Here is a 57,671-nt window from a genome sequence, read left to right as displayed (position 1 = left end):
CTTCACGTAGCGCGCCACGTCCGGCGCGAAGGCGACCGCGACATCCGCCGCCCCCTTGGCCACTTCCGAGACGAGGACGTCTCCCGGAACCTGGGTGTACTGGTTGCGGCGGTCGGTGAAGTTGATGAGGGAATATTGATAGATCAGGTTGTCCTCGTAGAGGCCGGTCTGCTTGAGCATCTCCTCGGACGGCGAGTGGAACTGGTAGGCGATGCGCCGCACGCGCGAGAGGTCGTCGTCGGACCAGTTGCCGAGCTTCAGGTCGCTGTCGGCGCGGGTGATGAAGGCGTAGCCGGTGCGGTAGTAAGGGGTGGTGGTGAGCACCCGCGGATCGCCGTCGTCGATCCCGACGATGACGTCGCAGGCGCCCTTGTCGAGCATGTCGCGCACCAGGAAGATCGCCGGCTTGTCGGTCCAGACGAATTCCGCCTTGCGGTTCATGGCCCCGGCGACGGTGGCGGCGATGCGGTTCTCGAAGCCGCTTCCGTCGACCGCCGCGTAGGGCGCGGCACCCTTGGAGGCGCAGACCCGGAGCGCCGGAGGAGCCTCGGGGGCTGCCGCGAGGGCTGCCGACGACAGGGGAAGGGAAAGGGCGATGGCGGCAGCCGCAAGGGGCCGGCCCCAGGCAAGGGCATGCCGGTCCATGCGTGAGGTCGATCGGCCCGCAGCCGGTCGGGGAGGGCCTGGTTCATTGATGAGGACACGGGTCATCGTCGGATGCACTCCATCTCGGATGGCAATCGGGCTCGGATGGCAAATCGGCCTCGGGCGGCAAATCGGGCGGCGCTCGCGGGCGGCGTTCGACCGATCCCGCCGCCCGTATCGGCCGCCTGTATCAGCCGCCGTATTCGCCGACGCTGACGTTGTCGAAGGGGCTCTTGCCGTTCAGCGAGAAGACCATCACGCCGCCGCCCATCTGCGTGTAGTGCTGCAGGTTCTTGAAGGCACCCACAGCGCCGAGGCCGGCGGTCGGATCCTGGAGATCGAACACCAGCCCGACCCCGGGCCAGCCCCCGACCCCGTACATGATCGCCACATACTGGGTGCCGGCATGCTCATAGGTGATGGGATAGCCGATCACGCCCGAAGGCAGCTTGAATTTCCACAGCAGCTCGCCGGTGTCGCTGTGGCGGGCCTTGATGAAGCCGTCGAGGGTTCCGTAGAAGACGAGGTTGCCGGCGGTGGCGAGCGTCCCGCCCCAGACGGCGAAGCGCTCCATCTTCTCCCATTTGAATTCGCCGGTGATGGAGTTGTAGGCCTTGATCTGCCCGAGCCCCTCAAAACCCTGGCGGTCGCCCTTGGGGCCTGGATACATGTTCAACGTCGCGCCGACGAAGAACTGGCCGGCCCGGTAGGGCAGCATGAAGGGCTCCCAATCCATGCAGATGTGATTGATGCCCATGAAGAAGAGCTGCTTGTTCGGATCGTAGGAATCATGCCCCTGGTTATGGTAGCCCATCGCCGACGGACAGATGTCCCGGCCGGTATGGTCCATGCGGGTCGCATATTCGGGATTGCGCACCGGCACGCCGGTCTTCAGGTCGACATGGGTGAAGACGTTCACCGTGTCGTCGATCTTGTCCGCGGAGACCAGTTCGCCGTTCGTGCGGTCGAGGGTATAGACGATGCCGTTGCGGTCGGGATGCGTCAGCAGCTTGCGCGTCTTGCCCGCCTTGTCCTTCTGCTCGCTCAGCATCATCACGTTGACGCCGGCATAGTCCCATTCGTCGTGCGGCGTCTTCTGGTATCCGAACTTGGCCTTGCCGCTGCTGGCCTCGCGGGCGAAAATGGTCATGGTCCATTTGTTGTCGCCGGGCCGCATCGTCTCGTTCCAGGGCGCCGGATTGCCGGTTCCGTAATAGAGGAGATCGACGCCCGGATCGTAGGCGTACCATCCCCAGTTGGTTCCGCCGCCGATCTTCCAGGCATCGCCTTCCCATGTCTGGAGGCCGAGCCCCTTCTGGCCGTAATGGGGATTGCTGGCATTGAAATCGTCGCCGATCAGCATGGCCTCGTCGGAGCCGGTGGCGAAGGCGCGCCAGGCCATGGAGCCGGTCTTCACGTCGTAGGCCGTCACGTAGCCGCGGACGCCGAGTTCGGCACCCGAAGAGCCGATGATCACCAGATCCTTCACCACATAGGGGGCGATGGTCAGCGTCGAGCCGACCCGGATGTCGGAATTCTCGATCTTCCAGTATTCCTCGCCGGTGGTCGCGTTGAGGGCGACGACATGGCCGTCGAGCTGCGTCTTGAGGATCAGCGGCGGGACGCGGCCGTCGCCGGGCCAATAGGCGAGGCCGCGGTTGACGATGTCGCAGCAGGCGACGGAGCGGGCGACCGGATCCTGCTTGGGCTTGTGCTGCCACAGGATGCGGCTGGGATCCTTCAGATCGAGTGCGAAGGTGGTGTTCGGGAACGCCCCGTGGACGTACATCTTGCCATCCACGACCAGCGGCGCGCCTTCATGGCCGTTCAGCACGCCCGTCGAAAAGGACCAGGCGGCACGCAACTGCTTGACGTTGTCGGAATTGATCTGGCCAAGCTTGCTGAAATTGTCGGAATTATAGTTCTTTCCCGGCATGACCCAGTTCTGGTCACTTTCCGACAGCTGGACCAGCGTCTGATTCGCCAGAGCCGGTGCGATCGCGCCAAGCTGCCCTCCTGCGGTGATGGTCGCCGTGAGTGCCACAATGGGCAACGACGTCAGGAAGCGGTTCATCAACGTTCCCTCCGATATTTTTCTTCGACAGGGCGGTGGGCTCGCGAAGACCCGCCCGGTGTGGTGCGCAGCCATCGCCTTCGCGCCAGCCGCCGTTTCGGCCCCTGCGTTTGCGATGCGTCGGCAGCCCTGCCCAGTACCGGATTGTTTCACTGACCAACATTCCTGTCTTGAGGAAGACTGGCAAATCCAACCGGGAAGTTCTGGCAATAATGATCTCCTCTTTGCGGGAGCCATGGCGGGTGATTGCATCGGGCGACGGCGATGCCCATAGCTCCGGAAGACGGCGGCGGCCATCCTGCTGCCGACGACCGCAGGGAAAGGAGACGGGCGTGCCGTGCAACCTCCGTGACGCAAGGGTGCGATCCGGCGTGGTGCTGGCCGTGCTTCTGTCGGCAACCGTTGCCTGCGACGCTCAATCCGACGGGAACTCCGGTGCGGAGGGCAGCAAGGCGGTGGAGACCGGGGCGGAGAAGACGGGGGCGCCGGCTGAGGCACTGCCCATATCTTCGATGGCGAACAAGGGCTGGCTCGATGCGAAGGACCGCACACCGCCGGAACAATGGCTGGCCAGCCGGTCGGCGCATGCCGACCTGTCCTTGTCCGCCCCGTCCGTCGCGGCGTTCCACGCGCTCCTGGTCCGGGCCGACCATGCCTATGACGAGACGCCGCGCATGATCGCCAACCGTGTCGTGCAACTCCAGGAGATGCTGGCCGGACGCGGCATGGCGGAAGGCACAGACAGCCTCATCGAGGGGTTCCTGTCGCTCGGTGCCGGCGGGGCAGGAGGCGTTGCAGAGGGCGGGTCCAAGCGGCGGTTCGGCGAGGATTGCCAGCATTATTTCTACCTTCGCAGCGCCGGACTCGATCATCGCGACGCGCTGGCGGCACTCAGGGGGAAGGCGGCCAAGCCGCCCCGGTGAACCACCGTTCCACCATGCCGGCGGCGGTCGTTGCACTGCCACCCCATATACGATCATCAGCTATGCCGATAATTCGCCAAAAGAGCATTTGCGGCTTCCGCCGACGCTCGTCCACACTCGGGACGGCTTCACAGTTCGCGATCCCTGGAGTTCGGCCATGCCGGGACGGCTGCCCGGCCAGCGCGGCGCCCCCTGCCCTTGGGTCTTTCTGCACTGCAGCTGAACCGCCGGACAAGAGGGCGATTCGGGAATCCGACGGAGAGCGCCCCGTCATTGGGAAGGTTGGATGAGAATGGCTGATGTCGGCGTCAAGGATGGTTCCGGCGCGTCCTATCGCCCCTTGCGGACTGCTGGTGCTTCGGTGCCGCCCCGCAGGGAATCGGCCGTGGCCAGGCTGATCCGCCTGCTCTGGTTCCAACGCAGCATCCGTGGCCAGATTCTGTCGGCCTTCGTCCTTATCAATCTGCTCGCCTGCATCGCGGTGTCGCTGCTTATCGTCTACAACGCGCGGCGGGCGACGCTGGTCGAGATCGGCGCCTCGATGGAACTGGCCGAACGGCTGGTGCACACGGCTGTCGAGGACGTCGGGCGAACAATCCCGGGCCGCGCAAGGCTGCAGGATCTCCCGCTTCAAATGGGCGGCCAAAGGCATGTCCGCATCGTCACGACGACCGTTCAGGGGGAGCCTGTGTGGCATTCCCGGTCCGCGCCTGCCCAATCCGTGCCGCGGGAGAGCCGCGCCCCGGACTGGTTTGCCGCGCTGGTCGGCGTCGACGTTCCTAGCCGCGATGTGCCTGTCTTCTCGGACGGTCGGAAGATCGGGACGGTGACCATCGTCAGCGAAGCGTCCGACGAGATCACCGAGGTGTGGGACGACATGTCCGACCTGGCACTGGTCGCGCTGGTCGTCAACCTTCTCGTCATCGGGGTGCTGCACCTCGTGCTGGGGCAGGTGCTCAATCCCCTGCTTCGCGTCGCCGCCGGCTTTCGTGAACTGGAACAGGGGCATTTCCATTACCGCCTGCCGCTGCCGAGAATTCGGGAACTGGCGGACATCATCGGCCGCTTCAACGCGCTCGCCTCGTCGCTTGCCGGTGCGCAGGCGGACAATGTGCGTCTGAACCGGCGCCTGGTCGCGGTCCAGGACAACGAGCGCCGGCAACTCGCGATCGAGCTTCACGACGAGTTCGGTCCGTGCCTCTTCAGCCTGAAGGCGAATGTGGCATCGCTCGCGCGCTTCGCGGAGCAATTGCCCCCCGACATCGGCGGTGCGGTGCGTGACCGTGCCTGCACGTTGCGGGAGATCGGCGAACGGATCGAGACGACCAATCGCCGCCTGCTCAAGACCGTGCGCCCGATGGCGTTGGGTCATGTCCCCCTGTCGGACGCCATTGCGGGCCTCCTGTCCGAGTTCGAGCGGCTGGCGCCCGGATGTGCCTTCGAGTTCGCGACCGGCACGCTGGCCCACAGCTACGGCGACAGCATCGATCTCACCCTCTATCGCTGTGCGCAGGAGGGGCTGACCAACGCCGTCCGCCATGCCCGGGCGCAGTGGATCAGGGTCGAGGTGGAGGAATGCGGCGATCCGGCCGGGGGACCGCGCGGGATCCGGCTTTCCGTCCAGGATGACGGCCGGGGCATCGCGGAAGGAACGGCGACGGGCTTCGGATTGACCGGCATGAGGGAGCGCGTCACCGCGCTGGGCGGCTCATTTTCGATCTCCGGCTCTCCCGGCGGCGGAACCCGTCTTGCCGTCGCCGTTCCGCTGGATGAGGACGAGTGCATGCCAACCACATCGGCAAGCAGCCAGGGAGCGGGCTTATGACGCGGGTCTTGCTGATCGACGATCACCCGATGGTGCTGCAGGGCTGTCGATGCGTCCTGCAGGACGCCCATGTCCAGGATATCCATGAGGCCGGTGATGCGGTCGCCGGCTACCGTGCCTACCGCCGGTGCCGCCCCGACATGGTCGTCATCGATCTGGCGCTGCACGGGAACGGTCTCGGCGGTTTCGCGCTGATCCGCCGCATCCGGATCCACGACAGCCGGACCTCGATCCTCGTGTTCAGCATGCACGGTGACGCGGTCATCGTCAGCCGTGCGTTGGAGGCGGGGGCCAATGGATATCTGCTGAAGGACACCGCTCCCGAAGACTTCCTCGCCGCGTTCCAAGCGGTGCGCCGCGGCCAGCCTTACCTCAGCCATCAGCTTGCCATGCAGGTCGCCACGCTGGGCATGCGCAGCCGCGAGAACACGATCGGGACCGTCACGCCCCGTGAACTCCAGACGATGGCCCTGATTGCCGACGGGAAATCCTATGGGCAGATCGCCGATGAGCTGGGCGTGAGCTACAAGACCGTGGTCAACACATGCTCGCAGCTCAAGGTCAAGCTCGGTGCGCACAATTTGCCCGAGTTGATGCGGATGTCGATCGAGTTCCTTTCATCGTCGCCAAGCCAGCGGCCAGGGTCGCTTGTCCGCCATGTCGCCTAGGAAAATCGGCATGGGAACCGATGGAGAGGCCTCTGTCCGGACCGCATCCCGCCGCCCCGCTTGCCTCATGTTCCTCGATGCGACCGAGGTCGGCGGAGCTCTCAGCCGTAATGGGAGGTCCGTTGGTCCGGCGGCGGCGGTGCGGTCGACAACCGCAGGCGGACGTGCAGCCCGCCGAGCGTGCTGGGCTCCAGCCGGTCCACCGGCACTCCCATCCGCCGGCACAGCTCGGAGACGATCGAGAGGCCGAGGCCGACTCCATCGCCGCCGGAGCGTCCGAGCCGCTGGAACCGCTCGAATGCACGCTCGAATGCCTCCGCGGACAGGCCGGGGCCGTCATCCTCAACCATCAGGTCGGTCACGCCCTGCTCACCGCCGGCAACCGTGACGACGACCCGCCCCGGCGCGGCAGCGTATTTCACGGCATTCTCGACGAGGTTGCGCAGCACGATCGCCAACAGCTCCGGACGGGTCATGACGGCGGCGAACCGCGGCGAGTCCAGCGTGATCTCGACATTGCGCCGATTGGCCGCCGGCACCAGCCCGGCGACGACCGACTGCGCGAACTCGACCAGATCGACCCGGCTTCCCGGATCGCCCGTAAGATCGAGCGACTGCGAGCGGGTGACGTCGAGAAGCTGGGTGATCAGCCGGCTCGACCGGTTCGTGGCCTCCAGGATATTGGCGAACCGCGGCTGGATGCGCTCGGGCAGGTCGCCGTCGAGGGCTTCCACCTGGGCGCGGATCGCGGTCAGCGGGGTGCGCAACTCGTGGGCCGCGTTCGAGACGAAGTCGCGTTCGCGGTCCAGCACCAGCCGCAGCCGCGCCATCAGGCCGTTCAGGGCGTGGACAACCCCGCGCAATTCGCTCGGCGCCTCGGTTTCGTCCAGCAGGGCGAGGTTTTCCTCGCTGCGGTCGTGAACCTGCTCGGCGAATGCCCCCAGCGGCCGCAGGCCGGAGCGGATGCCGAAGGTCAGGGCGAGGGCGACCAATACCGTCGCGCACAGGACGTAGCCGGCGACCAGCCCGGCCACCTGGAGCGAGGACATCAGCGGTTCGTAGACATCGACGCCGATCACCACCCGCGTTCCGGTGAGCTCGTCCTCGAAGCCTTGGAGGAGTCGGCGTTTCGTGCCGAAGCGGGCCTTTCCCTCCATCGGCAGGGCAAGCAGATCCTGCGCCGGCAACGCCTCCGACGCGTAGAGCAGCCGCCCGTCCCGGCTGATCACCACCAGATAGTCGTCGAGATCGAAGTCGGGGGCGTGCTGCTGCCTGAAGACCGGGAACACCATCGGCGACGCCGATTGGGTCGAGGCGAAGGCCAGCATCAGCTGCGCCGTATGGGCGGTCCGGCTGTGGAAGGATTCCTTGTATTCCAGCCCGACGACGATCACGATCAGGACCGACGCCGGTACCCAGACCGCGGCGATGAGCCAGGCAAGCCGGTGTTGCAGGCACCTGCGGATCGACGGCATGCTATTCCCTCGGCAGCATATAGCCGACCCCGCGGATCGTCTGGATCAGGTCGGGGCCGAGTTTGCGGCGGATCTGCGAGACGAAGACCTCCAGCGTGTTGCTCTCGGCCTCCCCGCTCCAGCCATAGAGGTGCTCCTCCAGCGCATGCCGGGTGAGGACCCGGCCCTGGTTCTCGATGAACAGCCGCAGCAGTGCGAACGCCTTCGGCGTCAGCGCGATGTTCTCGCCGCCGCGCTGGACCGTGAAGGCCGCCGGGTCGATCCGCAGGTCCCGGTATTGCAAGACTTCCGACCGGCGGTCGCCGCGGCGGCGGGCGAGCGCGCGGCAACGGGCCATCAGCTCCTCCATCGCGAAGGGCTTGACCAGATAGTCGTCCGCGCCGAGATCGAGGCCGCGAACCCTGCTGTCCAGCTCGTAGCGCGCGCTCAGGATCAGGATCGGCAGGCCATGGCCGCCCTCCCGCTGCTCCCGCAGGATCTCGAGGCCATCCCGGTCGGGCAGGCCGAGGTCGAGGACCATCAGATCGAAGGCGTCCATCTCGGTGACCCCGTCGAGGCTGGCGCCGTCCTCGAGCCAGTCGACCGTCATGCCGGCCCTGGTCAGGCGGGCGCGTATGGCGTCGCCGATCAGCAGGTCGTCCTCGACGAGCAGAATGCGCATGCCTCACTCCCGGTTGCTCGGATGACAAGCTCACATGGAAAGCTGAAGGGAAGCTGAACGGGCGACGCCGCCCTGTTCAGGTTGGGTTCAGGTGGCGGTCGCAGGGTCCGCATCGAACCTGACCCAGCATAAAGGCACGATCATTATGATAAGCACCTTGTCCGGCCGCGGAATGCTGCCGGTAATGGCCTTCTGCCTGACTGTGGCCGCCCAGATGGCGGCAGGGAGCGCGGCGGCCCAGGGCCGGCCTCCTGCCGAGTGGTCGTTCATGCTCGGCGGCGGCGCGCTCTATGCGCCGGACTATGAGGGCTCCAACGATTACAAGGTGCTGCCCGTGCCGATCGTGGAGCTGTCCTGGCGGGACCGGGTCCGACTGACCACCAGGGGGGGACCGGCGATCTACGCATCCCCGTTCATGACGGACTCCCTGAAGGTGGAACTCGGGGTCCGCTACGATTTCGGGCGCGACCAGGACGACAACGATGCCCTCAAAGGGCTCGGCGACATCGAAGGCGGTGCGGTGGCGGTCGCCCGTCTCGGTTACGAGGTCGGCCCCGTCGACCTCGGCCTGGAGGTCGCCCGCGACCTGGGCGGCGATCGCGACGGCCTCATGGCCAGGGCCGAGGCAGAGTATGCGATCCGTCTGCTCGACGGGCGGGCCCGGTTCAGCGTGACCCCGCACGTCACCTGGGCCGACGACAACTACATGGGCAGCAGCTTCGGCATCACCGCGGCCCAGGCCGCGCGCTCCGCCCGCCGATACGCCAGATACGACGCCGAAGGCGGCTTCAAGGACGCGGGCATCGCCGTCGGCATCGGCTACACCATCACGGACTCGATCCATGCCATGGGCCGGATCGGCTACCAGCGGTTGCTCGGCGATGCCGCCGACAGCCCGCTGGTCAAGCGCGAGGGCAGCCCGGACCAGTTTTCCGGACTTCTCGGCTTAAGCTATCGCTGGTAGCGGACGGCCGGCGATGCCTCGGAAACTCCTTGTTCTCAGCGTCGCGATAGCGCTGGTCGCGAACTCCAGCGCCTTGGCGGAGGAGGCCGCAGGGCCGGCGCCGCAGGCGATACCGCCTTCGATCGTCGTCGCCGAGGCCGTGCGGCGGACGATCAGCGATCGTATCCTTGCGACCGGAACCATCGAGGCGGTCGAGGAGATCCATGTTTCGCCGCTGGTGGACGGTCTGTCGATCCGTACCCTGACCGCCGATCGCGGAGATCGGGTGGAAAGGGGCGGCACGCTGGCTTTGCTCGACGGTGACGCGCTGCGTCTCGAGCGAAGCCAGCTCGCGGCCACGCTCGCGAAGGCGGAAGCCGCGCTGGCGCAGTCGCAGGCGCAACAGGCCGAAGCCAGGGCGAACGCGGAGGAGGCCATGCGCGTCGCCGGTCGTGCCGAGCTGCTTTCGGCGAACAGGACGGTCTCCAAGGCCGAGGTCGAACGCCTCGGGGCTCTGGCCAACGCGGCACGCGCCCGCTTCGGTTCGGCCGGGCAGGCGGTGGGCATCGCCGCCGCGGAGATCGGGCTGGTCCGTGCGCGTCTCGACGATGTCGAGCTGCGTCTTGCCCATACCGCCGTCAAGGCTCCCGTCGGTGGCGTGATCTCTGCCAGGAATGCCAAGGTCGGCGGGATCGCCAGCGGCGCCAGTGACGCCCTGCCGCTTTACGCGATCATCCGCGACGGCGCCCTCGAGATGAAGGCCGATGTCGCCGAAGCCGATCTGGTCAAGCTCGCCGTCGGACGGCCCGCGACGGTCAGGCTTGCAGGCAGCCGCACGGCCGTTGCGGGAAAGGTCCGCCTGATCGCACCGACGGTCGATCCGCAGACCCGTCTCGGCACCGTCCGCATCGCCCTGGCCGATACGGACGCGGCCCGGCCCGGCATGTATGCGAGCGCGGTCATCGTCGCCGAGGAGAAGCAGGCGGTCATCCTGCCCCGGATGTCCGTCACCTCGGCGAACGGCGGTACCGTCGTCCGCAAGGTGGAAGAGGGCATCGTGCGTCTGGTGCCGGTGACGGTCGGCATCCAGGACGGGCCGTTCGTCGAGATCCTGTCCGGCCTCGGGGCCGGCGAGCAGGTGGTGGAAAAGGCCGGCGCCTTCTTGCGGGAGGGTGACCGGATCCGCCCGGTCAGGCCGGCGCAGCCCGCGACCAACCGAACGGACCCGTGACAATGAATGTTTCCGCCTGGTCCGTCCGCAATCCGGTCGCACCGATTCTGGCCTTCTTCGTGCTCGCCGTACTTGGCTGGCAATCGTTCGGAGGCCTGGCGATCACCCGATTTCCGGCCATCGACGTGCCGGTCGTCTCCATCGACGTCACCCAGAGCGGTGCAGCCCCGTCGGAGCTCGAGAGCCAGGTCGCCAAGCCGATCGAGGACGAGGTTGCCGGCATCCCCGGTATCGACCACATCCAATCCACGATCACCGACGGCAGGTCGATGACCGTCGTCACCTTCCACCTGGACGTGCCCACCGGTCAGGCTTTGCTGGACGTCAAGGATGCGGTGGAGCGGGTCCGCGGCGATCTTCCGGCCGCGACCGACACCCCGATCGTCTCGACGGTCGAGGTCGAGGGGCAGGCGATCCAGATTTTCGCCGTCTCCTCGCCCGGCATGACGCTCGAGGAACTTTCCTGGTTCGTCGAGGATACCGTGGCCCGCAGCCTCCGCGGGCTGCGCGGCGTCGGCCGCATCGCCCGCTACGGCGGTGCCGACCGCGAGGTCCGCATCGAACTCGACGAGGACCGGCTGAACTCCTTCGGCGTCACCGCCGCCGACATCGACGGCCAGCTGCGGCGCATGAACATGGATCGCGGGTCCGGCCGCGGGCAGGTCGGCGGCAGCGAACAGGCGATCCGCCTGCTGGGCGACACCCGTGACGTGGCGGGACTCGCCGCCACGATGATCGGGCTGCCGAACGGCCGCTTCGTCCGCCTGTCGGACCTCGGCCGGGTGGTCGATGCCTACGAGGAGCCGCAGTCCTTCTCCCGCTTCAACGGGCATCCGGTCGTCACCGCCGCGGTGTTCCGCGCCAAGGGAGCCAGCGACGTGAGCGTCGCCGAGGCGGTCGCCGGAATGCTCGGCGACATCCGCTCGAGGCACCCGGACGTCATCATCGAGATGGTCGACGACACGGTTTCCATCACCCGCGGCACCTATGAGGCCACGCTCGGAACGCTGGTCGAGGGCGCGTTCCTCGCAATCCTCGTCGTGATGGTCTTCCTGCGCAACTGGCGATGCACCCTGATTGCGGCGGTCGCCTTGCCGCTCTCCGTCGTTCCGACCTTCTGGATCATGGATCTCCTCGGCTTTTCGCTGAATCTCGTCAGCCTCCTGGCACTGACCCTTGCGACCGGGATCCTGGTCGATGACGGGATCGTCGAGATCGAGAACATCGAGCGGCACATTCGGATGGGCAAGTCGCCCTATCGTGCCGCAATCGACGCCACGGGCGAGATCGGCCTTGCGGTGATCGCCACCACCTTGACGATCGTCGCGGTCTTCCTGCCCGTCTCCTTCATGCCCGGCATCGCCGGACAGTATTTCATCCAGTTCGGCCTGACGGTCGCCGTGTCGGTCCTCTTCTCGCTGCTGGTCGCCCGTCTGGTCACGCCGGTCATGGCCGCCTATCTGATGCGTCCGTCCAATGCCGGCGACCTCCGCTCCGGCCGTGACCATGACCTTGCGCATGGCCGGGTCGGCGACGGCCGCATCGTGACGGCCTATGCGGCGTTGATCGGCGTGACGACCCGCTGGCGCTACACCACCCTGCTGGCCGCCATGGGGTGCCTGGGCGTTTCCCTCTATTTCATGGCCCAGCTTCCGGACAGTTTCATTCCGCCGGAAGACGATGCGCGGATCAGCCTGTCGGTCGAACTGCCGCCGGGTGCGATGATCGAGGATACGGAACGCATGGCGACGCTCATCCACGAGCGGATCAGGGGTGTCGACCACGTCGAGAGCATTTTCGTGCTCGGTGGCGCCTTCCCGGGCGGCGCTTCCGAGCCGTGGCGCGCCGCGGTCACCGTGCTTCTCGGAAAGCGTGACACCTCCGTCGTCAACAGGCTTGTCGACGAGGTGACCGGCTGGGCTCCGCCGATCGGCCGCCATCTGCCGAAGCTGCCGTCGGCCGGCCGCACCAAGCCGCAGGTGCAGATCGAGACGGAGATCCTCGGGCGGCTGCGGTCGATCCCCGATGTCCGCATCGTCAAGGTGAATGACGAGGGGCAACGCGAGCTGTCCTTCAACCTGCTGTCAGCCAACGCGGCGGACCTGGACAAGGCCGTCGCCAGTCTGGAGGCGAAGCTGCGCGGCGATCCGCTGTTGGCCAATGTCGGCACCGACGGATCGCTTCCCCGGCCGGAATTGCAGATCGCGCCGCATAGCGACCGTATGGCCAGACTTGGGGTCACGTCGGAGCAGATTTCCGAGATCGTCCGTATCGCCACCATCGGCGATGCCGCCGCGCAACTGACGAAGATCGCGCTCGACGGCCGGCTGGTCCCGATCCGCGTCCAGCTCGACCGCGACGTCCGCTCCGATATCGCCGCGATCCGCAATCTGAGGGTCCGGACCGCATCCGGGGCGGTTGTCCCGCTGTCGGTGGTTGCGGACGTCGGGTTCTCGGAAGGGCCAAGTTCGATCAGGCGCCATGACCGCAACCGCGTCGTGGCGCTCGGAGCGGATCTGCCGGCAGGTGTCGCGCTCGGCCCGGCGGCCGACCGCTTCCGGGCCATCGTGACAGGGGCGGGGCTTCCCGCGACGGTCAGGCTCCTTGAAAGCGGCGATGTCGAGGTGCAGGGGGAAGCGCAGCGGAGCTTCGGCGATGCCATGCTCCTTGGCCTTTTGCTGGTGCTGGCCGTCCTGGTCCTGCTGTTCAAGGATGTGATCCAGCCCTTCACCATCCTGCTCTCGCTGCCGCTCGCCCTTGGCGGCGTTGCCGCCGGCCTGCTCCTGACCCGGAATGCCCTGTCGATGCCGGTGCTGATCGGCATCCTCATGCTGATGGGGATCGTCGCGAAGAACGCGATCCTGCTCGTCGACTTCGCCATCGGGACAATGCGCCGCGGCAAGGAACGCAGGGCCGCGATGGTGGAGGCCGGACGCACGCGGGCCCGTCCGATCGTCATGACATCGATCGCCATGTCGGCGGGCATGCTGCCCACCGCCCTCGGCGTCGGCGAGGGCGGGTCATTCCGCGCACCGATGGCGATCGCCGTTATCGGCGGCATCATCGCCTCGACGCTGCTCAGTCTCGTCGTCGTTCCCTCCGTCTTCCTGATCATGGACGACCTCTCGCGGCTGCTCGCGCGCGCCGCCGGCCGCTGGGTCGGTAGGAAGGACGGGGAAGATTTGCCGGCCGCCCGCGAGGCTTCCGCCAAGCTTGTGGCCGAGCAGGGCAGAGCGGTCGAAAGCCTGGAGGAACGCGTCAGGGCGCTTGAGGAGGAAGGGCTCGCCGCATCGGGTCACGGAGCGCCTCGGTCTCCGAACCGCTCGCGACTTGCCGGAGGCCATCCGGCTTGAGCGGGGCGCCCGGCCTCCGTCGACATGGGAAAGTGCCTCGGCCGTCCATCGGCTCGCAAGGGAGACGCCCCCCTGCGAGCGGACGAACGGCGAAATGGCGTGCCGGGATACGGGAAGGGGATCACGCCTCGGCGGCGTTGGCCTGCGTTCCGCCGCGCGCCGCCGCCTTGTCGCCCGGCACCGGATGCGGCGACGAATTGGGCGAATACAGTAGCCGGCGAATGCGCCGGCGAAGATGACGATGCTGAAGACGCTCATATATTTTATGCTGAGGCCGCGGACATTCACCAGATAGGTCGGGATCCAGGCGCTGACGCCCCAGAAGCTGCCCATCTGGCAAGCGGCGGCGATGGCGGCGTCGACGACACCTTCGCCGTGGCGGATCCGGTGGTGGAGGAAACCTACGAGTTCGGGCGCCACACCGGCGTCACCATGGAACCCCGCTCTTCATGAGGCACGATGCCGGAACAATCGCTCGACCGTGACGCCCGTGCGACGCGGTAAGGCGATTGTCCTGGACGAGGACACCGATGGATCGAGCCGATGAATGGACGGGCTCATCGAAGCTCCATCGGTCGGCACCGTCCTTCATCAACGGCTTTTTGATGGGTCACTTTCAAAGGCGGTTGATGAAAGCCGCAGTCGGAATCTCCGCCATATAAAAGCAATTTTAAGCAAATTTTATTAATGCCTCTAATTGAATACTGTCTCAAGTAGATATTCAAATGAGAAGAACAATTTCTCTTGATTGCCATTCTGTATATTTGTTATCCAGGTAGTGAATGATCTCAATCGCACATCAATAACAAGAATCCTGACCGTTTTTCGGTAAATAAGAGCGCAATGAAATTGCAACCCTCACAAGGGGTCGATTGGAAGCACTGCATCCATGGAGCCGGCATGACGCTGGTATTTGATCCAGGAAAATGAGGCATGCCGCGTTTGGTCGAAGACAGCGTGACTCCGGATACCGGGCTGTCATGCCTTACCTTCATGTTGCGTTTCATGGGCCATGGGGCCGATCCGGAACAGCTCCGTCATGATCAGGCGGTTCGCGGCCGGGCGATGGGCACGCTGGAGATTCTGCGCGCGGCAAAGCGCTTGGGCCTGAAGGCCCGATCGGTCACCACCCGCTGGGACCGTTTGGCCGCCATTCCGCTGCCGGCGATTGCCAAGCGGCGCGACGGGCGTTACTTCATCATCGCCAAAATCGACGGCGACCGGGTGCTGATCCAGGATCCGCTGGAGCCGCGGCCGCTGATGCTGCCGCGTGCGGTTGTCGAACCGGCCTGGTCGGGAGAGCTGGTGCTGATGGCCCGGCGTGCCGGACTGGATCTGGCGCAGGTGCGCTTCGGCATCGGCTGGTTTGTCCCGGCCCTGATGAAATACCGCCGCCTGTTTACGGAAATCCTGCTCGCCTCCTTCATGCTGCAGGTGTTCGGCCTGATCAGTCCGCTGTTCTTCCAGGTCGTGGTGGACAAGGTGCTGGCCCACCGCAGCCTGACCACGCTGGACATCCTGGTCATCGGCCTCGTCGTCGTCTCGCTGTTCGAGACGGTGCTGGGCGGATTGCGCAGCTATCTGTTCTCGCACACCACCAGCCGGGTCGACGTCACGCTGGGCGCGCGGCTGTTCGAGCATCTGCTGGCGCTGCCGCTGCCCTATTTCCAGGCGCGTCGGGTGGGCGACAATGTGGCGCGGGTGCGGGAACTGGACCGTATCCGCGACTTCCTGACCGGATCGGCACTGACCTTGGTCATCGATCTGGTCTTCACCGTCGTCTTCCTCGCGGTGATGTGGTGGTACAGCCCGGCGCTGACCGGCATCGTTCTGGCGTCGCTGCCGGCCTATGCGGCGATCAGTCTGGTCGTCACGCCGATCCTGCGCCGTCGGCTGGAAGCAAAATTCGCCCTTGGGGCGGAGAACCAGGCGTTTCTGGTCGAAAGCATCTCCGGCATCGAAACGCTGAAGGCGATGGCAGTGGAGCCCGAGATGCGCCGCCATTGGGAGGAGCGGCTGGCGGCCTTCGTCGGCGCCGCCTTCCGTGCCTCGAGCCTGGGGGTGGTCGCCGGGCAGGCCGTCCAGCTCGTCAGCAAACTGACGATGGCGGCCCTGCTGTATGTCGGCGCACAGGAGGTGATCGACGGCGTGCTGACCATCGGCGCGCTGGTGGCGGTGAACATGCTGGCGGGCAGGGTTTCATCGCCGGTGCTGCGGATGGCCCAGCTGTGGAACGACTTCCAGCAGGCGCGGGTGTCCGTCGAACGGCTGGCCGACATCCTCAACACCACGCCGGAGCCGGCGGCCAAGCCCGGCCGCCTGCCGCTTCCAGCAATCCGCGGCCGTATCCGCTTCGACCGGGTTGGCTTCCGCTACCGTCCCGACGCCTCGCCGACCCTGCAGGCCATCGACCTGACCGTGGAGGCCGGGGAGACGATCGGCATCGTCGGTTCGTCGGGGTCGGGAAAGAGCACGCTGACCAAGCTGGTGCAGCGGCTCTATGTCCCCGAATCCGGCCGGGTTCTGATCGACGATGTCGACCTGTCGCTGGTGGATGTCGCGTGGCTGCGGCGCCAGATCGGCGTCGTGTTGCAGGAGAACGTGCTGTTCAACCGCTCGATCCGCGACAACATCGCCCTGGCCGACCCCGGGATGCCGATGGAGCGGATCGTCGAGGCGGCGCGGCTGGCCGGGGCGGACCGCTTCATCCTGGGGCTGCCGGAGGGTTACGATACGGTGATCGGCGAGCGCGGCGCCAGTTTGTCGGGCGGACAGCGCCAGCGTATCGCCATCGCCCGGGCACTCGTCACCGATCCCCGCATCCTGATCTTCGACGAGGCGACGAGCGCGCTCGACGTCGAGAGCGAGGCGGCGATCCAGGCCAACATGCGCCTGATCTGCGACAACCGCACGGTGCTGATCGTCGCCCACCGGCTGTCCACCGTGCGCGGCTGCGACCGCATCGTCGCGGTGGAGGAGGGGCGGATCGCCGAGCAGGGCACCCATGACGAGTTGATCCGGCTCGGCGGGCGCTATGCGGCGCTGTGGCGGATGCAGGCGGGCCGCGGGCAGACGGAGGCCGATCATGGCATCGCCTGAGACGGCCGGCGGAGCGGTGGCGGCGCTTGGCGACCCGCCTGCTGCACCCGGGGCCCCGCCGCCGGAACCGCCGCGGCTCCGTCCGCGCCGCGGGCATGAGCTGGAATTCCTGCCGGCGGCGCTGGAGGCGATGGAAACGCCGCCATCCCCGCTGGCACGGGCGGTGTCGCTGCTGATCGTGGCCTTCGCGGTGATTGCCGTCGCCTGGGCCTGGATCGGCCACATCGACATCACCGCCGTCACCCGCGGGCGCATCATTTCCGCCGACCGCAACAAGCTGGTGCAGACGCTGGAGCCGGGCATCGTCCGGGCAATCCGCGTCGCGGACGGGCAGCGGGTGGAACAGGGAACGGTCTTGCTGGAACTGGACCCCACCGACAGCGCCGCCGACGCGGGTCGCGCCGAATGGGAGCTGGCGGTGGCAGAAACCGAGGCGGCCCGATTGCGGGCGGCGCTCGCCGGGCGGCGGAGCTTCGATCCGGCACCCGGCGCCGATGCCGCCCTGGTCGCACTTCAACGCTCCATCCTTGCCAACCAATTGGCCGCGCGTGACGCGGCGCTCGACGCGATCGGCAGCCAGGAGCGCCAGCGCCGTGCGGAAATGGCGGCGCTGGCTGCCGAGAAGGCCCGGCTGCACGCGACCCTGCCGCTGATCCGCGAACAGGTGCTGGCGAAAAGAAACCTGTCCCAGCGCGGCTATAGCCCGCGTTTCGACCTGCTGGAGCTGGAGAAGGAACTTGCCGAGGTCGAGTACGGCGAAATCGCCGCGACCAACCGCGAGGCCGAGGCGGCGGCGGCCCTTAAGGGGTTGGCCGACGAGCGGCGGCGGGTAACTGCCGAGTTCGACGGCAGGGCGATGGCCGACCTCGCCGACGCCGAGAAACGGGCCGCCGCCCTGCGCCAGGAACTGACCAAGGCCGAGCGGCGGCGGGAACGCCAACTCCTGACCGCGCCGGTGGGCGGGGTGATCCAGCAACTTGCCGTTCATACGGTGGGCGGCGTCGTCACCGCGGCGGAACCGCTGATGGTGATTGTGCCGGCCAACCGGACCCTGGTGGCGGAGGTGCAGATCGATAACAAGGACATCGGCTTCCTCCATCCTGGCATGCCGGTGGAAATCAAGATCGACGCCTTTCCCTTCACCCGCTATGGGCTGCTGCCGGGTAGCGTCGCCGCGGTGTCGCATGACGCCATCCTGCCGCCCGACGGGGCCGCCGCGCGCACCGGCGCCGGCGACGCGGCCACCACCGCTGCGGCGGACCGGGACGGGCCGAAATTCTCGGCCCGCATCGCCCTGGACCGCACCACCATCCGCGGCGAGACCGGCGAGGACATCGCGCTCGCTCCCGGCATGGCGGTGACGGCGGAGGTGAAGACCGGCCGCCGCCGCATCCTCGATTACCTGCTTTCCCCCGTGCTCGCCCATGTCCACGAGGCGATGCGCGAGCGCTGATCCCCAAGCCTTCCCATCCCGACCCCAGATCCTCAAACCCACAGCCGCTTGGCCTGGATGCAACCGGGCCGATCTTTCCGGAGGACAAGCCGATGACGAGCACCGTGACCACCGATGGCAACGACCTGCTGAGCGGCGACTGGCGGGCCGACACACTGCGTGGCGCCGCCGGGAACGACACGCTGTTCGGCGGTGACGGCAACGATTGGCTGGATGGCGGCGATGGTGACGACCGGCTGGACGGCGGGACGGGGACCAACAGCCTGCTCGGGGGGGCCGGGAACGACACGCTTCTGGGCGGCAGCGTCAGCGACACGCTGGACGGCGGCGCCGGCAACGACGTGATTTCCGGCGGGACGGGCAACGACCTGATCTCCGGCGGCGACGGGGCCGACAGCATCGATGGTGGGGAGAACGACGACAGCGTCGATGGCGGCAGCGGAAACGACAGCATCGTCGGCGGTGGTGGACGGGACGTGGTCGATGCCGGCGATGGCGACGATCTGGTGACGGATGGCAACGGTGTCTGGAGCGACGACCGCTTCGACGGCGGGGCCGGAAACGACACGCTGGATGGCGGCTTCGGCAGCGACACGTTGACCGGCGGAGCGGGCAACGACCGGCTGACTGTGGGGAACGACTACAATGGCGACCTGCTGGACGGCGGCGACGGCGACGACACGCTGACCGGCGGCATGGGGGCGGATCGGCTCGCCGATGGCGCGGGCGCCGATCTGGTCCGGGCCGGCGGCGGTGACGACCTGCTCGACCATGTGCTGTCCGATCAGGCTGCAGCCGACACGCTCGACGGCGGTGCCGGCTATGACCGGCTGCGGGTGGCGCTGAGCGCCGGGCAGGTGACGGCGGCCGTCGCCGCCGACCTCGTCCAGCTGGCCGAGTTCATCCAACGCCATGGCGACGATGGGCAGAGCTTCGCCGGACAGGCGATCCGGCTCGTCGCCAACAACTGGAACGCCCTGGAGGTGATGGTGGACGGCCGGACGGTGGCGGTCGGCGAGCTTGCCGGACTGGTCGTCGCGGCGCCCAACCGGGCCCCGGTGGTGAGCGACCTGTCCTTGACGGGAACCGAGGATACTCCCGTCACCGGGTCCGTCGGCGCGGTCGATCCCGATGGTGATCCGCTTGCCTACGGCATCGGCGCGGGGCCGGCCCATGGCCGTCTGGTCCTGGGCGGCGATGGCCGCTTCACCTACACACCCGACGCCGATTATGCCGGCAGCGACAGCTTCCGCATCGACGTGACCGATGGCCGCGGTGGGGTGGCCGCCCAGACAGTCACCGTCGCGCTGGCCGCCGTCAACGACGCCCCGGCTGCCACGACATTGGACGGCGTCGTCATCGCCGAACATGCGGCGGCCGGGACCGTCGTCGGCACCGCCCGCAGCCAGGATCCCGACGGCGACGCGCTGGTCTACAGCCTGAGCGAAAACGCCGGCGGGCGCTTCGTCATCGACGCGGCGACCGGCGTGCTGTCGGTCGCGGCGGGGGCCGATCTCGATTATGCACAGGCGCCGACCCATGCCGTGACCGTCCGTGTCACCGACGCCGCCGGGCTGAGCACGGACACGGTGTTCCACATCGGCGTCACCTCCGCCCGCGACGATGGCGCCGCCGATGTCGAGGGGCTGTCCCCGGCCGAGGAGCAGGCGTTCGAGGCGGCCGAGGCGCAGGGCGGCGGTGATGGCGCCGTGACCGGCGACTGGCGCGCCGAGACGCTGGAAGGCGGTGGCGGCAATGACACGCTCGGCAGCGGCGGTGGCGGCGGCACGCTTCTCGGCGGCTCCGGCGACGATCTGCTGAACGGCGATTGGGGCGAGGACAGCCTGCGCGGCGGGTCGGGCGCCGACACGCTCCGTGGCGGCTCCCAGAGCGACCGGCTGTTCGGCGGGTCCGGCGACGATGTGCTGGACGGCGGCAGCGAGGACGATACGCTCGACGGTGGAACCGGCAATGACACCCTGTCCGGCGGCAGCGGCGCCGACCTGCTCTATGGCGGCATGGGCGACGACCGGCTGGATGGCGGCACCGATGCCAACAGGCTCTATGGCGGCAGCGGCGCCGACACGCTGCAGGGCGGCGACGTGGCCGATACGCTGGACGGCGGCAGTGGCGACGACGTCATCAGCGGCGGCAGCGGCGGCGACAGCATCCGCGGCGGGGCCGGCGGCGACCGGATCGACGGCGGGGAGAACGACGACGTCATCGATGGCGGCAGCGGCAACGACACTATTGTCGGCGGCGGCGGCCGGGACGTGGTCGATGCCGGCGACGGCGACGATCTGGTGAGTGACGGCAACGGAGTCTGGAGCGACGACCGCTTCGACGGCGGGGCCGGCAACGACACGCTGGACGGCGGCCTGGGCAGCGACACGCTGATCGGCGGAACGGGCAACGACCGGCTGTCGGTGGGCAGCGATTACAACGGCGATTATCTGGATGGCGGCGACGGCGACGACACGCTGGCCGGCGGGCTGGGCACCGACACGCTGATTGGCGGGGCCGGCAACGATGTGCTGAAGGGCGGCGGCGGCAACGACGTCCTGATCGGCGGCGACGGCATCGATATCGCCGATTACTCGGCGGAGACCGCTGCCATCTCCATCGACCTTCAGACAGGCGAGGTGCATCACGGCGGTTGGATGGCCGACCGGCTGTCGGGCATCGAGACCATCCTTGCCGGCGGCGGCAACGACGCGCTGGCGGGCGACGGCGGCGACAATCGCCTGTCGGGCGGGGCGGGAGACGACAGCCTGTCGGGCGGTTCCGGCGACGACGTGCTGGACGGCGGCAGCGGTGCCGACACGCTGGATGGCGGTGCCGGCATCGACACCGCCACCTATGCGGCGTCCGCTGCCGGCGTGACCGTCGATCTGGCGGCAGGCACGGGGACCGGCGGCGACGCCGAGGGCGACCGGCTGACCGGCGTCGAGACTGTCACCGGCTCCGCCCAGGGCGACCGGCTCACCGGCGATGCCGGCGCGAACCGCCTTGACGGCGGAGCCGGGGACGACCTGCTCGCCGGGGCCGGCGGGGCCGACACGCTGGTCGGCGGCGAAGGAACCGATAGCGCCGATTATTCGGCCTCCGGCGCGGGGGTGGCGGTCGATCTGGCGGCCGGCTCGGGGGTCGGCGGCGATGCCGAGGGCGACGTGCTGGCGGGCGTCGAGAACCTCACCGGTTCGGCGCAGGGCGACCGGCTGACTGGCGACGGCGGCGCGAACGCTCTGGACGGCGGAGCGGGGGCCGACACGCTGGCCGGCGGCGAGGGGGCCGACACGCTGACCGGTGGCGAGGGTGTGGACACCGCCGACTATTCGGCCTCGGCCGATGGCGTGGGTGTCGATCTGTCGTCGGGGACGGTGGCGGGGGGTGACGCCGATGGCGATGTGCTGTCCGGCATCGAGAATCTGACCGGCTCCGAGCACGACGACCTGTTGGTGGGCGATGCGGCGGCCAATCTGCTGGACGGCCGAGGCGGCAACGATACCCTGATCGGGCTTGGCGGGGCCGACACGCTGGTCGGTGGCGATGGCACCGACCTTGCCGATTATTCGACCTCGGCCGATGGCGTGGGCGTCGATCTGTCCAGCGGTACGGGGGCCGGTGGCGACGCCGAGGGCGACCTGCTGAACGGCATCGAGGATCTGACCGGCTCCGCCTTCGGCGACCGGCTGACCGGCGATGCCGGAACCAACCGTATCGACGGCTCCGGCGGTGACGACACCCTGGCGGGGCTGGGTGGGGCTGACAGCCTGATCGGCGGCGACGGCATCGACAGTGCCGATTATTCGGCCTCCGCTGGCGGCGTGACGGTCGATCTGGCCGCCGGGACCGGTGCGGGCGGGGATGCCGAGGGCGACTCGCTGTCGGGGATCGAGAACGTCACCGGCTCCGCCCAGGGCGACCGGCTGACCGGTGACGGCGCCGCGAACAGTCTCGACGGCGGAGCGGGCGCCGACCTGCTGGCGGGCGCTGCCGGGGCTGACACGCTGACCGGTGGCGAAGGATCCGATACCGCCGATTATTCGGCATCGGCCGGCGGTATCGCGGTCGACCTCTCGGCCGGTGCCGGGGCCGGCGGCGATGCCGAGGGCGACGTCCTGTCGGGCATCGAGAATGTCACCGGGTCTGCCGCCGCCGATAGCCTTTCCGGCGATGGCGGGGCCAACCGTCTGGATGGTGGCGCCGGGAACGATTGGCTGTCCGGCGGTACCGGGGCCGATACCCTGATCGGTGGCGACGGCATCGACAGTGCCGACTATGTGGCGTCGGCGACGGGCGTCGATGTGAACCTGTCCAGCGGCATCGGTTCTGGCGGCGAGGCCGAAGGCGATATCCTGTCGGGCGTCGAGAACCTCGCCGGCTCCGATCATGACGACCGCCTGACCGGCGATGCGAACGCCAACCGGCTCGACGGGCGTGGGGGCAACGACACGCTGGTCGGGCTGGGCGGGGCGGATACGCTGGTCGGCGGCGACGGCATCGACACCGCGGAGTATCTGGGGTCGTCCGCCGCAGTGACCGTCAGTCTGGCGAGCGGCACCGGGACGGGGGCTGATGCCCAGGGCGACCGGCTGAGCGGAATCGAGAATCTGACCGGCTCCGCCTTCGGCGACCGTCTGACCGGCGACGGCGGTGCCAACATCCTGGACGGCGCGGGCGGCAACGACACGCTGGTTGGCGGGGCGGGGGCTGATACGCTGATCGGCGGGGCCGGCAACGACACTGCCGATTATTCGGCCTCATCGGCTGCGGTGACGGTCGATCTGTCGGCCGGAACCGGCCTCGGCGGCACGGCGGACGGCGACATGCTGATCGGGGTCGAGAATTTGTTCGGCACCACCCGCGCCGACCGGCTGGTTGGCGATGGGCAGGACAACATCCTGCGTGGCGGGGCGGGGGCAGACACGCTGGTCGGCGGTGACGGATCGGACACGGCCGATTACACCGGCTCGACGGTCGGCGTGACCGTCAACCTTGCCGACGGAACGGCCGATGGCGGCGATGCCACGGGCGACCTGCTGTCCGGCATCGAGAATCTGACCGGCTCGGCTGCTGCCGACCGGCTGACCGGCGACGGTGGGGCCAACCGCCTGCGCAGCGGCGCCGGCAACGACACGCTGATCGGCGGAAGCGGGGCCGACACGCTGAGCGGCGGGGCCGGCATCGACACCGCCGATTATTCGGCATCCCTTGCCGCGGTGTCGGTGGATCTGGCGACCGGCGTCGGCCATGGCGGCGATGCGGAAGGCGACCGGCTCGACGGGGTGGAGAACCTGATCGGCACCGGTCTTGCCGACCGGCTGACCGGCGATGCCGCCGCCAATTACCTCGACGGACGCGGCGGCGCCGACAGCCTGTCCGGCGGGGCCGGCGACGACAGCTTGCGGGTGCTGGACGACGGCTTCGCCAGCCTCGACGGCGGCAGCGGCTTCGACACGCTGCGTTTCGAGGGCGAGCGGCTGGTCGTCATCGGTGCCGATTCCGGCGGGGTCCGTGGCATCGAGATGATCGACCTGGCCCACCCGGGCCGCCAGATCCTGATTCTGAACGAACAGGGCATCCTGGCCAATACCGGCGGTGCACCGCTGTACGTCACCGGCGACCGCGGCGATCTGGTGACCTTCAAGGAATCCGGCTGGCGGCGCGGTGGCAGCGAAACCGTCGGGTCGATCCTCTACAACCTCTATTCCCGCGGCACGACCACGGTCCATGTCCAGGACGGGGTGCGGATGTTCGGCGATCTCATCGTCACCGGCACCGCCGGAGACGATCTGCTCACCGCGCCATCGGGTGCCGGCCATGTCGTGGTGTTCGGCGAGGGCGGCAACGACAGCTTGCGGCTCGGATCCGGATTCCGGCACGAGATCGCGCATCTGGTACGCATCGACGATGATCTGCACATCCTGTTCGACGCCCAGGGCGGCCCGGCCGGGGAGGACGGCTATGCCCGCGACCGCATCACCATCATGGGTCATTTCGCCGCCAACGGCGCCGCCGGGGCCGGGGACGGCAGCGTCCGCCAGATCGAGTTCGCCGACGGCGTGGTCTGGCCGGTGTGGGGCGACGATCTGCTGCTGGGCGGCACCGGCGACGACATCGTCGCCATCGAACCGGGCTTTGCCAGCCACAGCCTGCATGCCGATGCGGGGGTGAATGTCATCCGCTTCGGGTCCGACGTGAGCGCCGACGATCTGCGCCTGTCGCGCAAGGGCGACGACCTGGAGATCGGCATTGCCGGCACCGACCGCTCGCTTCTCCTCTTCAACCATTTCTCGGCGGAGGCGCTGGCCGGGGCCGGCAATGGCGGGGTGGAGGCGATCGAGCTGGCCGACGGCAGCCGCTGGCGCGTGCGCGGTACCGACATCCGCATCGGCAGCGGCGGCGACGACCGCATGGTCTTCGGCCTGGACGGCGGACAGACGACCCTTTATGGCAGCACGGGTGCCGACGGCATCGCCTTCGCGCTGGACATCGACCCGGACCGCATGCGGCTGAGCCGCGAGGGCGACGACCTGCGCATCTCCTACCAGGGCACCGGCGCCTCCTGGCTGATCAAGCAGCATTTCGACGGCAATCCCGACGGCTACCGGACGATCCGCTTCGGCGACGGCACCGAATGGGCCATCGACAACACCCGCCTGCTCGCCGGCACCGCCGCCGACGAGCGCGTCGAGATCGGCAGCGGGTTGGGCGAGCGCGTGCTGGCGACCGGCGGCGGCCGCGACGGGCTGGTCCTGGCTGCCGGCATCGTGCCGTCCCAGGTGGCGCTGCGCCGCGACGGCGACAAGCTGGTCATCGAGATCGGCGGCGGCACCGACCGGGTGGTCGTGCTCAACCATTTCAACGGCACGGGTGCCGGCAACGGCGTGCTGCCCAGCCTGACCTTCGCCGACGGGACGGTGTGGCCGCTCGACGCCGGGGCCGGTTTCCGCATCGGTGGCGACACCGGCGACGTCTTCGCCTTCAAGCCGGGCGACGGGGCCGTCACCCTGTTCGCCGGCAAGGGTGTCGACACGCTGAACCTCGCCTCGGCCATCGGCGCCGACAAGCTGGACTTCGCCCGCGTCGGCGACGACCTCGTCATTTCGGTGAAGGGCTCCACCGACAAGGTGACGGTGCTGAACCATTTCGCCGGTGGTTGGGGCGCGTCGCTGCTGGAGAATGTCTATGCCGGCGGGCGCTTCTGGAACCTGTCCGATCCGGCCCTGCTGATCGGCGGGGCCGGCGACGACAGCTATACGCTGACGGTGGGCGGCGGGGCCAAGTCGATCCTGCCCGGCGGCGGCAACGACCAGATCGTCATCGGTCCCGGCATCGACAAGGCGAGCGTGACCATGCAGCGGGTCGGCGACGATCTGGTGATCGGCCTGCGCACGCTGCCCGACAAGCTGACCGTGCAGAACCACTTTTCCGGCGGGGCGAGCGGCGGCGTCCACACGCTGCGATTCATCGATGGCGACACCTGGAACATCTGGGGCGCCAGCATCATGGTCGGCACCAGCGCCACGGATACTTTCACCGCCAATCCGGGCATCGGCAACGTCTCGCTTTACCCCGGCGGCGGCAGCGACCGGCTGCGGCTGGGCACCGGTTTCGACAGCCTGGACACGCTGGTGCGGCGGGTGGGCGACGATCTGGAGATCGTGCTGCGCGACGGCAGCGACAGTGTCAAGGTGCTGAACCATTTCCTGGGCAACGAGGCGCGCGACATCGCCTTCGCCGACGGCAGGATCTGGACGGTCGGCGGTCCCAATGCCCGGATCGGCAGCGATGGCGCCGACCGCTTCGTCCTGTCGCCCGGCATGGGAAATGTCGTCATCTATGGCGGCGGCAACCAGGGCGGCGGCGACCGCATCGAGGTGGCTGCCGGCATCGACCCGTCGACCGTCCGGCTGACCCGTGTCGGCAACGACCTGCGCGTCACCGCCGGCAGCGACAGCATGACCATCGTCAACCAGTTCGCCACCGGCGGCGTGGTGACGATACCCGAGATCGTCTTCCCCACCGGCGTCGTCTGGCCGATCGCCGGAACCAACGTCTTCATCAGCGGCGGCGGGGCGGAGACGATTCCAGCCGGCCCGATGTTCATCTATCCCGGCGCTCCCGGCCAGCATCTGGCCATCGACGCCGATCCGGCCACGACCCGCATCGTGCGCGTCGGCAACGACCTGCATCTGACCATCGTCGGCCTGCCGAACGAGATGATCGTCGTCAACCATTTCGCCATGAACGGCATCGGCGATCTCGTCTTCAACAACGGCACGACCTGGAACATCCAGGGCGGCAAGGTGCTGATCGGTGGCACCGGCCATGACGAGTTCGTGATCGAGCGCGGCATGGGCGACGTGATCGTCTATCCCGACAGTGCCGGCGACGATCGCCTGCGCTTCGTCGATACGGTGGATGGATCCAAGATCCGGGTTGCCCGCGTCGGCGACAATCTGCGCATCACCATCGACGGCACCGCGGATGCGCTGACCATCGTCAACCACTTCGCCGGCACGCCGATGGAGTCGCTGATCCGGCCAGACGGCTCGGAACTGTCTTTGACCGGCGACGGCCTGCTCATCGGCGGCCAGGGCGGAACCGTCTTCCTGGTCGGCGAGAACAGCGGGTCGAAGACCATCTATGCCGAGGGCGGCGACCGCGTGGTCTTCGACGACATCGACAGCACCGAGGTGCGGCTGATCCGCACCGGGTCAGATTTGCAGGTCTTCATCGACCGCACCCATCAGGTGGTGACGGTCCTCAATTACTTCGGCGGCGTCGGGTTGCTGGAGTTCGCCGATGGGCGGAATTTCGACCTGTCTTCGCCCTATACGCTGATCGGCGGCGGCGGTGGCGACCGCTTCACCATCGGCAAGACCGGTCCGGCCACTCAGATCGTCCATGCCGGCGGCGGTGGCAGCCAGATCGTCTTCGGCCCCGACGTGTCGCCCGGTGACGTCACCCTGCGCCAGGACGGCGTCGATCTGGTCGTCGCCTTCGTCGGCAGCGGTCGGGTCGTGCGTGTCGTCAACCACTTCACCGCACCCACCGACGGATTGGCGCGCGGGCTGGACGCCGTCACCTTCTCCGGCGGGGTGACGTTGAACCTGCAAGGCGACAGCGTGATGTTCGGCCAGCAGGGAACCGACGACTTCACCGTCCTGCCCGGCCAGGGCCACCGCTATCTCTTCCCCGGCGGCGGCAGTGACCGGCTGACCTTCGGCCCCGGCATCGACCCGGCGCTGGTGCGGATGGAGCGCGACGGCGTCAATCTGCACATGTTCACCGACGACGGCAGCGTCGATCTGACGGTGGTCAACCATTTCGGCCCCACCGGGCTGGCGGGCAGCGGCTCCGGCCTGTCCACCGTCAGCTATGGCGACGGCCAGATCTGGTCGGTCGCCGGCAACGGCATCCTGATCGGCAGCCGCGGCAACAACAGCTACAGCGTCGGCTCCGGCAGCGGCCCGGTGACGATCCACCCGGCGGGAGAGGACAACCGGCTGGTCTTCGGTGCCGGTGTCCCGCCGGCCAACCTGCGCCTCGTGCGCGAGCATGACGATCTGCGCATCGTCTCGGCCGACGGCACGGTCAATGTGCTGGTGGTCAATCATTTCCAGTTCCAACTCGACCAGGTGGCCTTTCCGACCGGCGCGCCGTGGAATCTGGGGGCCGGCAACGTCTTCATCGGCGGCGACGGCCCGTCGGCTTTCCGGTTCGGCAGCATCGACACCGACCTGATCGTGTTCCCCGGCAGCGGCGACACGGTGGGCCTGCCGGACGGGCTCGACTGGAAGGACGTGGTGCTGTCGCGCTCGGGCGGTGACCTGATCGTCCAGGTCCGCGCCACCGGCCGGCAGATCCGCATCGTCAACCATTTCTCGGCGAGCGACGGAACCGGCGGGCTGGCCGGGTTGACCTTTGCCGACGGCACCACCATGCCGCTGGGCGAACTGGCGGTGCTGGGCGGCACCGGCGGCGATCTGCTGACCGGAACGGCGACCGACGACCTGCTGCTGGGCCAGGACGGCGACGACCGCCTGAGCGGCAGCGGCGGCAACGACACGCTGATCGGTGGCATCGGCAACGACACGCTGGATGGCGGGGCCGGCAACGACGTCTATGTCTATCGCATCGGCGATGGGCGCGATTATATCCTGGACAGCGCCGGCCTCGACCGCATCGAGTTCGGTCCCGGCATCGGCCGGGGCGATCTCTATTTCGCCCGCTTCGGCAATGACCTCTACATCCGTTTCCGCGGGCGGCCGAGTGACGAGATTGTCGTTACCGGCCGCTTCAACCTTGCTGGCGATGGCTCCTCCTTCGTCGAGCGGTTGGCCTTTGCCGACGGCACCGGCTTTGATCTGACCCGCACCGACATTGCGCTGGAAACCGATGCGAACAACGCCAGCGAATATCTGCAGGGCTACAATGTCGGCGACTGGATCAACGGCCGGGGTGGTGACGACACCATCTATGGCTATGACGGCAACGACACGCTGATCGGAGATACCGGGTGGGAGGTGATGTACGGCGGCGATGGCGACGACCTGATCGACAGCCGCGGCGATCCCGGCACCGACGGTCGTTACGACCGTTCCTACGGTGAGGCTGGCAACGACACCATTCTGGGCGGCGGCGGCTCCGACAGCCTGTTCGGCGGTACCGGCGATGACAGCCTGTCGGGCGGTGGCGGCAACGACAGCATCGACGGCGAGGATGGTGATGACAACATCGAGGGCGGCGATGGCGCCGATACCCTCCATGGCCGTGCCGGCAACGACACGCTGGACGGTGGGGCCGGCAACGACACGCTCTATAGCGGGAGCGGCGACGACCTGATCCGCTATGGCGGTGGCAGCGATACCGTCACCAACGAGGGCGGCGCCGACGTCCTGGAGATGGGGGCCGGCATCACCCGCGCCGATCTCTATTTCGCGCGCTTCGATAACGATCTCTACATCCGTTTCCGCAACTCGGTGGAACAGATCGTCCTGACCGGCCGCTTCGTTGGGCCCGGCGATGGGGCCATCTTCGTGCAGAAACTGCGCTTTGCCGATGGCACGGAGTTCGCCGTCACGGCGCAGGACATCGCCTTGGAAACGGTGGCGACCGACTACAGCGAAAGGCTGGAGGGCTACAATGTCGGCGACATCATCCGCGGCCAGGGCGGCAACGACACCATTTACGGCTATGCCGGTGACGACAGCCTCGACGGCGGCGCGGGCGACGATTTCCTCCATGCCGGCGGCGGCAGTGACAGTGCCGACGGCGGCGACGGTGCCGACGCCCTGTATGGCGACACCGGTCACGACAGGCTGTCGGGCGGAACCGGCAACGACAGCCTCTATGGCGAGGCGGGGGAGGATTCCTTGTCCGGTGGCGACGGCACCGACTTCCTGTCGGGCGGCGACGGCGCCGACAGCCTGGCCGGCGGGGCGGGGGCCGACACGCTGGACGGTGGGGTCGGCAACGACCTGCTGGAAGCGGGCGACGGCGACGACAGCCTGCTGGCCGGCGATGGCGACGACACGCTGGCGGGTGGCGGCGGCACCGACCGGCTGTTCACCGGGGCCGGCAACGACACCGTCCGCTTCGACGGCGGGCGCGAGACCATCACCAACGAAGGCGGCTTCGACACTCTGGTGATCGGCGGCGGGCTGACCAAGCCGGACATGTATTACGCCCGTTTCGGAAAGGACCTGTATCTGCGCTTCCGCAACCGCAGCGACGAGGTGGTGCTGACCGGCCGCTTCGACGGCGACGGCGATGGGACGAGCCATGTCCAGCGTGTCCTGTTCGCCGACGGGCAGGAAGCCGACCTGACCGATCCGGCCCTGGTGCTGGAAACGGTGGCGAACGAGTTCAACGAAACGCTGGAGGGCTACAACGCCGACGACACCATCAGCGGCCTGGGCGGCACCGACACCATCCTTGGTTATGGCGGCGACGATCTGCTGGATGGCGGAGCCGGCAACGACGTGCTGTTCGGCGGTGCCGGCGACGACCGGCTGATCGGCGGCATCGGGGCCGACCGGTTGGAGGGCGGTGACGGCGACGACACGCTGGAAGGTGGCGACGATGCCGACCTTCACTATGGCGGAGCCGGCGACGACCAGATCGCCGGCGGTGCCGGCACCGATTATATGGAGGGCGGCGACGGCAATGACAGCCTGTCGGGCGATGCCGGCAACGACACGCTGTACGGCGATGCCGGCAATGACAGTCTTCAGGGCGGCGATGGCAACGATAGTCTTCAGGGCGGCGACGGGGCCGACACGCTGGAGGGCGGATCTGGAACCAACACCATCCTGACCGGTCAGGGCGACGACGTGATCCGCTATAGCGGCGGGCGCGAGATCATCACCAACGAGGGTGGCAGCGACGTCCTGGAAATCCGCGCCGGGTTGAGGCGCGAGGATCTCTATTTCGCCCGCTTCGGCAATGACCTTTATCTGCGTTTCCGCAATGCTGCCGACGAGATCGTGCTGAAGAACCGCTTCAATGGCGCGGCCGACGGGGCGAGCTATGTCCAGCGCGTCGTCTTTATCGACGGGCAGGAGGTGGATCTGACCGATCCGACCCTGAAGCTGGAAACGCTGGCGACCGACGGGTCGGAGACGCTGGAGGGCTACAATGTCGGCGACCTGATCCAGGGGATTGGCGGCAACGACACCCTCTATGGCTATGCCGGTGACGACACGTTGGACGGCGGGGTCGGCAATGACCAGATCTATGGCGGGATCGGCAACGACACGCTGACCGGCGGCGCCGGTGCCGACCGGCTGGAGGGCGAGGACGGCAACGACCTGTTGCAGGGTGGCGATGGCAACGACAGCCTGACCGGTGGGGCCGGCGACGACACGCTGCTGGGCGGGCTGGGTGCTGACCAATTCTATGGCGGGGCGGGCGACGACCTGATCGACAACCGCGACGATGCCGGTGCCGGTGCTTCGGTGAACGTCGCCTACGGCGAGGCGGGCAACGATACCATCCTGGGCGGTGATGCCGGCGAGACCTTCGCCGGTGGCGATGGCGATGACTGGCTGGAGGGCAATGCCGGCAACGACTGGCTGGAGGGCAACGCCGGCAAGGACAGCCTGCAGGGTGGCGACGGCGACGACAGCCTGCAGGGTGGCGACGGGGCAGACACGCTGGAGGGCGGATCGGGCATCAACACGATCCTGACCGGCCAGGGCGACGACGTGATCCGCTACAGCGGCGGACGCGATACCATCACCAACGAGGGCGGCAGCGACATCCTGGAAATCCGCACCGGGTTGAGGCGCGAGGATCTGTATTTCGCCCGCTTCGGAAACGACCTCTATCTACGTTTCCGCAATGCCGCCGACGAGATTGTGCTGAAGAACCGCTTCAATGGCGCCGGCGACGGGGCGAGCTATGTCCAGCGCGTCGTCTTTGCCGACGGGCAGGAGGTGGATCTGACCGATCCGGCCCTGAAGCTGGAAACGCTGGCGACCGGGATGTCGGAAAAGTTGGAGGGCTACAATGTCGGCGACCTGATCCAGGGGATTGGCGGCAACGATACCGTCTTCGGCTATACCGGTACTGATACGCTGGATGGCGGGGCGGGCAACGACACGCTCGACGGCGGGGCGGATGGCGATCTGCTGCTGGGAAGCGGTGGCAGCGATCGGCTGGAAGGTGGAGATGGGAACGACACGCTCGACGGCGGCGACGGGGACGACACGCTCTATGGCGATGTCGGCGACGATATCCTGATCGGCGGGGCCGGCAACAACACGATCTACGGCGGAACCGGCAGCAACGTCATCCGCTTCGATGGCGGCCAAGACGTCGTCTACAACACCGGCGGCAACGACGTCATCGAACTGGATGCATCTTTCGACAAGGCCAGTCTCTATTTCTCCCGCTTAGGCAATGACCTTTATGTGCGCTTTACCGGCCGGACGGACCAGGTCATCGTCAAGGACCGTTTCAACGGTGCCGGCGACGGCGCCGCCTATGCCCAGACGTTGCGGTTCGCCGATGGATCGCTGGACGATCTGAGCCGCAAGGATCTGGTGATCCAGACGATTGGCGGTGCCGGAAGCGAGAAGCTGGAAGGCTACAATGTCGGTGACACCCTCGACGGTCAGACCGGGAACGATACCATATACGGCTATGGCGGCGACGACACGCTGACCGGTGGAGCCGACAGTGACGATCTGCACGGCGGCAGTGGCGCGGATCGTCTCGATGGTGGAGCGGGCAACGACCTGGTTTATGGCGGTGCGGGCAACGACAGCGTTTCCGGTGGAAGCGGCGAAGATCGCCTTTGGGGCGATGAGATATCAACAACGGGCAATGAAGCCATTACAATCCGTGTCCGTGCACAGACCTATGGGTTGCTCAGCTCGGTGCTTAGGGTATGGCTGGATAATACCGTGGTTGGCGAAGCAACGGTCACCGCCGTCGGAGTCTATAACCACATTGGTTATGACCAGTGGCAGGACCTTGTATTCACGGTCCGCGATCGGGATTACGCTGGAACTCTGCGGCTGGAGACGGTTGCCACATTCCCTTACAGTGGCCTGACTTTCATAGGGCTGTTCTTTGCGGGCGCTGAAATCAACGGAATCCCGATTCCGGGTGTCGGCGGTGCGCAGATCAAATTCGGCAACTCAAGCAGCTTTGGTGTTTCCGCGGCTTTGCCGCCTCCTGCAGTCGAAGGACCCATCGGCAATGATTCATTGGCGGGCGATGCCGGAAACGACGCGCTCAGCGGCGGCCAGGGCAGCGACAGCCTGTCGGGCGACAGCGGCAACGACACCATCCTGGGCGGTGCCGGCAACGACACCATCCTCGGCGGCAGCGGGTCCGACGAGATGCATGGCGGTGCCGGCGACGACCTGATCGACAACCGCGACGATCCGAACGCCGGCGGGATCAATGACGCCTCCTATGGCGGCAGCGGCACCGACACCATTTATGGTGGCGGCGGCATCGACGTTGCCTATGGCGGGGCTGGAAACGACCTGATCGACGGCGGCGGCGGCACCGATTACCTCTATGGCGAGGATGGTGCCGATTCCGTGCTTGGCGGCGCCGGGGCCGACTATCTCTATGGCCAGGCCGGCAACGACACGCTGGACGGCAATGCTGGCACCGATACCATCGACGGCGGGGCCGGCGACGACCTGATCCGCTTTACCGCAGGCGAGGGGATCGACATCATCACCGGCGGTGGCGGCGCCGACGTGCTGGAACTGGATGCCGGCCTGAACCGGGAGCGGATGTATCTCTCGCGCATCGGCGCAGATCTGCACCTGAATTTCCGCGACACCGGTGACCGGATCATCCTGGCCGGCCGTTTCAATGGCGATGGAGACGGGGCAAACTATGTCCAGACGGTGAAATTCGCCGATGGAAGCAGCGTCGATCTTGCGGCCCAGACCATCGTGGTGGAAACCCACGGCCAGGACATGGCCGAAACCCTCTACGGCTACAATGCCAACGACAGCATCGATGGCGCTGGCGGCAACGATACCCTTTACGGCTATGCCGGCGCCGATTTGCTGACCGGTGGCGATGGCAACGACGTGCTTTATGGCGGAACCGGCGCGGACCGGCTGATCGGCGGTGTCGGAGCCGATACCCTCGACGGTGGCGAGGGGGGCGACAGCCTGTCGGGCGCCGCCGGCAACGACAACCTGTATGGCTATGCCGGCAATGACACGCTGTCGGGTGGCGACGGTGCCAATTACATCGATGGCGGTGCCGGCGACGACGTTATCCTGTACGAGGGCGGTGCCGACACCATCGTCGGCGGCGGCGGCAACGACGAACAGGTCTTCGGTGAAGGCTATACCTTGGCCGGCCTGCGTCTGGAGCGCTTCGGCAATGATCTGCATCTGGTCTTCGACGATCTCGGCAAGCGGATCGTCATCGCCAACCGCTTCAAGGACAATGGCGAGGGGGGGAACTATGTACAGACCCTGCGCTTTGCCGACGACAGCACGTTTGACCTGTCGCGCACCGATCTGGTGATCCTGACCCGCGACAGCGATGCGGGCCATGTACTGGAAGGCTACAATGCCGGCGACGTCATCCGAGGCAATGGCGGTACCGACGCCATCTCCGGCTATGGCGGCGACGACACGCTGTATGGCGGCGCCGGTGCCGACGCCCTGTACGGCGGCGATGGCAACGACCTGATCGACAGCCGGGACGAGACGGCGAGCGGCGACTCCGCCTATGGTCAGGCCGGCAACGACACGCTCTATGGCGGTTCCCTCAACGACGCGCTCCATGGCGGCGACGGCGACGACCTGATCGAGGGCAATGCCGGCAACGACTCCATCCAGGGCAATGACGGCCGGGACAGCCTGTCCGGCGGCACCGGCACCGATAGCCTGGTTGGCGGCGCCGACAACGATACCCTCTCCGGCGATGACGGCAACGATTACCTGAACGGCGAGGCCGGTGACGACAGCCTGTCGGGTGGGGCCGGGACCGACACGCTCTATGGCGGGGCAGGGGCGGACAGATTGTCGGGTGGCGACGATGCCGACTCGCTTTTTGGCGAGGATGGCAACGACACACTGACCGGTGGCGCCGGTGCCAATTGGATCGTCACCGGCGCCGGCGACGACCTCGTGCTCTATCAGGGCGGCTCTGACACGGTGGTCGGAGGTGGCGGCAATGACACGTTGTCCATCGGCGTCGGCTACAGCCGCGACGACGTGCGGTTCGAACGCTACGGTGCCGACCTGCATCTCCGCTTCAACGGCAAGTCCGACCGGATCGTCATCGCCAACCGCTTCAGCGGTGCCGGCAATGGTGCCAATTATCTGCAAACCCTGTTGTTCGGCGACGGCCGCACCGTCGACCTGAGCGATCCCGCCCTGGCGATCGACACCTGGGACGATGCTGCAGCCCGCACGCTGGAAGGGTATGCCGCCTCGGACACCATCCGTGGCGGCGGCGGCAACGACGCCATCTATGGCTATGGCGGCGACGACAGTCTGTATGGCGGGGCGGGAAGCGATCTGGTGTATGGCGGCGCCGGAAACGATCTGCTCGACAGCAGCGATGACGAGACCGGCAACGACTCGCTGTCCGGCGAGGACGGCGATGACAGCCTGCGTGGCGGGGGAGGTGCCGATGCCCTTGTCGGCGGTGCCGGCAACGACACGCTCGACGGTGGCGCCGGTAACGACACCCTGTCGGGCGGCGACGGCGCCGACATGCTGTCCGGCGGTGCCGGTAACGACACCCTTTCGGGCGGCGACGGTGCCGACACGCTGTCCGGCGGCGCCGGCAATGATGTCCTCAGTGGCGATGCCGGCAACGACACGCTCGATGGCGGCACCGGCAACGACGCCCTGTCGGGTGGTGACGGCACCGACGAGCTGTCCGGTGGCGATGGCAACGATACGCTCAATGGCGGGGCCGGCAACGACCTTCTCCATGGCGAGGCGGGCGACGACAGCATTCACGGTGGCAACGGGGACGATGTCGTCCATGGCGGGGCCGGCAACGACCTTCTCCAGGGCGAGTCGGGCAACGACACCATTCAGGGCGGCGTCGGCGACGATGCCATAGACGCCGGTGCCGGTGACGATCTGGTGATCTATGACGGTGGTCGGGACACCGTCTTGGGGGGAGGCGGCAACGACACGCTGCTGTTCGGCGAAGGGTTCGAGGCCGACCAGCTTTATTTCGCGCGCTCCGACAACAATCTGGTGCTGCAATTCCGCAACCGGACGGAGCAGGTTGTCATTTCCAACCGCTTCAACGGTGCGGGCGACGGCAGCAACTATCTGCAGGCGGTCCGCTTCCAGGACGGGACGGAGGTACTGCTGTCGAACCCGGCTCTGCGGCTGGAAACCGCTGGCGGCGAGGGCGGCGACACGCTGTTCGGTTATGTCAACGGCGACCTGATCGACGGGCGGGGCGGCAACGACATGCTGTTCGGCCAGGGCGGCAACGACACGCTGATCGGTGGCACGGGCCGCGACGAACTGCATGGCGGCGCCGGCGACGACCTGCTGGACAGCCGGGCCGACCTTGCGGAAAGCGGCGACTACGACGTTGCCTATGGCGAGGCGGGCAACGACACCCTGCTGGGTGGCTCCGGCAAGGATAGCCTGTCGGGTGGCGACGGCAATGACGAGATCGAGGCCGGCGATGGCGGGGACATGCTGTCCGGCGGTGCCGATGACGACAGCCTGATCGGTGGAGCCGGCGCCGACACGTTGGTGGGTGGTACCGGACGGGATTCGCTGGAGGGTGGCGACGGCAACGACATCCTGATCGGCGATGCCAGTTCGGAAAGCGATACCAACCTGTTCGAGGCGAGGGAAACCGTGCTCGACGGAACCTATACCGTTGGCTGGGGCAGTGCCGACCTGAATCCCCGTATGCTAGGGGATGTGAATGGCGATGGCCGTGCCGATATCGTCGGTTTTTCCGGCAGCACCGTTCTGGTTTCCCTGGCGCAGGCCGATGGAGGCTTCGGGCCGAGCCAGCTTGGCTATGACGGCGCCTTCACGCCCAAATACGGCTGGAACAGCCAGAACATCAATTCCCGGCAGTTGGCCGATGTGAACGGCGATGGCCGGGCGGACATCGTTGGTTTTGCGAACAATGATGTACTGGTCGCCCTCGGCAAGGTGGATGGCAGCTTTGCGCCGGCGCAGACGGCGTTGAGCGGGAATTTCACCTACAACACGGGCTGGACCAATATGGCACAATATCCCCGCTTGCTCGGGGATGTGAACGGCGATGGCCGGGCGGACATCGTCGCTTTCTCCAGCACTTCCGTGATCGCGGCCCTGGGACAGGCTGACGGAACCTTCGGTGCAGTCAAGGTTGCCTTCAATGGCAACTTCACGACCAGTTACGGCGGTTGGTACAACGAAAATGACTTCCCGCGCGTTCTCGGCGATGTCGACGGTGACGGCATGACCGACATCGTCGGCTTCGGCCTCAATCAGGTCTTCATCGCCCGCGGCCGGGCCGACGGCACCTTCGGCCCGATTGCCGTGGCCTACAGCGATAATTTCGCAAAGTACACGGGCGGCTGGACAACCCAGGATCAGTATCCCCGTGCGTTGGCCGATGTGAATGGCGATGGTCGGGTGGACATCGTCGGCTTTGCCACAGATGGAGCCTATGTGTCATATGGGCAGGCCGATGGCACCTTCGGCCGGACCCGTCTCGGCGTCAGCGATTATGGTTATCAAGTCTGGAGCAACTTCAACACCAATCCACGTCTTGTGGCCGATGTCGATGGCGATGGCCGCGCCGACATCGTCGGCTTCGGTTCCAACTCCGTCGTGGTGTCCCGATCCGTCTCAGAAAACGATACATTGAGCGGTGGGGCCGGGGACGACACGCTGGCCGGCGGGCTGGGCGACGATCTGTACCGGTTCGGGCGCGGTGGCGGGCATGACCGCATCGTCGAGAATGACAGCAAGATCAGCACCGACCGGCTGGTGTTCGATGCCGGCATCGATGCCCATCAGCTGTGGTTCAGCAAGTCGGGCAACGATCTGGAGGTGCAGGTGATCGGCACCGCCGACATGGTGACGGTCGCCGGCTGGTACAGCGGTGCCGAGCACCGCATGGACAGCATAGAAACCGCCGATGGAACCGTGCTGCTGGATTCCATGGTGGACCGGCTGGTCCAGGCGATGGCGGGGTTCGCTCCGCCGCCGGCCGGTACGATGAGCATCGATCCCGATGTTTACCCTCAGGTCGAAACAGCCATCACCGCCTCGTGGCGGTGAGAGGCAGTGGCGGCCGGACGCAATGGGCTGGAAAAACGGGCATGGACTTCGGTCAAGTCATCCGCTGCCATCGGCAGGACGATCTGGCGGGGGGTGATGCGGGATACGACCGGCCGGATGCGGCCGGTCATGTTGGCCGGCCGGCGCTTGCGCTCGATCCGTTCCCGTTGGGGGCTCTCGACGGCCGGCGGCCTGGATGGGTGGCCGGTGCGGCGTGGCGACGCCGGCGCAGCGACCGCAAGGATGTCCTGGCGCCCTCGCTGGCGGGCCATCACGTCTATCGCCGTGGCCGCCTGTCCCTTGCTTCGCGGTTGCAGATCATGTTCTCGGCGGGCTACACGCCGGCGGAGCTGGAGAGCGTGGAGGAACCCGCCTGCTGGTCGATGCTGCGGGCGGACGATGTCCATCGTGCCGGACGCGCCCGAGGGACGCGGTTCCGTCATCCTGGCGTTCGGCAGTGGCGACGGATGCGCAGCAAGCCGGCATGGATCGGCAGCGTTTCATCCTGCACTGCGTAGAGCCCCGGTTTCCATCTCCTCCATCCGGCGGCTGATCAGGTCGCTGGGCCCCTGCAGATGTTCGCGGACCAGGAACTCGACGCGGCTTCCCTGGCGGCGGACGATGGCGTCGAGAATCCGGCGGTGTTCGTCGTTGTAGGTGCGCAGGGTGGCGCAATCCCGCTCCATTTCCAGCACGTCGTCGATCTTGGGAACCCGGTAGACGAGTTGGAACATGCGGCTGAACAGCCCGTTCGGCACCAGCCCCATCAGGCCGTTGTGGAAACGCTGGTTGAGTTGGCGCCACTGATCCAGGGCATCCCCCTCCAGCGGCCCCTCGCCGCCGACCAGTGCCTCGGCACGCTCCAGCCCCGCCTTCAGGGTCCGCTCGACGTCCGTCGGCAACCCGCGCTCCGCCACGATCCGGCAGCCGTGGCCTTCGAGCAGGCCGCGCATCTCGTAGCTTTCCAGCAGGTCGCGCAGGGTGAACTGGCGCACGGTATAGCCGCGGTTTGTCTCGTATGTGACCAGCCCCTCCCGTTCGGCCGCCACCAGCGCCTCGCGCACCGGGGTGCGGGAGACGCCGAAGCGGGCGGCCAGCTCCGTCTCGCGCAGCTTGGTGCCGGGCGGCAGCTTGCCTTCCAGCACCTGGTTGCGCAGGGCGATCATGATGGAACCCACCTGCTCGGAGCGGTAGGGCTCCGCCGCTTTGGTCTCTTGGAACTCGGGCATGGACATCCTCCAGCTTGCGGCGGCGGTGCCGGCGGACCGGGCGGTTGGGTTCTAGCCGCGGCGCAGGACCCGCACAAGCAGAACGCTGAGCAGGATGGTCCCGAACAACCGCAGCGTCTGCAAGGTCAGGATGAAAGGCACGTCGGCGGCGCTGCCCAGCGCCACCACCGCGACGGAGTCCAGCCCGCCCGGGCTGGTGGCGAGATAGGCGGTCAGCGGATCCTTGCCGGTCAGCGCGCTGAGCATCCAGGCCGACCCGACCGACAGTCCCACGAGGCCGAAGGTGGACAGCAGCATCACCGGCACCGACGCCATGAGGTCGCGCAGCAGGTCGCGGCGGAAGCGCAGGCCCGTGGTCCAGCCGATGATGGCGAAGGCGACGGCGATCAGCCAGCCCGGCGCGTCGAGCGTCACCGATCCCGACATGTTGAGCGCCCCGCCGAGCAGGATGGGGCCGAGCAGCGGTCCCGCCGGCAGCCGCAGCACGGTCCCGAGCCAGCCGCCGAGCAGTGCCACCGCCACCAGCGCCAGGGTGGAAGCCGTCGTCGCCACTGGGATGGGCACCGCCGGCGCGGCGGGAAGCCCGGCCGGGGCGCCCAGCAGGAAATGGCAGGCGAGCGAGGCGAGCACGACGACGACGATCACCCTGAGATACTGCATCACCGCGACGAAGCGAGGGTCGCCGCCGAAGTCGCCGGCCATGGCGATCATCGCCGGAGCCGCCCCCGGCATGGTCCCCCACAGGGCGGTGCCGACCGGCAGCCGCCCCGACCGCTCCAGCAGCCAGCCGACCAGCACGGCCCCGGCCATCATGCTTGCCAGAGCCATCAGCATGGGGAACCAGTGCAAGGCGACGTCCTGGATGATCGAGGCGTCGAGCGACCGCGCCACCACCCCGCCGGTCAGCGCCTGGGCGAGCCACAGCGAGCGCCTCGGCAGCTCGATGGTGGTGCCGCGCACCCCCAGGATGACGGCCGCGACCATGGGGCCCAGCAGAACGGCTCCGGGGAGGGCGACCGCCGAGAAAAGAGCGGTGAACAGGAGGGTGGCGACCGCCAGCAGGGACCACTGGAGGGGAATCGGAAGGGTACTCATGATGGACGGTCTGTCCGGTGGCCCGCCCGCCGGTCGGACGCAGGCGGGCTACCGCTCCTTGGCACTGTTGCGGAAGGGGAAGGACGCCGGATCAGGCCGGTACGGCCGCCGGCTGTGCCTCGACATGCGCCATCACCTCGGCCACCGGCAGCACGTCGCCGTATTTGGCGTTCATGTCGAACAGTGCCGCCTCGTGCGGGGCCGGGTGGCGGTCGCCGACGCATTCCGCCGGGACGATGACGCGGAAGCCGTGCGACACGCCGTCCACAGCGGTGGCGCGGACGCAGCCGCTGGTCGAGCAGCCGGTGACGATCACCGTGTCGCACTCCAGCACGCGCAGCATGGTGCTGAGCGGCGTGCCGAAGAAGGCGGAGGAATGATGCTTCACCAGCACGATGTCCTCCGGTTCGGGCGTGACGCGCGCGTCGAAGCCGGCCAGCGGGTTGTCGGCGGTGAAGGCACGCAGCGCCGGGATCTTCTTCACGAACATCCCGCCTTCGCTGCCCGCTTCGTCGTAGACGACCTTGGTGTAGATCACCGGCAGCCCGGCGCGTCTGGCGGCGGCGTAGAGAGGGACGCTCGCCTCCACAGCGTCGACCACGCCCTGTCCGAAGAAGGGGGCGCCGGGCTTGGTGTAGAAGTCGATGAAGTCGATCGACAGCACGGCGGCCTTGCGGCCGAAGCCGATCCGGTTCTGGAAGACACCGGAGTAGTTGTCCTTGAGATCCTCGGTCACGCTGAACATGGGATTTCGCCTCAGGCTGATTGCAGGGGGAGCGGACGGATGGGCGGATAGCCGATGTCCTGGAGGACGGCTGTCGCCACCTCCGACCGGCTCTCCGGCGTCTCGGGAAAATGGCAGGCGACCTGATCGGCACCGCCTGTGTCGGTTTTGGCGCCGCAGGAGCGCAGGGCAGGCTCTTCCATCAGGCAGGCGCGTGGCAGCAGGGCGTCGCCGCTGCGTTCGGTCGGCACGCCGCCGCCGGACGCCACCAGCCGGGCGCGGTAGCAGCGGGGGTGGAAGCGGCAGCCCGTCGGCACGCTGGTGGCGGAGCCGATTTCGCCCATCGTCACCGGGGCCCGGCGGCGCTTGCGCATGCGGAGGTCGGCGATGGGGACCGCCGACAACAGCGAGACGGTGTAGGGGTGCAGCGGCCGGCGGTAGAGCGTATCGCGCGAAGCCAGTTCCACCAGCTTGCCGAGATACATCACGGCGATGCGGTGGCTGACATGGCGGACCACCGCCAGATCATGGGCGATGAACAGGTAGGACAGCCCGCGCTCCCGCTGGATGCGTTGCAGCAGGTTGATGATCTGCGCCTGGATCGACACGTCGAGCGCCGACACCGGTTCATCCAGCACCAGGATCTTCGGATCGAGGGTGAGGGCGCGGGCGATGCCGATGCGCTGGCGTTGGCCGCCGGAGAACTGGTGCGGGTAGCGGTCGGCATGCGACGGGTCGAGCCCGACCAGGCTCATCACCCCCGCCACCTTCTGCGGGCCGTCCTTCGGATCCCACAGGCCGTGGACCTTCAGCGGCTCGGCGATGCTCCGGCCGATGGTGACGCGGGGGTCGAGCGAGCCGTAGGGATCCTGGAATACCATCTGGATGTCGCGGCGCATCGCCTGCATTTCGGCCTTCGGCACCTCGGTGACGTCGCGGCCGTCGACCAGCAGCCGGCCGCTGCTGGGCTCGACCAGCCGCAGGGCGAGGCGGCCGAGCGTGCTCTTGCCGCTGCCGCTCTCGCCGACCAGCCCCAGCGTCTCGCCGGGGTGGATCGCCAGCGAGACGCCGTCCACCGCCCGCACCGGCGTGCCGGCCTTGCGGAACAGCCCGCCGCGCCGGGTGAAGACACGGGAGGTCTCGACCAGCTCCAAGGCCGGCGGCGGACCGGCCTCGCTCGCAACGCGGGATTGGTTCATCGGGCGGCCTCCATCTGGTCTAGCCGGTCGGCGTGGAAGCAGGCGCTGCGGTGTCCGGCGCGGTCCCCGGCCAGCGGCAGCGGCCGCTTGGTGCAGCAGTCGGCCCGCCCGCGGCCCAGCGTGCAGCGCGGCTCGAAGGCACAGCCCGGCGGCAGGCGGGCGACGTTGGGCGGCTGGCCGTCGATGGCCGGCAGGTCCTCGTCGACCGGGCCGTCGAGACGCGGGATGCTGCGGAACAGCGCGCGGGTGTAGGGATGGCGGGGAGCGGAGAAGACCTCTTCGATGGAGCCCACCTCCACCAACCGGCCGGCGTACATCACGGCGACGTCGTCGGCGTAGCGGGCGACGAGCCCGAGGTCGTGGGTGATCAGCACCAGCGCCATGCCCGTCTCGGCCTGGAGATCGGCCAGCAGGTCGAGGATCTGGGCCTGCACCGTCACGTCGAGCGCGGTGGTCGGCTCGTCGGCGATCAGCACCTTGGGCGACAGGGCGATGGCCATGGCGATCAGCACGCGCTGGCGCTGGCCGCCCGAGAACTGGTGCGGGTAGTCGTCGATCCGGCGGGACGGGTCGGGGATCTGCACCCGGGCCAGCAACTCCACGGCGCGGGCCCGGGCGGCGGCGCGGCCGAGACCGCTGTGCGCCCGCAGCACCTCGACGATCTGCTCGCCGATGGTGAAGACCGGGTTCAGCGCGGTCAGCGGATCCTGGAAGATCATCGAGACCACCGCCCCGCGCAGGCGGCGAAGCTGTTCGGGCGTCCGGCCCAGGATTTCGGCGTCGCCGATCCGCACCTCGCCGCGCCGGACCCGGCCGGGGGAGGCGACGAGGCCGAGCGCCGACAGGAAGGTCATCGACTTGCCCGAGCCGGACTCGCCGACCACCGCCAGCGTGCCGCCTGCCCGCACGGCCAGCGAAATGCCGTCGATGACGGTGACCGGTCCGTCGTCGCCGGGGAAGACCGTGGTCAGGTCGCGCAACTCCAGCGCCACCGGGCGCGGCGCCGGAACCGGTGCGACCGGCGGGGGAGGGGCGATGGAAAGATTGGGGTTCGCCATGGAAAGCCTCACAGCATCTTGCCGGACGTCCGGCGCATCTGGGGGTCGAGCGTGTCGCGCAGCCCGTCGCCCAGCAGGTTGAGGGCGACCACCATCAGGGCGATGCACAGGCCGGCCGACAGCGAGATCACCGGATTCGACGCCAGGAAGCTCTGACCGTCGGCGATGACGTTGCCCCAGGTCGGGGCGGGCGGCTGGACGCCGAGACCGAGGAAGCTCAGCCCCGCCTCGGCCAGGATCGCGGTGGCGGCGCCGATGGTCGCCACCACGATCACCGGCGGCAGGCTGTTGGGAACGACATGCAGGAACAGCAGCCGCAGGTTGCCCATGCCGATGGCGCGCGACGCCTCGACATAGGGGCGCGGCTTGATGGTCAGCACCACCGCCCGCATCACCGCGGCGACGCGCGGGGTATAGGCGAGCGAAACGGCGACGATCACCGATTCCAGCGAGGAGCCGCGTGCCGCCACCAGCGCCAGCGCCAGCAGGAAGCCGGGGAAGGCCAGCAGGATGTCGATGACCGAGACGGTGACCCGCTCGACCCAGCCGCCGAAGAAGCCGGCGACGGCGCCGATCGCCATCCCCAGCGTAAGCGACAGCACCATCACGGCGACTGCGACCTGCAGCGAGATGCGGGTTCCCCAGATCAGCCGGGACAGCACGTCGCGGCCATACTGGTCGGTGCCGAGAAGATGCCGGGCGGAGGGAGCGGCCAGCGTGTTGCCGAGGTCGGTGTCCAGCGGCGACCAGGGCGCGATCCAGGGGGCAGCCACGGCGATGACCAGCATCGCCGACAGCAGGATCCCCCCGATCAGGAAGCCCGGATGGCGGAGATAGCGCATCAGGGACGACCGCCGGGGGGCGGCGGAAGCGGGGGCGGTTCCGGAAATGGACGTGGACATGGTCGGGCTCACCTTGCGGACAGGCGCGGATCGACCAGCCCGTAGGCGAGGTCGAGCAGGCTGTTGACGAGGACGACGGCGACGGCCAGCACCAGGACGCCGGCCTGGACGAGCTGGTAATCGCGGGCCGAAACCGCCTTGAGGATCATCGAGCCGATGCCGGGCCGGCTGAACACCACCTCGATCAGGATGGCGCTGCCCAACGACCAGGCGAAGGTCACGCCGACGATGGCGAGGATCGGCACCAGCGCGTTCTTCAGCGCCAGCCGCCAGACGATCCGGCGCTGCGGGACGCCCATTGCCCGTGCCACCCGGACATAATCCTGGTTCAGCACCTCCAGCATCGCCGAGCGGGTCAGCCGGGTGATGTAGGCGGCGACGGAGACGCCGAGCACGCCCGCCGGCAGCACCAGATGGTGGATCTGGTCGATGAGGCCGCCGCCCGAGCTGGCGCCCAGCGCCGGGAACCATTTCAGCTCCTGCGAGAACAGCAGCACCGAGGCGAGGCCGAGCCAGAAGACCGGGAAGGAGATCCCGAACAGGGCGACGACCATGATCAGCAGATCGCTCCACGAGCCCTGGCGCTCCGCCGTGACGATGCCGAGCGGGATGCCGATGACCACGGCGATTGCCAGACCGGCGAAGGCCAGCAGGGCAGAGTCCGGCAGGCTGTACAGAATCTCCTCCAAAGCCGGACGACCGGTGACGACCGAGGCGCCGAAATCGCCGGTCAGCGCGCGCAGCGCATAGAGCCCGTACTGCACGATCACCGGACGGTCGAGGCCGAGCTGGGCGCGCAGCGTCGCCAGCGCCTCCTCGGTCGCATAGTCGCCCAGCATGTATTGGGCGGGATCGCCCGGGATCATGCGGACGAGAAAGAAGGTCACGGTCACGATGCCGAACACCGTGATCGCGAGCTGGGTGAGTTGGCGGACGAGGCGGTCCATGGCGTCAGCCTGCCAGCACGACGGGATAGGCGCTCATGGTGAAGAGCGAATTCTGGACGAAGCCGGTCACCGCCTTGGTGTGGGCGATGTAGAGGCGGTCGGCGTAGAGCGGCACGATGGGGGCGTCGCCCATCACCTTGGCCTGGATCTTCCCGTAGACCTCCTTGCGGGCGGCATCGCCCTGGGCCTGCCGGGCGGCGGCGATCAGATCCTCGATCCCCTCATAATGCGAGGTGTTGAGCCCCGGCGGGAAGGAGGATTTGGCGAACATCGACAGGATCGGGCTGTCGGGGTCGGGGGCACCGACCACGCCGGTGATGCAGGTCGGGACGGTGCCCTTGTTGCGGGCCTGGAGGTAGGCGCCGCGCTCCAGCACCTTGATCTTGGCGTCGATGCCGACGGCGGCGAGGTCGCTGGCGATCGGCACCACGATCTTGTCGTAGGGGTTGGCGCCCGGCGCCACCAGATCGAGGGTGAAGGGGCCGACTCCCGCCTCCTTCAGCAGAGCCTTGGCCTTCTGCGGGTCGTAGGGATAGGCCGGCACCGCATCGGTGAATTCCTGGAAGGAGGAGGTGAGGAAGCCGCTCGCCTCGGTCTTGGTGCCCTTGAAGAAGCCGTCGATCAGCGCTTTTCGGTTGATGGCGTGGCTGATCGCCTGGCGGACGCGGAGGTCGCCCAGCGGCTTGATGCCGGTGTTGAGGATCAGGTTGATGGTGTGGTTGGCGTCGCGGTCGTGCACCGTCACTTTGCCGCCGCCCTTCAGGCGCTGGATGACCTCGGGCTGTTGCAGGCCGAAGAAGATGTCGATCTCGCCGTTCTCCAGCGCGATGGCCGCCGCCGTCTCATCCTTGATGACGCGGAACAGCAGTTCCTCCACCTTGGGCGGACCGGAGAAATAGTCCTTGTTGGCGGAGAGCTTGACCTCGCGGCCGGGCGTCCAGACCTGGAAGACGAAGGGGCCGGTGCCGACCGGGTTGAGTGCGTAGGCCTTCTCGCCGATCTCGCCCAGTGCCTTGCGGCTCAGGATCCAGCCCTGGTTGAAGGCGGAAACCTTGTGCAGGAAGCCGGAGTTCGGCTCCTTCAGGGTGATGACAACCCGGTCGGGCGCCGGTGTCTCGACGGACTTGATCGAGGCGAGCTGGCTGCTGTAGCTGCTGCCGGTCTGCGGATCGAGCACCCGCTCGAACGAGAATTTCACGTCGTCCGAGGTGAAGGGGCCGTAATTCTTGTGCCAGACGACGCCGCTGCGCAGGGCGAAGCTGTAGACGGTGCCGTCGCCCGAGATCTCCCAGGAGGTCGCGAGGTCGGGGACCAGCGCGTTGGTCGCCTCGTCGTATTTGACCAGCCCGTTGTAGATCTGGGTGGCGACGGTCTGGTTCTCGATCTGGAAGATGCGGGCCGGGTCGAGGTTGCCGATGTCGCTGCCGATGCGCACGCGCAGCACCGGCGGGGCGGCGTCGGCGCCGAGCGGCCAGCCGCTGCCCGCCACCAGCGCGCCGGCCGCCAGCAGGCTGCCGAATTGACGGCGTGTCACCCCGTTGCGCTCCTGTCGATTGGTCCCGACCATGGCCTGCTCCTCTGTCGTCCGGAATTGGTTGGGTGGCGTCGGCAGACAGGCGGCTTTCAAAAATGCACACAATCTGCGCCATGCCAATGCGGTGGAAGCTACGCAGGAACCGTACCATTCCCGATGAGAGGACTCAGGTTTTATAAAAATCATTATATTACAATGTTTTGACTAAACTGCGCTTGAAATGTTCGTACATACCCCCGTATAGGAAATTGCGCAATTTGAATGCATGTGCACGAATGAATTGGCGAAACTATGGGCTTTGAATGCAGTTAGAAGTGAATGTATGCTTTCTTCGCGCTTGTCATCCGGCGCCCTAACCGGAAAAGGACATCCCCCGACATGAGCGACCTTTCCATCTACGACCGCCAGGAATTCGGCAAACCGCTCGGTTTCGGCCGCAAGACGGCTTTGCTGGTCATCGATTTCCAGCTCGGCTTCACCCGCGAGGACGCATTCGGCGGCTTCAACATCAACGACGCCATCGCGGCGACCGCCGAACTTCTGGGCCACGCCCGCGCCGCCGGGCTGCCGATCGCCCATGCCTGCTTCATCGCCCCGGACGCCGTCGGCGGCATCGGTCCCTTCGGTGAGAAGATCCCCAACCTGTTGAAGCTGACCGCCGATGCACCCGACACCGCCTTCGCCCCGGCCGTGACGCCGTTGGAGGGCGAATACATCGTCCGCAAGCAGCATGCCTCGGCCTTCTTCGGGACCGGCCTGTCGAGCTGGCTGCGCGCCAACGGCGTGGATACGCTGCTGGTGACCGGCTGCACCACCTCGGGCTGCGTGCGGGCCAGCGTGATCGATGCCTCCGCCCACGGGCTGCGGCCGATCGTCGTCGAGGAGTGCGTCGGCGACCGCGCCGAGGAGCCGCACCGCGCCAACCTGTTCGACATGCGGCAGAAATATGCCGACGTGATGCCGCTGCAGGCGGTCATCGGCCAGATCGGCCTGGCCAAGGCCGCCTGATCCGGGGGAGGTCCGGCGTTCGCGCTCCCGACCTCCCATCCGAAGCTTGTCCCTGCCGGTTCCGGCCGGTCCACGCCAATCGAAAGCAGCAGCGCATGTCCACCGCGACCATTCCGGTCGGGGCGGCCGGCCCGACCGGCGACGCCCCCTCCTTGCCCGGAGCCTGCGAAAGCGAGATCCTCGCCTGCCTGGACGCCATCGACCGGCTCAATCCTGTTCTCAATGCCATCCTGGCCGTCGCCCGGGGGACGGCGCTCGACCGTGCCCGCATGCTTGACCGCGAACGGGCGGTCGGCGACTGGCCGGGGTTGCTCGATGGCGTGCCGGTCACGATCAAGGACTGCTTCGAGCTGGCCGGGGAGACGACCAGCTACGGCTCGGTCCGCTTCGCCGCCGAAGGGCGGCGTGACGCCGCCGTGGTCCGGCGCCTGAAGGCGTCCGGTGCAGTCATCATTGGGCGCAACAACCTCAGCGAATTCTGCCTGGGCTCGACCAATCAAAACGAACATCACGGCTCCTGCCGTAACCCGTGGAACACCGCCCATGTGCCGGGCGGGTCGAGCGGCGGGTCGGCCTCCGCGGTGGCGGCCGGCCTGTGCCGGATCTCCATCGGCACCGACACCGGCGGGTCGATCCGCATCCCCGCTTCGCTGTGCGGCGTGGTCGGTCTGCGGCCCAGCGTCGGCCGGGTATCGAACGCCGGCGTGATCGCCTGCAGCGTCGATTTCGACACCGTCGGGCCGCTGGCTTATTCGGTGTCCGACGTCGCCCGCGCCTTTGCCGCCATCGCCGGCTACGACCCGGACGATCCCAACTCGGTCGACGTGCCGCTTGGCAATGTCCTGCCGACACTGCGCGACGGCATCGCCGGGCTGCGCATCGGTCTGCCGCGCAACTTTTACTTCGACGGGCTCCAGCCGGCGGTGGCCGAGCGGCTGCGCGAGGCGGTGGCGGTGTTGGAGCGCGCGGGAGCCACGCTGGTGGACATCACCGTCGAGGATGCGGAGGTGGCGCAGGCGCGAACCGGCTTCTCGCTGCTGGTCGCCGACATGGCCCAGTATCACCTGGACAAGATCGAGACGGCGCCCGAGGGAATCGGCCCGGAGGTGCTGCGCCGCCTGAAGCTCGGCCTGCCGGTCAGCGGCGTCGACTATGCCGGATCCCGGCGCTGGCTGGCCGGCTGGAAGCTGCGGTTCCGCGCGCTGTTCGAGCGGGTCGACCTGATCGTGACCCCGACCACCCCGATCGTCGCCCCGGCCATAGCCGACACCGCCGACATGATCGAGGCGACGCGGGCGGTCAGCCGCTTCACTTACGGCTTCGGCGCGCTCGGCCTGCCGGCGATGACCGTGCCCTGTGGCTTCGGCGCCGGCGGCCTGCCGGTCGGCATGCAGATCGTCGGCCGCTGGTTCGACGAGCCGTCGGTGCTGCGCGCCGGCGCCGCTTTCCAGGCCGCGACCGACCATCACCGCCAACGCCCGCACTTCGCCTGACCGTTCTTTCAAGGAGGCACCTCATGGAACCCTATGAACTCACGGCCAGCGAGGCCGCCCGGTCCATCCGCGAGGGCCGGCTGACCAGCGAGGCGCTGGTGCGGTCCTGCCTGGAACGGATCGAAGCGCGCGATCCGGAGATCCGCGCCTGGATCCACGTCGATCCCGCCCTGGCGCTTGCAGCCGCCCGCGAGGCCGACAAGCGCTTCGCCAGCGATCCTTCGGTCGTCGGGCCGCTGCATGGAGTGCCTTTCGGCGTCAAGGACGTGATCGACACCGCCGACCTGCCGACCACCCACAATTCGCCGATCTTCCAGGGTCACCGGCCGAGCCGCGATGCGGCCTGCGTCGCCATTGCGCGCAGTGCCGGCGGCATCCTGCTCGGCAAGACCGACACGGTGGAGTTCGCGTCCGGCGGCCGCAAGGCGGCGACCCGCAACCCGATCGACACCGCCCACACGCCGGGCGGCTCCTCGTCGGGGTCGGGAGCGGCGGTCGGCGACCGCCATGTGCCGCTCGCCTTCGGCACCCAGACCGGCGGCTCGCACATCCGCCCGGCCGCCTTCAACGGCATCTACGGCTTCAAGCCGACCTGGGGCGCGGTCAGCCGTGAGGGCGTCAAGCATTACGCGGTGTCGCTCGACACCATCGGTTGGTACGGCCGCTCGGTCGCCGATCTCGCCCTGATGGCCGAGGTCTTCCGGTTGGAGGGGATGGGCGAAACCACGCCGGTCTCCCTGGCCGGGCTGCGGGTCGGTCTCTGCCGCTCGCCGGTCTGGTCGAGCATCGAGCCGGCCGGCGAAGCAGCCCTCCTTCTCGCTGCCCGCAGGTTGGAAGAGGCGGGAGCGGTCGTCGAGCCCTTCGAACTGCCCGACGATTTTTCGACCCTTGCCGAGGTACAGGACGTCATCCGCCGCGGCGAGGGGCGGGCCGCCTTTCTCGACCTCTATCTCAGCGACCGCCATCGGCTGCATGACGAACTGGCCGACCATTGCGAGCATAACCGGGGGATCACCGCCCGCAGCCTGACCGAAGCCTATGACGTCGCCGGCCATTGCCGCGCCCGCTTCGCCGGGCTGTTCGACCGCATCGACGTGATTTTGACCCCGCCGGCCCCCGGCGAAGCACCGAAGGGGCTGCACACCACCGGCGATCACGTCTTCAACGGCATCTGGACGGTTCTGCACGTGCCGTGTCTCGCCATGCCCTGCACCCGTGGACCGCAAGGCCTGCCGGTCGGGGTGCAATTCGTGGCGCCGCGCTTTGCCGATGCCCGCCTTCTGGCGATGGCGGAGGCGATGGCTCCGGCGGTGGATCCGGCAGCAGCGTGATGGGCATCGCCCCCTCGCGTCGCGTCACGATCCGCGATAACCTGGGGTTATGAACATCAGGCAGCTCGAAGCCTTCAAGGCCGTCGTCGAACTGGGAAGCTTCACGCGGGCGGCTGAAAGGCTGCATCTTTCCCAGCCCGCGGTCAGCAAGCTGATCATGCTGCTCGAGCGCAACTGCGGCTTTGCCCTGTTCCATCGGCAGAAGAACGGCGTCATCCCCACCGCCGAAGGCGAGATGCTCCATTCGGAGGTCGAGCGGGTCTTTCTCGGCGTCGAGTCCGTGTCGGCACGGGCGCGCGCCATCCGGCAGCTCGACTATGGCGAGATCGAGATCGTCGCGTTTCCATCGCTCGCCACCCGTGTCCTGCCGCCGATCCTGGCGCACTTCCTTCGGTCGAAGCCGGGGCTGCGGGTGACGGTGTCGAGCCGCAATTCCTGGCTGCTCGTCGACCGGGTCGCCTCGCAAGGGGTCGACGTCGGCTTCGGCATGGTCGCCACCGAGCGTCCCGGCGTCCGTTTCGACAGGCTGTGTTCGATGGACGCGGTCTGCGTTCTTCCGGCCGGCCACAGGCTGGCCGCGTGCCCGGTGATCGAGGCCGGGGATCTGCATGGCGAGCGCTTCGTCGCCATGGCCGAGGAGGATCGGGCCCAGCTCAAGGTCGATCTGGCCTTTTCCGATTGCGGTGCCCGGCGCGACATCGTCCTCAAGGCACAGCTTACCGAAGCCTGCTGCTCCTTCGTGGCTGCCGGGGTCGGGGTCGCCGTCGTGGACCCCCTGAGCACCGTCGATTTCGCCCCGGGCCAGCTCGTCGTTCGTCCCTTCCGGCCGCTGGTGACCTACGACATCTGGACCGTCACGCCCAGCTATCGGGAAATCCCGTTGGCCTCCCAAGCCCTGATCGCGCATGTCCGCACCGGCTTGACGGCGAGAATCGCGGAGTTTGCCGGAACAATCGGCACTCCGGAATAGGTGCCCCGGAACTGGGCGGCGGCAGACATATCCTCCGGTTATGACAGAGCGGCCACAAGCGATTTGACCGCACCGGCGGGCAGGCCGCTCAATTCCATCGCAATGAACGGGAACCGGCACGGGCGGAGCCTTCCTGCCGATGTCCCGTCGTCGATGATTTGAGGTGGATGATGGACGCTATTACCGTGCTTACCCCGACGGGGACGCTTGGATACGGTTTCGGCGAGGATGCCTTGGCCCGCGGCATGTCGCTGGGGCCGGCTGTCATTGCGGTGGACGCCGGTTCGACCGATCCCGGGCCGCATTACCTCGGTTCCGGCAAGCCGCTGGTATCGGATGTCAGCATCAAGCGGGAACTGACTGCGCTCATCCGCGCCGGACGGCAGGCCGGCATCCCGGTCATCGTCGGCAGCGTCGGCGGTTCGGGGTCGGGGGTCCAGGTCGAGCGGACCGCCCAGCTGGTTCGCGAGATCGCCCGGGAGCAAAATCTGTCGTTCAGGCTCGCGACCATCCGCTCCGACATTCCGATCGAACGGGCCAAGCGGGCAGTCGCGGCCGGTGAGATCGTCGATTTCGAGGCCGGAAGCCCGCTGACCGGGGAACTGCTGGACGAGACCGTGACGCTGGTCGCGCAGATGGGGCACGAGCCGATCTGCGCGGCGCTCGACGGTGGCGCGGACGTCGTCATCGCCGGCCGGGCCTGCGACGATTCGGTGATTGCCGCCTTCCCGATCTGGCGCGGGGCGGACCCGGCCCTGGCGATCCATATGGGAAAGATCCTCGAATGCGGCGCCTTCTCGGCCGAGCCTTTCGCCATGGACGTGATGCTCGGCACGGTGGAGGGGGACAGCTTCCTGCTGGAGCCCGGCAGCACGGCACGGCGTGCCTCGGTCAAATCGGTCGCCGCGCATTCGCTCTACGAGCGGGAAAATCCCTTCAGGCAATCCGGCCCCGGCCATGAGATCGATCTGTCCGGCTGCTCGTTCGAGCAGGTCGGGGACCGTCAGGTCCGGGTGCGCGGTGCCACGCTGACGGAAACGGCCGACTATTATGTGAAGCTGGAGGGAGCGAGGCTTGCCGGCTACCGGTCCATCGCGATCGCCGGCATCCGTTGCCCGACCACCATCCGGGCGCTCGACGCGATCCTGGCCGATGTCCGCGGCAAGGCGTTGGATTACTTCGCTCCGGCACCGATTGCCGTGGCCTTCCACGTCTATGGCGGCAACGGGGTGATGAAGGAACTGGAACCGGAAACGGCGCTCCAGCGCGAGATCGGCTTGGTGATCGAGGTGACGGCGGCCGACCAGGAGCTGGCGCATGCGGCCTGCCACCAGATCAGCGGCGCGATGCTGCATTATCACTATCCGGGGATCATCAACACCTCGGGCAACCTCGCCTTCCCCTATTCGCCCTCGGACCTCGATCTGGGGCCGGTCTACGAGTTCAGCGCCTACCACCTGATGAAGGTCGACACGCCGACCGAGCTTTTCCCCATCCGCTACGAGGATCTGTGAGATGAACACGCGTCCCCTCAAGGATCTCGCCGACATCGTCCGCAGCAAGAACGCCGGTCCCTACCGGATCACCTTCGACATCCTGTTCAAGGACAAGGCACGCTACGAGGCCGTCCGTGCGACCGGCGCGATCAGCGCGGAGTCGGTTGCCAGGGCCTATGGCATCGATGTCGGACAGGTGTCTTCCTTCTTCGAGATCGACATGGCCAACGCGATCAAGATCACCATCAAGCGTCCACGCACCCAGGGCTCGTCCGGGGATGGCGACATGTATGGTTGCCAGCACCATGTTCCGCTGATGCTGATCGAGGTGCCGACGGCATAGCGTTCTGCCGACTCCGGCGGATCGGCGTCAGAGGCATCTGTCCTGATGTCGGTCCCGGCCGGGCCTCCGTTGATCATCATTCCGCCAGGGAATGGCTTGGCGTTACCGGTCCGGTGCGGTTTCCTCCAGCAGCCAATCCCGGAACGCGACCAGCGGCGGGTGCAAGGCGCGCTCGGAGGGCCAGACGAGATAATAGGCCTCGGCGCTCTTCATCGGCAGGTCCAGGGCCTTGACGAGCGTGCCGGTGCGCAATTCGTCCTCGATCAGGAATTCGGGCAGCAGGGCGATCCCCACGCCGGCCGCCGCCGCCTGGGCGGCCGTGGCGAACTGGTCGAACAGCATGCCGTGAACGGCGTGGGCGTCGGCGCCATGCTGCATCAGCCAGCGTTCCCACGCATCTGGGCGCGTCGTCAGGTGCAGCAGCGGCGCCTTCCTCAGATCGCCGGCTGCCTCGAAGCCGTGCCGGTCCCGCAGCTCCGGGCTGCAGGCGGGCACCACCGTTTCCGAACGCAGCAGGGCGCAGTCCGCTCCGGACCAATCGGCGGTGCCGAAATGGATGGCGGCGTCGATCGGTTCGAGCCGGAAGTCGAAATGCGACAGCCGGGTCATCAGGTTGATGGTGATGCCGGGATTGCCGGCGATGAATTTGGGCAGCCGGGGCGCCAGCCAGCGCGCTCCGAAGGTCGGCAGGATGGCCAGCGTCAGGGTGCCGCCGAATGGGTTGGCCCGCAGGTTCAGCGACGCCGTGCTGATCTTGCGCAGGGCGTCGCGGATTTCTCGGGCGTAGCCGATTCCCCCGGCCGTCAGCCGGATCGTCTGACGCTCCCGATGGAAAAGCTCGACCTCCAGCTGCTCCTCCAAGGCCCTGATCTGCCGGCTCACGGCGCTCTGGGTCAGAGACAGCTCGCGCGCGGCCGCGGTCACGCTGCCTGTCCGCGCGGCCGCCTCGAAGGCGGACAGCAGGGCAAGCGAGGGCAGAAAGCGGCGGGGACCCTGCATGTCATTCTCCAGGCGAATAACCTCGTGCAGAAAGATCGCTTGGCGGCCCGGTCCGGCGCAAGCCAGTCTGGCGGGGCGTCGCGCGATTCCGGCGGTGGAACGCAGCCCGCGCGACCTCGCAGAACCTTGTATGGGCAGGGAGACCCCGTTGGCATGCTGAACGATCCGCGCTCTCATGGGCTTTGGGAAATGACCGCGCCGCCTGCGCCCCCGACCGTTGCCCTGGCCGGATCGCAACGGGCCGACGTCGTCGTCGTGGGGGCCGGCTACACCGGCCTTTCGGCGGCGCTTCATCTGGCCGAAGGCGGCGCCGGGGTGGTGGTCCTGGAGGCGGCGGAAGTCGGGTTCGGCGGTGCCGGCCGCAATGTCGGTCTGGTGAACGCCGGCATGTGGGTGATGCCGGAGGCCCTGGTCGAGGTGCTGGGATCCGAGTATGGCGAACGACTTCTGGACTTTCTCGGAAACGCACCGAGGGTGGTGTTCGATCTGGTCGAGCGGCACGGCATCTCCTGCGAGGCCGGGACGAGCGGCACGATCCATTGCGCGGTCGGGGCCAAGGGCCTCCGTGAACTGGAGGACCGCGCGGCGCAGTGGCAGCGCCGCGGCGCTCCGGTGGAACTGCTGACCGCGGCCCAGACGGCGGACAAGGTCGGGACCTCCGCCTATGCCGGTGGGCTGCTCGACAGTCGCGCCGGCACCATCCAGCCGCTCGCCTACGCCCGCGGTCTCGCCCGTGCGGCCATGGCCGCGGGCGCCCGCATCTTCACCGGCAGCCCGGTGCTCTCCACCGAGAAAACCGGGGGAGGATGGACGGTGCGCACACCCGCCGGGGATGTTTCCGCCGACTGGGTCGTCGTAGCCACCGACGCCTATTCGAGCGGGCCATGGGCGGCGATCCGCGAGGAGCAGGTTCATCTGCCCTATTTCAACTTCGCGACCGAGCCGCTGAGCGAGGCGGCGCGAGCCGAGATCCTGCCCGAACGCCAGGGCGCGTGGGACACCAAGGAGGTGCTCAGCTCGTTCCGGTTCGACCGGGCCGGGCGTCTGGTGTTCGGCAGCGTCGGCGCGTTGAAGGGTGCCGGTGCGGCGGTGCATCGGGCCTGGGCCAGGCGCGCGCTCAAGCGGCTGTTCCCCCGTATCGGCGATGTGCGGTTCGAAGCCGAATGGTATGGCCTGATCGGCATGACGAGCGACAACCTGCCGCGCTTCCACAAGCTGGACCGGAACGTCCTGTCCTTCTGCGGCTACAATGGGCGCGGCATCGCTCCCGGCACCGTGTTCGGCCGCGCTCTGGCGTCCCACATCCTTGGGCAGGTCGGGGAACAGGATCTGCCGCTTCCGCTGTCGATGCCCGAAAATCCGCCGTTCCGGGCCGCCAGGGAAGCCTATTACGAGGTGGGCGCGCAGTTGGCCCATCTGGCCGGCGCGCGCCTGTAGGCGGTTCGGCTGGGGCGGCGGTCAGGCCGCGTTGAGGGTCGACGCGAACAGGTCGAGCCGCTCCAGCGTGAACGAGACGAAATTGTCGACGAGATTGAACGAACGCGCCGCCTTCGGCCGGATCAGCCAGATGTCGAATTCGACGGTGGGCTCGAACCGGCGGACGACGATGCGCGTGTCGTCGTTGTTGAAGGCGCTGATCGGATCGACCACGGCGACGCCGGCCTTCGCCGCGACGAAGGAAAAGGCGGTTTCCGATTGGCCGGCTTCGATCCGGCTGCGCCGTGCCACCTTCAATTCGTCGAACACCCGGTCGATCATGAAGCGTGAGTGATCCTGGGGGCCGAGGGAAACGAAATCCTCGTTCGCGAGGTCGTTGGCGTGGATCGTCTGGCGGTCGGCCAGATGATGCCCCGTCGGCAGGATGCAGACCCCGCGCAGTCGGTGCAGATGGGCGCTGACCACCTCGGGCCGGTCGCCAGGCAGGATGCTCAGTCCGAAATCCACATGCTGGGCGGCGACGGCGTCGATCAGGCTGCGTGAGCGCATGCTTTCCAGCCGGAAGCGCGTGTCGGGATGCGCCTCGCAGAAGCCCCACACGATGTCGGGCAACACCCGCCGGGCGATGGCGGGAAATGCGCCGAGGCTGACCGACCCCCAGTTCTGGTCGCGCAGCGCCGTCGCCACCCGTGCGATCTGGCCGACGCCGATGAACATGCGCTGGACCTCGTTGTAGAGGGCTTCGGCCTCGCGGGTCGGCGTGATCTTGCTCCCCTGCCGGTTGAACAGGCGGAAGCCACAGCTGCGCTCGAATTGTGCGATCAGCTGGCTGACGGCGGGTTGCGAGATGCTCAGCCGCTCGCCGGCACGCGTCACGCTACCGCTTGCCATGACCGCCTGGAAAGCTTCGATCTGTCGGACGTTCATCGCAAGCCATCATAAGTTCAGCTTATTCTCATGGGCAAATTATCTATTATGACATTATGAAAGACAACGCGATCATGGGCTCCGAAGCGCCGATCCCATCGGTTTTTCGTCCGCTCAAGCAAAGGGGGATCTCCATGACGCCTCGTTTCGCCAAGCCGCTTGCACTCCTCTCCATCCTGGCGACCGGCCTTGTTTTTGGTGCGGGTGCCCAGGCCGATCAACTCGACCGCGTCAAGCAGCGCGGCAAGCTGATCGCCGGCATCCGGAACGATTACGTGCCCTTCGGCTTCCTCGACCAGAAGGGTGAATTGACTGGATTCGAGATCGATCTCGCACGGGCCGTCGCCAAGGACATGTTCGGCTCGGAGACCGCGATCGAACTGGTCCCGGTCGTCGCCTCGAACCGAATCGAGCTGTTGAATGCCGGGCGTATCGACGTGATCTTTGCGACGCTGGGCAAGACGGCCGACCGGGAAAAGGTCATCGACTACACGGCCGAATATTATCTGATGGCCGGCATGGTTCTGCTGGCGCCGAAGTCGGCCGAGTATAAATCCTGGAACGACGTCAAGGGCCGCAAGCTCTGCGGAAGCCAGGGAAACGTCTACAACAGGACCTTGATCGAGAAATACGGTGCGGAGCTGGTCCTGTTCACCGGAACGTCGGAGATTTACAAGGCATTCCAGGACAACCGCTGCGACGCCATCGCCTATGACGGCCCGAACCTGCACATGAAGGTGAATGAGGAGGGTTGGAGCGACAAGTACAAGATCGCGCTCGATACGTTCGACTACATCCCCATCGGCGGCGGCGTCCGCAAGAACGAGCCCGCCTTCCTGAACGCCGTCAACAAGGCGATC

At 67.6% G+C, this 57,671-nt stretch carries 32 protein-coding genes (2 of these 32 cut by a window edge); 18 read left to right on the top strand and 14 right to left on the bottom strand.

The features are described 5' to 3' along the window. Positions 1 to 645 carry the 5' portion of a methanol oxidation system protein MoxJ gene (moxJ, locus tag ABMY26_RS03660; RefSeq protein ID WP_372394052.1) on the bottom strand. It extends 222 nt beyond the left edge of the window, so 645 of the gene's 867 nt are visible here — the first part of the coding sequence; the start codon lies at positions 643 to 645; its stop codon lies off the left edge, out of view. Between the two features lie 190 nt (positions 646 to 835). Then, the gene (locus ABMY26_RS03655) at positions 836 to 2,719 is read right to left on the bottom strand and encodes a methanol/ethanol family PQQ-dependent dehydrogenase (protein WP_372394051.1); all 1,884 of its coding nucleotides are present in this window, start codon (positions 2,717 to 2,719) and stop codon (positions 836 to 838) included. 332 nt (positions 2,720 to 3,051) lie between these two features. Here ABMY26_RS03655 and ABMY26_RS03650 point away from each other — a divergent pair, with 332 nt between their 5' ends. The 3 genes from ABMY26_RS03650 to ABMY26_RS03640 all read left to right on the top strand — a co-directional run bounded on the left by ABMY26_RS03650 (position 3,052) and on the right by ABMY26_RS03640 (position 6,135). Continuing rightward, positions 3,052 to 3,642, top strand: coding sequence for a hypothetical protein (locus tag ABMY26_RS03650; RefSeq protein ID WP_372394049.1), 591 nt, complete (start codon positions 3,052 to 3,054; stop codon positions 3,640 to 3,642). 292 nt (positions 3,643 to 3,934) lie between these two features. Next, positions 3,935 to 5,467, top strand: coding sequence for an ATP-binding protein (locus ABMY26_RS03645; RefSeq protein WP_372394047.1), 1,533 nt, complete (start codon positions 3,935 to 3,937; stop codon positions 5,465 to 5,467). An 8-nt stretch (positions 5,468 to 5,475) separates the two neighbouring features. Continuing rightward, the gene (locus ABMY26_RS03640; protein WP_372394045.1) at positions 5,476 to 6,135 is read left to right on the top strand and encodes a response regulator; all 660 of its coding nucleotides are present in this window, start codon (positions 5,476 to 5,478) and stop codon (positions 6,133 to 6,135) included. 101 nt (positions 6,136 to 6,236) lie between these two features. On the opposite strand, the gene ABMY26_RS03635 is transcribed toward ABMY26_RS03640, so the two are convergent. Beyond that, a complete protein-coding gene (locus ABMY26_RS03635) occupies positions 6,237 to 7,610 on the bottom strand; it encodes a sensor histidine kinase (RefSeq protein WP_372394043.1) in 1,374 nt (457 codons plus the stop codon). Between the two features lies 1 nt (position 7,611). Beyond that, a complete protein-coding gene (locus ABMY26_RS03630) occupies positions 7,612 to 8,271 on the bottom strand; it encodes a response regulator (RefSeq protein WP_372394041.1) in 660 nt (219 codons plus the stop codon). Between the two features lie 145 nt (positions 8,272 to 8,416). Between ABMY26_RS03630 and ABMY26_RS03625 the strand changes: the two genes are divergently transcribed. The 7 genes from ABMY26_RS03625 to ABMY26_RS03595 all read left to right on the top strand — a co-directional run bounded on the left by ABMY26_RS03625 (position 8,417) and on the right by ABMY26_RS03595 (position 38,637). Beyond that, complete coding sequence (locus tag ABMY26_RS03625; RefSeq protein ID WP_372394039.1) at positions 8,417 to 9,235, top strand: MipA/OmpV family protein; 819 nt, start codon at positions 8,417 to 8,419, stop codon at positions 9,233 to 9,235. A 13-nt stretch (positions 9,236 to 9,248) separates the two neighbouring features. Beyond that, entirely contained in the window at positions 9,249 to 10,445 is a 1,197-nt protein-coding gene (locus ABMY26_RS03620) for an efflux RND transporter periplasmic adaptor subunit (protein ID WP_372394037.1), read from the top strand. Positions 10,446 to 10,447: 2 nt separating this feature from the next. Beyond that, positions 10,448 to 13,798 (top strand): efflux RND transporter permease subunit, encoded by a 3,351-nt coding sequence (locus tag ABMY26_RS03615; protein ID WP_372394035.1) that lies wholly within the window; start codon positions 10,448 to 10,450, stop codon positions 13,796 to 13,798. Between the two features lie 933 nt (positions 13,799 to 14,731). Continuing rightward, positions 14,732 to 16,897 carry a type I secretion system permease/ATPase gene (locus ABMY26_RS03610; RefSeq protein ID WP_372394033.1) on the top strand — a complete coding sequence of 722 codons (2,166 nt, stop codon included), beginning with the start codon at positions 14,732 to 14,734 and terminating at the stop codon, positions 16,895 to 16,897. Beyond that, a complete protein-coding gene (locus ABMY26_RS03605; RefSeq protein ID WP_372394031.1) occupies positions 16,884 to 18,350 on the top strand; it encodes an HlyD family type I secretion periplasmic adaptor subunit in 1,467 nt (488 codons plus the stop codon). Before ABMY26_RS03610 ends, ABMY26_RS03605 begins: the two co-directional genes overlap by 14 nt. A 92-nt stretch (positions 18,351 to 18,442) precedes the next feature. Beyond that, a complete protein-coding gene (locus ABMY26_RS03600) occupies positions 18,443 to 38,119 on the top strand; it encodes a calcium-binding protein (RefSeq protein WP_372395100.1) in 19,677 nt (6,558 codons plus the stop codon). A gap of 41 nt (positions 38,120 to 38,160) precedes the next feature. Further along, positions 38,161 to 38,637 (top strand): hypothetical protein, encoded by a 477-nt coding sequence (locus tag ABMY26_RS03595; protein ID WP_372395099.1) that lies wholly within the window; start codon positions 38,161 to 38,163, stop codon positions 38,635 to 38,637. On the opposite strand, the gene ABMY26_RS03590 is transcribed toward ABMY26_RS03595, so the two are convergent. From ABMY26_RS03590 to ABMY26_RS03555, 8 genes are all read right to left on the bottom strand, one after another. Next, on the bottom strand, positions 38,620 to 39,348 hold the full coding sequence (locus tag ABMY26_RS03590; RefSeq protein WP_372395098.1) for a GntR family transcriptional regulator: 729 nt from the start codon (positions 39,346 to 39,348) through the stop codon (positions 38,620 to 38,622). The genes ABMY26_RS03595 and ABMY26_RS03590 overlap by 18 nt on opposite strands. A 51-nt stretch (positions 39,349 to 39,399) precedes the next feature. Beyond that, the gene (locus ABMY26_RS03585) at positions 39,400 to 40,443 is read right to left on the bottom strand and encodes an AbrB family transcriptional regulator (RefSeq protein WP_372395097.1); all 1,044 of its coding nucleotides are present in this window, start codon (positions 40,441 to 40,443) and stop codon (positions 39,400 to 39,402) included. A gap of 91 nt (positions 40,444 to 40,534) precedes the next feature. Next, a complete protein-coding gene (locus ABMY26_RS03580) occupies positions 40,535 to 41,188 on the bottom strand; it encodes an isochorismatase family protein (RefSeq protein WP_372395096.1) in 654 nt (217 codons plus the stop codon). A gap of 11 nt (positions 41,189 to 41,199) precedes the next feature. Continuing rightward, entirely contained in the window at positions 41,200 to 42,366 is a 1,167-nt protein-coding gene (locus ABMY26_RS03575; RefSeq protein WP_372395095.1) for an ABC transporter ATP-binding protein, read from the bottom strand. Next, complete coding sequence (locus ABMY26_RS03570; protein WP_372395094.1) at positions 42,363 to 43,424, bottom strand: ABC transporter ATP-binding protein; 1,062 nt, start codon at positions 43,422 to 43,424, stop codon at positions 42,363 to 42,365. The genes ABMY26_RS03575 and ABMY26_RS03570 overlap by 4 nt, the downstream gene beginning before the upstream one ends. 8 nt (positions 43,425 to 43,432) lie before the next feature. Continuing rightward, the gene (locus tag ABMY26_RS03565; RefSeq protein WP_372395093.1) at positions 43,433 to 44,326 is read right to left on the bottom strand and encodes an ABC transporter permease; all 894 of its coding nucleotides are present in this window, start codon (positions 44,324 to 44,326) and stop codon (positions 43,433 to 43,435) included. Between the two features lie 8 nt (positions 44,327 to 44,334). Further along, positions 44,335 to 45,273: an ABC transporter permease gene (locus ABMY26_RS03560; protein WP_372395092.1), complete on the bottom strand. Its 939-nt coding sequence runs from the start codon at positions 45,271 to 45,273 to the stop codon at positions 44,335 to 44,337. 4 nt (positions 45,274 to 45,277) lie between these two features. Continuing rightward, entirely contained in the window at positions 45,278 to 46,840 is a 1,563-nt protein-coding gene (locus tag ABMY26_RS03555) for an ABC transporter substrate-binding protein (RefSeq protein WP_372395091.1), read from the bottom strand. A 345-nt stretch (positions 46,841 to 47,185) separates the two neighbouring features. Here ABMY26_RS03555 and ABMY26_RS03550 point away from each other — a divergent pair, with 345 nt between their 5' ends. The 6 genes from ABMY26_RS03550 (at position 47,186) to ABMY26_RS03525 (ending at position 53,448) form a co-directional block, all read left to right on the top strand. After that, complete coding sequence (locus ABMY26_RS03550) at positions 47,186 to 47,815, top strand: isochorismatase family protein (RefSeq protein ID WP_372395090.1); 630 nt, start codon at positions 47,186 to 47,188, stop codon at positions 47,813 to 47,815. A gap of 95 nt (positions 47,816 to 47,910) precedes the next feature. Next, the gene (locus ABMY26_RS03545) at positions 47,911 to 49,308 is read left to right on the top strand and encodes an amidase (protein ID WP_372395089.1); all 1,398 of its coding nucleotides are present in this window, start codon (positions 47,911 to 47,913) and stop codon (positions 49,306 to 49,308) included. A 23-nt stretch (positions 49,309 to 49,331) separates the two neighbouring features. Beyond that, a complete protein-coding gene (locus ABMY26_RS03540) occupies positions 49,332 to 50,639 on the top strand; it encodes an amidase (protein ID WP_372395088.1) in 1,308 nt (435 codons plus the stop codon). Between the two features lie 49 nt (positions 50,640 to 50,688). Continuing rightward, positions 50,689 to 51,609, top strand: coding sequence for a LysR family transcriptional regulator (locus ABMY26_RS03535; RefSeq protein ID WP_372395087.1), 921 nt, complete (start codon positions 50,689 to 50,691; stop codon positions 51,607 to 51,609). Between the two features lie 185 nt (positions 51,610 to 51,794). After that, positions 51,795 to 53,123, top strand: coding sequence for an acyclic terpene utilization AtuA family protein (locus tag ABMY26_RS03530; protein WP_372395086.1), 1,329 nt, complete (start codon positions 51,795 to 51,797; stop codon positions 53,121 to 53,123). 1 nt (position 53,124) lies between these two features. Continuing rightward, positions 53,125 to 53,448 (top strand): DUF4387 domain-containing protein, encoded by a 324-nt coding sequence (locus tag ABMY26_RS03525; protein WP_372395085.1) that lies wholly within the window; start codon positions 53,125 to 53,127, stop codon positions 53,446 to 53,448. Between the two features lie 102 nt (positions 53,449 to 53,550). Here ABMY26_RS03525 and ABMY26_RS03520 read toward each other — a convergent pair whose 3' ends face one another. Next, the gene (locus tag ABMY26_RS03520; RefSeq protein WP_372395084.1) at positions 53,551 to 54,447 is read right to left on the bottom strand and encodes a LysR family transcriptional regulator; all 897 of its coding nucleotides are present in this window, start codon (positions 54,445 to 54,447) and stop codon (positions 53,551 to 53,553) included. Positions 54,448 to 54,600: 153 nt separating this feature from the next. Between ABMY26_RS03520 and ABMY26_RS03515 the strand changes: the two genes are divergently transcribed. Next, positions 54,601 to 55,884, top strand: a complete 1,284-nt coding sequence (locus tag ABMY26_RS03515; protein WP_372395083.1) for an NAD(P)/FAD-dependent oxidoreductase — start codon at positions 54,601 to 54,603, stop codon at positions 55,882 to 55,884. 21 nt (positions 55,885 to 55,905) lie between these two features. Here the strand turns inward: ABMY26_RS03515 and ABMY26_RS03510 are convergent, their stop codons facing one another. Beyond that, positions 55,906 to 56,811 (bottom strand): LysR substrate-binding domain-containing protein, encoded by a 906-nt coding sequence (locus ABMY26_RS03510; protein WP_372395082.1) that lies wholly within the window; start codon positions 56,809 to 56,811, stop codon positions 55,906 to 55,908. Positions 56,812 to 56,945: 134 nt separating this feature from the next. Between ABMY26_RS03510 and ABMY26_RS03505 the strand changes: the two genes are divergently transcribed. Next, positions 56,946 to 57,671, top strand: the 5' portion of a protein-coding gene (locus tag ABMY26_RS03505) for a transporter substrate-binding domain-containing protein (RefSeq protein ID WP_372395081.1). It continues 120 nt past the right edge of the window; the window shows 726 of its 846 coding nt (coding positions 1-726); its start codon is at positions 56,946 to 56,948; the stop codon falls past the right edge of the window.

It is taken from the genome of Azospirillum sp. HJ39 (genome assembly GCF_041507355.1).
Lineage (GTDB): Bacteria > Pseudomonadota > Alphaproteobacteria > Azospirillales > Azospirillaceae > Azospirillum > Azospirillum thiophilum.
This window is presented reverse-complemented; position numbering and strand designations above follow the sequence as displayed.

Coding starts and splice junctions, on each gene's coding strand:
- ABMY26_RS03580 (WP_372395096.1), bottom strand. CDS start 41,188: ATGTTCAGCGTGACCGAGGATCTCAAGGACAACTACTCCGGTGTCTTC.
- ABMY26_RS03540 (WP_372395088.1), top strand. CDS start 49,332: ATGGAACCCTATGAACTCACGGCCAGCGAGGCCGCCCGGTCCATCCGC.
- ABMY26_RS03630 (WP_372394041.1), bottom strand. CDS start 8,271: ATGCGCATTCTGCTCGTCGAGGACGACCTGCTGATCGGCGACGCCATA.
- ABMY26_RS03595 (WP_372395099.1), top strand. CDS start 38,161: ATGGACTTCGGTCAAGTCATCCGCTGCCATCGGCAGGACGATCTGGCG.
- ABMY26_RS03565 (WP_372395093.1), bottom strand. CDS start 44,326: ATGTCCACGTCCATTTCCGGAACCGCCCCCGCTTCCGCCGCCCCCCGG.
- ABMY26_RS03515 (WP_372395083.1), top strand. CDS start 54,601: ATGCTGAACGATCCGCGCTCTCATGGGCTTTGGGAAATGACCGCGCCG.
- ABMY26_RS03635 (WP_372394043.1), bottom strand. CDS start 7,610: ATGCCGTCGATCCGCAGGTGCCTGCAACACCGGCTTGCCTGGCTCATC.
- ABMY26_RS03535 (WP_372395087.1), top strand. CDS start 50,689: ATGAACATCAGGCAGCTCGAAGCCTTCAAGGCCGTCGTCGAACTGGGA.
- ABMY26_RS03620 (WP_372394037.1), top strand. CDS start 9,249: ATGCCTCGGAAACTCCTTGTTCTCAGCGTCGCGATAGCGCTGGTCGCG.
- ABMY26_RS03510 (WP_372395082.1), bottom strand. CDS start 56,811: ATGAACGTCCGACAGATCGAAGCTTTCCAGGCGGTCATGGCAAGCGGT.
- ABMY26_RS03525 (WP_372395085.1), top strand. CDS start 53,125: ATGAACACGCGTCCCCTCAAGGATCTCGCCGACATCGTCCGCAGCAAG.
- ABMY26_RS03560 (WP_372395092.1), bottom strand. CDS start 45,273: ATGGACCGCCTCGTCCGCCAACTCACCCAGCTCGCGATCACGGTGTTC.
- ABMY26_RS03520 (WP_372395084.1), bottom strand. CDS start 54,447: ATGCAGGGTCCCCGCCGCTTTCTGCCCTCGCTTGCCCTGCTGTCCGCC.
- ABMY26_RS03600 (WP_372395100.1), top strand. CDS start 18,443: ATGACGAGCACCGTGACCACCGATGGCAACGACCTGCTGAGCGGCGAC.
- ABMY26_RS03570 (WP_372395094.1), bottom strand. CDS start 43,424: ATGGCGAACCCCAATCTTTCCATCGCCCCTCCCCCGCCGGTCGCACCG.
- ABMY26_RS03610 (WP_372394033.1), top strand. CDS start 14,732: ATGCCGCGTTTGGTCGAAGACAGCGTGACTCCGGATACCGGGCTGTCA.
- ABMY26_RS03555 (WP_372395091.1), bottom strand. CDS start 46,840: ATGGTCGGGACCAATCGACAGGAGCGCAACGGGGTGACACGCCGTCAA.
- ABMY26_RS03550 (WP_372395090.1), top strand. CDS start 47,186: ATGAGCGACCTTTCCATCTACGACCGCCAGGAATTCGGCAAACCGCTC.
- ABMY26_RS03545 (WP_372395089.1), top strand. CDS start 47,911: ATGTCCACCGCGACCATTCCGGTCGGGGCGGCCGGCCCGACCGGCGAC.
- ABMY26_RS03645 (WP_372394047.1), top strand. CDS start 3,935: ATGGCTGATGTCGGCGTCAAGGATGGTTCCGGCGCGTCCTATCGCCCC.
- ABMY26_RS03655 (WP_372394051.1), bottom strand. CDS start 2,719: ATGAACCGCTTCCTGACGTCGTTGCCCATTGTGGCACTCACGGCGACC.
- ABMY26_RS03605 (WP_372394031.1), top strand. CDS start 16,884: ATGGCATCGCCTGAGACGGCCGGCGGAGCGGTGGCGGCGCTTGGCGAC.
- ABMY26_RS03575 (WP_372395095.1), bottom strand. CDS start 42,366: ATGAACCAATCCCGCGTTGCGAGCGAGGCCGGTCCGCCGCCGGCCTTG.
- ABMY26_RS03585 (WP_372395097.1), bottom strand. CDS start 40,443: ATGAGTACCCTTCCGATTCCCCTCCAGTGGTCCCTGCTGGCGGTCGCC.
- ABMY26_RS03615 (WP_372394035.1), top strand. CDS start 10,448: ATGAATGTTTCCGCCTGGTCCGTCCGCAATCCGGTCGCACCGATTCTG.
- ABMY26_RS03590 (WP_372395098.1), bottom strand. CDS start 39,348: ATGCCCGAGTTCCAAGAGACCAAAGCGGCGGAGCCCTACCGCTCCGAG.
- ABMY26_RS03625 (WP_372394039.1), top strand. CDS start 8,417: ATGATAAGCACCTTGTCCGGCCGCGGAATGCTGCCGGTAATGGCCTTC.